Origin of the sequence: Dyadobacter chenhuakuii, from assembly GCF_023821985.2 — a bacterium.
In the GTDB taxonomy this organism is placed as follows: domain Bacteria; phylum Bacteroidota; class Bacteroidia; order Cytophagales; family Spirosomataceae; genus Dyadobacter; species Dyadobacter chenhuakuii.
Genome location: NZ_CP098805.1, coordinates 749726 through 807396, shown reverse-complemented (window position 1 = coordinate 807396; position 57671 = coordinate 749726). Strand labels below are relative to the sequence as shown.

Annotated in this window: 56 protein-coding genes and 1 riboswitch (2 of these 57 running past the window's edge); of the genes, 37 read left to right on the top strand and 19 right to left on the bottom strand. The window is 46.9% G+C overall.

From position 1 onward, the window contains the following. Both NFI80_RS03400 and NFI80_RS03395 read right to left on the bottom strand, forming a co-directional pair. Nucleotides 1-1072: the 5' portion of a ribulokinase gene (locus tag NFI80_RS03400; RefSeq protein ID WP_235164878.1), read on the bottom strand. 614 nt of this gene lie to the left of the window's left edge; the window shows 1072 of its 1686 coding nt (coding positions 1-1072); the start codon lies at nucleotides 1070-1072; its stop codon lies beyond the left edge, outside the window. A gap of 105 nt (nucleotides 1073-1177) precedes the next feature. After that, nucleotides 1178-1882: an NUDIX hydrolase gene (locus NFI80_RS03395; RefSeq protein ID WP_235164881.1), complete on the bottom strand. Its 705-nt coding sequence runs from the start codon at nucleotides 1880-1882 to the stop codon at nucleotides 1178-1180. A gap of 212 nt (nucleotides 1883-2094) precedes the next feature. On the opposite strand from NFI80_RS03395, the gene NFI80_RS03390 reads away from it, so the two are divergent. From NFI80_RS03390 to NFI80_RS03360, 7 genes are all read left to right on the top strand, one after another. After that, nucleotides 2095-2679 (top strand): RNA polymerase sigma factor, encoded by a 585-nt coding sequence (locus NFI80_RS03390; RefSeq protein WP_235164883.1) that lies wholly within the window; start codon nucleotides 2095-2097, stop codon nucleotides 2677-2679. Between the two features lie 72 nt (nucleotides 2680-2751). Further along, on the top strand, nucleotides 2752-3768 hold the full coding sequence (locus NFI80_RS03385) for a FecR family protein (protein ID WP_235164884.1): 1017 nt from the start codon (nucleotides 2752-2754) through the stop codon (nucleotides 3766-3768). 148 nt (nucleotides 3769-3916) lie between these two features. Next, nucleotides 3917-7528: a TonB-dependent receptor gene (locus NFI80_RS03380; RefSeq protein ID WP_235164885.1), complete on the top strand. Its 3612-nt coding sequence runs from the start codon at nucleotides 3917-3919 to the stop codon at nucleotides 7526-7528. Nucleotides 7529-7559: 31 nt separating this feature from the next. Next, nucleotides 7560-9290 carry a RagB/SusD family nutrient uptake outer membrane protein gene (locus NFI80_RS03375; protein WP_235164886.1) on the top strand — a complete coding sequence of 577 codons (1731 nt, stop codon included), beginning with the start codon at nucleotides 7560-7562 and terminating at the stop codon, nucleotides 9288-9290. A 36-nt stretch (nucleotides 9291-9326) separates the two neighbouring features. Continuing rightward, complete coding sequence (locus NFI80_RS03370) at nucleotides 9327-10547, top strand: metallophosphoesterase family protein (RefSeq protein ID WP_235164888.1); 1221 nt, start codon at nucleotides 9327-9329, stop codon at nucleotides 10545-10547. Nucleotides 10548-10618: 71 nt separating this feature from the next. Next, nucleotides 10619-11458, top strand: coding sequence for an endonuclease/exonuclease/phosphatase family protein (locus NFI80_RS03365; protein ID WP_235164890.1), 840 nt, complete (start codon nucleotides 10619-10621; stop codon nucleotides 11456-11458). Between the two features lie 209 nt (nucleotides 11459-11667). Beyond that, nucleotides 11668-12237 carry a hypothetical protein gene (locus NFI80_RS03360; RefSeq protein WP_235164892.1) on the top strand — a complete coding sequence of 190 codons (570 nt, stop codon included), beginning with the start codon at nucleotides 11668-11670 and terminating at the stop codon, nucleotides 12235-12237. Nucleotides 12238-12411: 174 nt separating this feature from the next. On the opposite strand, the gene mtgA is transcribed toward NFI80_RS03360, so the two are convergent. Then, nucleotides 12412-13098, bottom strand: a complete 687-nt coding sequence (gene mtgA, locus NFI80_RS03355; protein ID WP_235164893.1) for a monofunctional biosynthetic peptidoglycan transglycosylase — start codon at nucleotides 13096-13098, stop codon at nucleotides 12412-12414. Nucleotides 13099-13231: 133 nt separating this feature from the next. Here mtgA and NFI80_RS03350 point away from each other — a divergent pair, with 133 nt between their 5' ends. Further along, entirely contained in the window at nucleotides 13232-14518 is a 1287-nt protein-coding gene (locus tag NFI80_RS03350) for a DUF2851 family protein (RefSeq protein ID WP_235164895.1), read from the top strand. Here NFI80_RS03350 and NFI80_RS03345 read toward each other — a convergent pair. After that, a complete protein-coding gene (locus tag NFI80_RS03345; protein ID WP_026630003.1) occupies nucleotides 14508-14708 on the bottom strand; it encodes a hypothetical protein in 201 nt (66 codons plus the stop codon). The genes NFI80_RS03350 and NFI80_RS03345 overlap by 11 nt on opposite strands. A 24-nt stretch (nucleotides 14709-14732) precedes the next feature. Continuing rightward, nucleotides 14733-16151, bottom strand: a complete 1419-nt coding sequence (locus tag NFI80_RS03340; RefSeq protein WP_235160213.1) for a CCA tRNA nucleotidyltransferase — start codon at nucleotides 16149-16151, stop codon at nucleotides 14733-14735. A 39-nt stretch (nucleotides 16152-16190) separates the two neighbouring features. Here NFI80_RS03340 and NFI80_RS03335 point away from each other — a divergent pair, with 39 nt between their 5' ends. Then, the gene (locus tag NFI80_RS03335; RefSeq protein WP_252172095.1) at nucleotides 16191-16514 is read left to right on the top strand and encodes a hypothetical protein; all 324 of its coding nucleotides are present in this window, start codon (nucleotides 16191-16193) and stop codon (nucleotides 16512-16514) included. Next, nucleotides 16489-16833, top strand: a complete 345-nt coding sequence (locus tag NFI80_RS03330) for a toxin-antitoxin system TumE family protein (RefSeq protein WP_235164899.1) — start codon at nucleotides 16489-16491, stop codon at nucleotides 16831-16833. Before NFI80_RS03335 ends, NFI80_RS03330 begins: the two co-directional genes overlap by 26 nt. Here NFI80_RS03330 and NFI80_RS03325 read toward each other — a convergent pair. The 3 genes from NFI80_RS03325 to NFI80_RS03315 are packed head-to-tail and all read right to left on the bottom strand — an operon-like array spanning nucleotide 16830 to nucleotide 18215. Then, nucleotides 16830-17018: a hypothetical protein gene (locus NFI80_RS03325; protein ID WP_235164901.1), complete on the bottom strand. Its 189-nt coding sequence runs from the start codon at nucleotides 17016-17018 to the stop codon at nucleotides 16830-16832. The genes NFI80_RS03330 and NFI80_RS03325 overlap by 4 nt on opposite strands. Nucleotides 17019-17061: 43 nt before the next feature. Then, complete coding sequence (locus tag NFI80_RS03320) at nucleotides 17062-17433, bottom strand: globin domain-containing protein (RefSeq protein WP_233797811.1); 372 nt, start codon at nucleotides 17431-17433, stop codon at nucleotides 17062-17064. An 8-nt stretch (nucleotides 17434-17441) separates the two neighbouring features. Next, a complete protein-coding gene (locus NFI80_RS03315) occupies nucleotides 17442-18215 on the bottom strand; it encodes an AMP nucleosidase (protein ID WP_026629998.1) in 774 nt (257 codons plus the stop codon). A gap of 50 nt (nucleotides 18216-18265) precedes the next feature. Here NFI80_RS03315 and NFI80_RS03310 point away from each other — a divergent pair, with 50 nt between their 5' ends. Then, nucleotides 18266-18715: a type I restriction enzyme HsdR N-terminal domain-containing protein gene (locus NFI80_RS03310; protein ID WP_026629997.1), complete on the top strand. Its 450-nt coding sequence runs from the start codon at nucleotides 18266-18268 to the stop codon at nucleotides 18713-18715. 89 nt (nucleotides 18716-18804) lie between these two features. On the opposite strand, the gene NFI80_RS03305 is transcribed toward NFI80_RS03310, so the two are convergent. Continuing rightward, entirely contained in the window at nucleotides 18805-19416 is a 612-nt protein-coding gene (locus NFI80_RS03305) for a YceI family protein (RefSeq protein WP_233797810.1), read from the bottom strand. A 76-nt stretch (nucleotides 19417-19492) separates the two neighbouring features. Beyond that, nucleotides 19493-19951, bottom strand: a complete 459-nt coding sequence (locus NFI80_RS03300) for a MarR family winged helix-turn-helix transcriptional regulator (RefSeq protein ID WP_233797809.1) — start codon at nucleotides 19949-19951, stop codon at nucleotides 19493-19495. A gap of 154 nt (nucleotides 19952-20105) precedes the next feature. On the opposite strand from NFI80_RS03300, the gene NFI80_RS03295 reads away from it, so the two are divergent. From NFI80_RS03295 to NFI80_RS03285, 3 genes are all read left to right on the top strand, one after another. After that, nucleotides 20106-20684: a Maf family nucleotide pyrophosphatase gene (locus tag NFI80_RS03295; RefSeq protein WP_235164903.1), complete on the top strand. Its 579-nt coding sequence runs from the start codon at nucleotides 20106-20108 to the stop codon at nucleotides 20682-20684. Between the two features lie 27 nt (nucleotides 20685-20711). Next, nucleotides 20712-22217 (top strand): alpha-amylase family glycosyl hydrolase, encoded by a 1506-nt coding sequence (locus NFI80_RS03290; RefSeq protein WP_235164905.1) that lies wholly within the window; start codon nucleotides 20712-20714, stop codon nucleotides 22215-22217. Nucleotides 22218-22371: 154 nt separating this feature from the next. Then, nucleotides 22372-23307 carry an SMP-30/gluconolactonase/LRE family protein gene (locus NFI80_RS03285; RefSeq protein ID WP_235164907.1) on the top strand — a complete coding sequence of 312 codons (936 nt, stop codon included), beginning with the start codon at nucleotides 22372-22374 and terminating at the stop codon, nucleotides 23305-23307. Here the strand turns inward: NFI80_RS03285 and NFI80_RS03280 are convergent, their stop codons facing one another. Both NFI80_RS03280 and NFI80_RS03275 read right to left on the bottom strand, forming a co-directional pair. Further along, nucleotides 23308-23844, bottom strand: coding sequence for a hypothetical protein (locus tag NFI80_RS03280; RefSeq protein WP_235160206.1), 537 nt, complete (start codon nucleotides 23842-23844; stop codon nucleotides 23308-23310). 11 nt (nucleotides 23845-23855) lie between these two features. Beyond that, complete coding sequence (locus NFI80_RS03275) at nucleotides 23856-24374, bottom strand: hypothetical protein (RefSeq protein ID WP_235164909.1); 519 nt, start codon at nucleotides 24372-24374, stop codon at nucleotides 23856-23858. Between the two features lie 163 nt (nucleotides 24375-24537). Here NFI80_RS03275 and NFI80_RS03270 point away from each other — a divergent pair, with 163 nt between their 5' ends. Further along, a complete protein-coding gene (locus tag NFI80_RS03270; protein ID WP_026629989.1) occupies nucleotides 24538-25041 on the top strand; it encodes a GtrA family protein in 504 nt (167 codons plus the stop codon). Between the two features lie 6 nt (nucleotides 25042-25047). Here the strand turns inward: NFI80_RS03270 and NFI80_RS03265 are convergent, their stop codons facing one another. From NFI80_RS03265 to NFI80_RS03250, 4 genes are all read right to left on the bottom strand, one after another. Then, entirely contained in the window at nucleotides 25048-26232 is a 1185-nt protein-coding gene (locus NFI80_RS03265; protein ID WP_235164911.1) for an acetyl-CoA C-acyltransferase, read from the bottom strand. Nucleotides 26233-26339: 107 nt separating this feature from the next. Continuing rightward, a complete protein-coding gene (locus NFI80_RS03260; RefSeq protein WP_235164913.1) occupies nucleotides 26340-26591 on the bottom strand; it encodes a DUF6814 family protein in 252 nt (83 codons plus the stop codon). A 39-nt stretch (nucleotides 26592-26630) separates the two neighbouring features. After that, a complete protein-coding gene (locus NFI80_RS03255) occupies nucleotides 26631-28166 on the bottom strand; it encodes an MFS transporter (RefSeq protein WP_235160203.1) in 1536 nt (511 codons plus the stop codon). Between the two features lie 148 nt (nucleotides 28167-28314). Beyond that, nucleotides 28315-28617: a hypothetical protein gene (locus tag NFI80_RS03250; protein ID WP_235160202.1), complete on the bottom strand. Its 303-nt coding sequence runs from the start codon at nucleotides 28615-28617 to the stop codon at nucleotides 28315-28317. A 186-nt stretch (nucleotides 28618-28803) separates the two neighbouring features. On the opposite strand from NFI80_RS03250, the gene NFI80_RS03245 reads away from it, so the two are divergent. The 9 genes from NFI80_RS03245 (at nucleotide 28804) to NFI80_RS03205 (ending at nucleotide 38723) form a co-directional block, all read left to right on the top strand. Beyond that, complete coding sequence (locus NFI80_RS03245) at nucleotides 28804-29556, top strand: carbohydrate-binding family 9-like protein (RefSeq protein WP_235160201.1); 753 nt, start codon at nucleotides 28804-28806, stop codon at nucleotides 29554-29556. Nucleotides 29557-29605: 49 nt separating this feature from the next. Then, nucleotides 29606-30706: a lactonase family protein gene (locus NFI80_RS03240; protein ID WP_235160200.1), complete on the top strand. Its 1101-nt coding sequence runs from the start codon at nucleotides 29606-29608 to the stop codon at nucleotides 30704-30706. 189 nt (nucleotides 30707-30895) lie between these two features. After that, on the top strand, nucleotides 30896-32116 hold the full coding sequence (locus tag NFI80_RS03235) for an aminotransferase class V-fold PLP-dependent enzyme (protein WP_235160199.1): 1221 nt from the start codon (nucleotides 30896-30898) through the stop codon (nucleotides 32114-32116). A gap of 44 nt (nucleotides 32117-32160) precedes the next feature. Continuing rightward, complete coding sequence (locus NFI80_RS03230; protein WP_235160198.1) at nucleotides 32161-33411, top strand: amidohydrolase/deacetylase family metallohydrolase; 1251 nt, start codon at nucleotides 32161-32163, stop codon at nucleotides 33409-33411. Between the two features lie 37 nt (nucleotides 33412-33448). Continuing rightward, complete coding sequence (locus NFI80_RS03225) at nucleotides 33449-35191, top strand: PQQ-dependent sugar dehydrogenase (RefSeq protein ID WP_235160197.1); 1743 nt, start codon at nucleotides 33449-33451, stop codon at nucleotides 35189-35191. Between the two features lie 125 nt (nucleotides 35192-35316). Next, nucleotides 35317-35745 (top strand): c-type cytochrome, encoded by a 429-nt coding sequence (locus NFI80_RS03220; protein WP_235160196.1) that lies wholly within the window; start codon nucleotides 35317-35319, stop codon nucleotides 35743-35745. A gap of 19 nt (nucleotides 35746-35764) precedes the next feature. Continuing rightward, nucleotides 35765-37261, top strand: a complete 1497-nt coding sequence (locus tag NFI80_RS03215; protein WP_235160195.1) for a PQQ-dependent sugar dehydrogenase — start codon at nucleotides 35765-35767, stop codon at nucleotides 37259-37261. 27 nt (nucleotides 37262-37288) lie between these two features. After that, complete coding sequence (locus tag NFI80_RS03210; protein WP_235160353.1) at nucleotides 37289-37759, top strand: RidA family protein; 471 nt, start codon at nucleotides 37289-37291, stop codon at nucleotides 37757-37759. Between the two features lie 352 nt (nucleotides 37760-38111). After that, complete coding sequence (locus NFI80_RS03205) at nucleotides 38112-38723, top strand: RNA polymerase sigma factor (RefSeq protein WP_233797793.1); 612 nt, start codon at nucleotides 38112-38114, stop codon at nucleotides 38721-38723. A gap of 21 nt (nucleotides 38724-38744) precedes the next feature. Here NFI80_RS03205 and NFI80_RS03200 read toward each other — a convergent pair whose 3' ends face one another. Then, nucleotides 38745-38936: a type II toxin-antitoxin system HicA family toxin gene (locus NFI80_RS03200; RefSeq protein ID WP_235160194.1), complete on the bottom strand. Its 192-nt coding sequence runs from the start codon at nucleotides 38934-38936 to the stop codon at nucleotides 38745-38747. Next, nucleotides 38936-39169 (bottom strand): type II toxin-antitoxin system HicB family antitoxin, encoded by a 234-nt coding sequence (locus tag NFI80_RS03195; protein WP_235160193.1) that lies wholly within the window; start codon nucleotides 39167-39169, stop codon nucleotides 38936-38938. The genes NFI80_RS03200 and NFI80_RS03195 overlap by 1 nt, the downstream gene beginning before the upstream one ends. Before the next feature lie 185 nt (nucleotides 39170-39354). On the opposite strand from NFI80_RS03195, the gene NFI80_RS03190 reads away from it, so the two are divergent. The 6 genes from NFI80_RS03190 to NFI80_RS03165 all read left to right on the top strand — a co-directional run bounded on the left by NFI80_RS03190 (nucleotide 39355) and on the right by NFI80_RS03165 (nucleotide 49271). Further along, on the top strand, nucleotides 39355-40458 hold the full coding sequence (locus NFI80_RS03190; protein ID WP_235160192.1) for a FecR family protein: 1104 nt from the start codon (nucleotides 39355-39357) through the stop codon (nucleotides 40456-40458). Nucleotides 40459-40654: 196 nt separating this feature from the next. Next, complete coding sequence (locus NFI80_RS03185) at nucleotides 40655-44089, top strand: SusC/RagA family TonB-linked outer membrane protein (protein ID WP_235164915.1); 3435 nt, start codon at nucleotides 40655-40657, stop codon at nucleotides 44087-44089. Nucleotides 44090-44113: 24 nt separating this feature from the next. Continuing rightward, entirely contained in the window at nucleotides 44114-45673 is a 1560-nt protein-coding gene (locus tag NFI80_RS03180) for a SusD/RagB family nutrient-binding outer membrane lipoprotein (RefSeq protein WP_235164917.1), read from the top strand. Between the two features lie 157 nt (nucleotides 45674-45830). Continuing rightward, nucleotides 45831-47102 (top strand): amidohydrolase/deacetylase family metallohydrolase, encoded by a 1272-nt coding sequence (locus NFI80_RS03175; RefSeq protein WP_235164919.1) that lies wholly within the window; start codon nucleotides 45831-45833, stop codon nucleotides 47100-47102. Between the two features lie 64 nt (nucleotides 47103-47166). Beyond that, entirely contained in the window at nucleotides 47167-48099 is a 933-nt protein-coding gene (locus NFI80_RS03170; protein WP_233797787.1) for an RraA family protein, read from the top strand. A 65-nt stretch (nucleotides 48100-48164) separates the two neighbouring features. Then, complete coding sequence (locus NFI80_RS03165) at nucleotides 48165-49271, top strand: bile acid:sodium symporter family protein (RefSeq protein WP_026629970.1); 1107 nt, start codon at nucleotides 48165-48167, stop codon at nucleotides 49269-49271. Between the two features lie 447 nt (nucleotides 49272-49718). On the opposite strand, the gene NFI80_RS03160 is transcribed toward NFI80_RS03165, so the two are convergent. Next, the gene (locus NFI80_RS03160; protein ID WP_026629968.1) at nucleotides 49719-50222 is read right to left on the bottom strand and encodes a GNAT family N-acetyltransferase; all 504 of its coding nucleotides are present in this window, start codon (nucleotides 50220-50222) and stop codon (nucleotides 49719-49721) included. 142 nt (nucleotides 50223-50364) lie between these two features. Next, nucleotides 50365-50460, top strand: a riboswitch (TPP riboswitch). Between the two features lie 70 nt (nucleotides 50461-50530). On the opposite strand from NFI80_RS03160, the gene thiS reads away from it, so the two are divergent. The 7 genes from thiS to NFI80_RS03125 all read left to right on the top strand — a co-directional run. Further along, the gene (gene thiS, locus NFI80_RS03155; RefSeq protein ID WP_235164921.1) at nucleotides 50531-50734 is read left to right on the top strand and encodes a sulfur carrier protein ThiS; all 204 of its coding nucleotides are present in this window, start codon (nucleotides 50531-50533) and stop codon (nucleotides 50732-50734) included. A 43-nt stretch (nucleotides 50735-50777) separates the two neighbouring features. Beyond that, nucleotides 50778-52658: a phosphomethylpyrimidine synthase ThiC gene (thiC, locus tag NFI80_RS03150; protein ID WP_235164924.1), complete on the top strand. Its 1881-nt coding sequence runs from the start codon at nucleotides 50778-50780 to the stop codon at nucleotides 52656-52658. Nucleotide 52659: 1 nt separating this feature from the next. Continuing rightward, on the top strand, nucleotides 52660-54126 hold the full coding sequence (locus NFI80_RS03145; RefSeq protein WP_235164926.1) for a thiamine phosphate synthase: 1467 nt from the start codon (nucleotides 52660-52662) through the stop codon (nucleotides 54124-54126). Continuing rightward, a complete protein-coding gene (locus tag NFI80_RS03140) occupies nucleotides 54120-54887 on the top strand; it encodes a thiazole synthase (protein ID WP_235164928.1) in 768 nt (255 codons plus the stop codon). Before NFI80_RS03145 ends, NFI80_RS03140 begins: the two co-directional genes overlap by 7 nt. After that, nucleotides 54877-55989: a 2-iminoacetate synthase ThiH gene (gene thiH, locus NFI80_RS03135; protein WP_235164930.1), complete on the top strand. Its 1113-nt coding sequence runs from the start codon at nucleotides 54877-54879 to the stop codon at nucleotides 55987-55989. Before NFI80_RS03140 ends, thiH begins: the two co-directional genes overlap by 11 nt. Nucleotides 55990-56002: 13 nt before the next feature. Further along, a complete protein-coding gene (gene moeB, locus NFI80_RS03130; RefSeq protein ID WP_235164932.1) occupies nucleotides 56003-57073 on the top strand; it encodes a HesA/MoeB/ThiF family protein in 1071 nt (356 codons plus the stop codon). 274 nt (nucleotides 57074-57347) lie between these two features. Continuing rightward, on the top strand, nucleotides 57348-57671 hold the start of the coding sequence (locus tag NFI80_RS03125; protein WP_235164934.1) for an ATP-binding protein. Its footprint extends 414 nt past the window's final position; only the first 324 of its 738 coding nucleotides appear in the window; its start codon is at nucleotides 57348-57350; the stop codon falls past the right edge of the window.

The window sequence follows — 57671 nt, the reverse complement described above, 5'->3', positions numbered from 1 at the left end:
CGAGCAATGTTCTCACAGGCTCAACGATCAACTTCGAAAACCAAGCATAGATGTCCCCAAATGCAGATTGACCTGCCTCCATACCTAGCATACCGGGAATAATGGAGCCGTCGACCTGGCCGCAAATGCCCTTGATCAATAAATGTCCGACTTCCTCGTTCGGAGCGATCAGCATGTCACAAGTCGACGTCCCGATCACCTTACAAAGTGAATAAGGCTCGATTAATGCTCCTACTGCGCCCATATGCGCATCAAATGCCCCTACACCAATGACTGTGTCGGCAGGAATGCCCAGTTTTTCGGCCCATTTTGGCGAAATGGTGCCCATCGCTTCGTCCGAAGTTTGTGTCTGGGAGAAAAGCCGGTCGCGGATGCCATCCAGAAGCGGATCAAGCCTGGTCAGGAACTCATTGGGTGGCAAACCGTCGAAATCGCTGTGCCATAATGCCTTGTGTCCGGCTGCGCACCTGGATCGTTTCAATGTCAGCGGGTCTGTGTTACCGGTCAGTTCGGCAGAGATCCAGTCGCAATGTTCCACCCACGAAAACGCTTTGTCACGCACTTCGCTGTCTACCCGCAGCGTCCGCAGGATTTTGGCCCAAAACCATTCCGACGAATAAATCCCGCCGACGTACTTGGTATAATCTGTTTCTAAACTGTGTGCCAATGTGTTGATTTCCTCCGCCTCGGCATTGGCCGTGTGATCTTTCCAGAGGATAAACATGCCATTTGGATTCTCGGCAAACTCAGGGAGCAGCGACAAAGGCGTGCCGTTCCGGTCCACAGCAACAGGCGTAGAACCCGTCGTATCCACAGAAATGCCCCGGACATTGTTCCGCACATCTGCGGGTGATTTGTCCAGTGCTTCCAGCAAAGCAGCTTCCATGGCTTCAAGGTAATCCAGCGGATGCTGCCTGAACCGCGACGACGATGCATCGCAGTATTTTCCCTGCTTCCAACGGCTGTATTCCCGAACCGCCGTTCCGGCCTGATCGCCCGTATGCGCGTTCACAACCAGCGCCCGCACGGAGTCCGTGCCAAAATCAATCCCTATGACGTAACTTTCTCTCATGATCGTATTATTTCACTTATCACGTAACAAATATAAATAAATTTGTTTATGGTGTTATTTTGACACAATTAATATTACTGATTGACGCCAAACTAATCTCCTACCCTACGACTGCTTCATGCTGTCGGGCATAAAATTCCAGAACGAGTGAAACTTCTCCTTATATCTCACTTCGTCCAGCTTATACAAAGTAGCCTTTTTAGTCGTGCTGTTGCTGTTTTTGTTTCCGGTGTCGATCAGTAATCCCGTTGACAAAAGTTTGCGGCTGAAATTGCGCCTGTCGAGCGGGATGTTGTAGATGGCTTCGTAGAGTTTTTGGAGTTGAGGAATGGTAAAAAGCTCGGGTAAGAGCTCAAAACCAATGGGATGCAGTGCAGCTTTGTATTTTAAATGTTCAATGGCCTTGCAAACCATATCCTCATGATCGAATATCAGCGCCGGACGATTTTCCAGCGTAATCCAGGAAGCATTATGGCTCTTAACCGCCTCGGCGTCATGGTCATCAATCTGGATGAGTGCAAAAAACACAACCGAAACAGTCCTTTCGGCGGGATCGCGGTGGATCTTTCCGAATGTTTCGAGCTGCTCGACGTAGATGTTTTTCAGCCCCGTAAGATTGTATAAGATGCGCGCTGCGCCATCCGAGAGGTCTTCATCCGCATTGAGAAAACCACCCATCAGCGACCATTTCCCCTTTTCAGGCTCAAAATTCCTTTTAATCAGCAACAGCTTGATATCCTTCCCGTCGAACCCGAAAATAATACAGTCTATTGCCAGCAGAATGCGCGAAGCCTGCGGATAATTATTCATTCAATTAATTGTGTAGGGATAAATAGTCGGCAATTTAAAGAACCGGCGGTTACAAAAAACATTTGCCGTCCGGACGATTTTATATTATTGTTAAGAAAGTAAATAAAAGAACGAGATTACTTAATCTGTTAAAAGATTCAATAAGGAAATATTGTCCGAATTTTGTGAGCTATTCCAATCCGGGCAGCCGGAATTCAAAGGAAATCTTCGTTATGAACGCCATCTATACTTCCTGTTCCGATGAAAATATCCTTGCGCTGATCAGCGAGCAGGACGACGAGCTGGCTTTTGCCGAGCTATATAACCGCTATTTTAATGTGCTTTTCAATTACGCTTACAGCAAAGTGAACGACCGGTTCGCTGCGCAGGAAATTGTGCAGGAATTATTCGTAAACATCTGGCAGAAGCGTCACGGACAGCAGATCCTTTGCTGCCGCACATTCCTTTTCGCTATCGCCAAGAAGCAGATCATTTCTTTTTACCGCAAAGAATTTACCCGAAAACAACATTACGATCATTGGGAATCACTGCATGCAGATCCCGTTGACTTTGCCGACCAGCATACATTAACAGCCGACCTGCAAACCCGCTACGAGCAAGGTTTGCATTTGCTGTCGCCCAAATGTCAGGAAGTGTTTGTGCTGAGCAGGCAGGGCGTTTCCAACAAGCAGATCGGGGACCGGCTTGCGATTGCCGAGAAGACGGTGGAGCAGCACATTTCCAAAGCGATCCGGATTTTAAGGGCGCATTTGAAAGACCACATAATCTCCGGCATCCTCCTTTTCGTTTTTAATTAAAAAAAATTTACACCCCACCTAAGGGTTTGCTTTCCGGCGTGCGACTTGAAGTTTGATACCATACTTTAAGCAATGAAGGCACCCTTTATCTCCCCGGTTTTATTGGAAAAATATCTCCTCGATCAATGCAATGATCAGGAAAAAGAAGAGGTTGAGGCGTGGTATGCTGCCATCAAAGGAGATGCCGACCATTTGGAAAAATTATCTGAAACAGAAAAATCTTCCATCAGGGAAAGCACTTTCGAAAGCATTAAAGGTGAACTGAATATTCTGGACGAATCGCCGGCACGGCCTTTCCCATGGCGCTGGATTTCGGGCATAGCGGCGTCCGTGGCCATTGCAGCGGGACTTTATTTTAATTACCCGATCCGGAAGGAACAGCCGGTTTCCATCATTGAAGAAATCCAGCAGAAGAAAAAATCGGACATTGTCCAGTTTGTCAATACGGAATCGAGGATCGTTACGCATATGCTGCCGGACAGCAGCTCGATCATCATGCACCCGGAAGCTTCGGTAACCTATCCCGCCCGCTTCGATGCAGACCGGCGCATAGTCACATTTTCGGGGGAAGGTTTTTTTGATATAACAAAAGATAAAACCCGGCCTTTCCTCATCCAGAGCGGGGAAATGGTCATTAAGGTGCTGGGGACAAGCTTTAATGTAAAAGCTGCTTCGGCTCAGAAGGTATTTCAGGTGGATGTGCTGACGGGTAGTGTGGAAGTCACCGCGCCGGGCACTAAGAAGAAGCCACAGCAGCTCGTCCTGAAACCAAAGCAGCAGGCCATCTTTGAAATTGAATCCAAAAGGCTGACTGCGAGGCAGATAACCATACAACCCCGCAAGGAAATATACGAGCCGGTAACAGTGGTTTTCGAAGAAGCGCCGTTGAATAAGGTTATTGAGCAGCTCGAAAAACGGTTTAATGTAAACATTCGCTTGTCCAATCCCGCCACTGCTACGTGCAGCGTAACCGCCAATTTTGAGTCGCAGCCATTTACAGTAATCCTGGAAATGCTCTGCACCACCTTGGAAGCCAACTATACTATTTCAGGAAACACGATTTTACTCAATGGAACACCTTGTGAATAACCGCCTATGAACCACCGATCTATTCCGCCATGAAAAAACCGGAGGTGTACCACCACCCCCGGTCCAGAATTCCATCCTTTTAACCTCGTACCACCGAAACTAAGGGATGTTTTACCCAACAGTGCTTAACCATCAGACAATCAAAATTATGCAAAAAACAGTACGTAACAAGCCCGTAAACTGGCAAATGATTATGCGCATTGGATTGCTTCAATGGCTTTTTGTAGCCTTACTGGCAGGCAGCAGCTATGCAAAGGAAAGTACAGCCCAGTCTATCCTGAGCAAGGATATGACAATCAGTCTTAAAAATGTTTCGCTGAAAGAAGCATTGGATGAGATTCAGGAGAAAGTGGATGCGAAATTTGTCTACAGCAGCCGGGTTTCTCTCAAAGAAAATGTAAGTATCGAGGCAAAAAATCAAAAATTGTCGAAAGTCCTGGACCAGCTGCTGGTTTCCCGCGGCATTAACTACCGCGTTATCAACGGACAGATCGTGCTGGCAAGAGGAAAGGCCGCGAAGGAAGAATCCAACATTCCGGATCTGGAAGAAAAGCTGCAAAATTACGTCCTGCCGGTTGAAATCAATGTAAAAGGCACGGTAACCTCTTCCGATGGCCAGGGCTCCCTGCCCGGCGTAAGCGTTGTTCTCAAAGGAAGCTCCACCGGGACAACGACGGATGGAAACGGAAACTTTGAGCTCGTGGTGCCGAATGTGGAATCTGTGCTTGTGTTCAGTTTTGTGGGTTATACTTCCCAGGAAGTCGTGGTAGGGAACCGTTCGACAGTGAATATCACGCTGGCAGCCGACAACAAGGCTTTGGAAGAACTGGTTGTGGTAGGTTACGGAACGCAGAAACGCGTAAACCTCACCGGCGCAGTAAGCCAGGTGCAATCGAGGGATCTGGAAAACAGGCCATTGAACAATATGTCGCAAATCCTGCAAGGCATGGTGCCCAACCTGAACATTACATTCGGAACGGGCCAGCCGGGACAAGGCGGGAACTTGAACGTCCGTGGTGAAACCTCGATCAACGGCGGAGGCCCGCTGGTTCTGGTCGACGGCATCCCCGGTGACATTAACCGCATTAATCCCAATGACGTGGAGTCGGTCTCGGTGTTGAAGGATGCGGCCGCGTCCGCCATTTATGGTGCACGCGGAGCATTCGGGGTGATTTTGGTTACTACAAAAAGTGCGAAGAATGGGAAGACGAGTGTGAGTTACAGCAACAACTTCGGCTGGTCAACGCCAACAGTGAGTACGAACTTCCTGACCAATGGTTACGACCATACCCGCATCAATGACGAGGCATTCAAGCGCGCCAATGGAAATACTTACACGCGTTATTCCGAAGAAGATTATGCCGAGCTGGAAGCTCGCCGCTACGACAAAACGGAGAATCCTGCACGTCCATGGACAGTGGTGAAGAATGTCAATGGAAAGGACATTTACAATTATTATGGTAATTACGATTGGTGGAAAACGCTTTTCAAGCAGGTTGAGCCGTCCATGCAGCATAATATCAGCCTTTCGGGCGGCACGGATAAGGTCAATTATTTCCTGTCAGGTTCTGCATTCCAGAAGGATGGGATTATGCGGATCAATACAGACAGATTCAATTCCTATACATTAAGAACCAAGGTGAATGCGCAGCTGACGCCGTGGCTGAAAGTGAGCAACAACACACAATATTTCGATTCGCGTTATAAATATCCAGGTTTGAAAGGCGGTGCAAATGCCAACTTTACCGCCATCACCGTGCACGCGCTTCCCGCGTATGCACCGCGCAACCCGGACGGGACCGCGACTTACAACACATTGAAAAACAACTATTCAATTGGTGACGGATTGTTTGCAAACCTCTTGAAAGGCGTGGCCGGCGGCGAAAAGAAAGTGCATGAGCTCACGACCATTAACTCGGTTACTATTGATTTTACCAAAACCTGGAACCTCGTCGCAAACCACTCCTACTCGTTCTACATCACGGATGATTGGTATCGGTCAGCCATTGCCCAGTACTCGATACAGCCTGGTATCCTGGCAACGGTCCCGAACTACAATACCGACCAACTAGAAAAGACATTCTGGTTTGATCCTATGCATGTTACCAACGTTTATTCCTCATATAATAAAACATTGGGCAAACATTACCTGGGCGCAACTGCGGGGATCAATTACGAATCCAAAAAGCATCAGGTGCTGACAGGCGCACGCAAAAACCTGCTTTCCGAAGACATTAACGACCTCAATCTCGGAACCGGAGAGCAGCTTGTGAACGGCGGCGCTTACGAATATTCGCTTTTTGGTGCGTTTTTCAGGCTGAATTACGACTATATGGGCAAGTATCTGCTGGAAGTAAATGGTCGCTATGATGGCACATCGCGGTTTGGCGCAGGCAGGCGTTACGGATTTTTCCCGTCGGTTTCGGCCGGTTGGAGACTGAGTGAGGAAAAATTCTTCGAATCAGCCCGCAATGTGGTTAGTAACCTTAAAATCAGGGCTTCATATGGAACATTAGGCAACCAGCTTCCGCCTAAGTTCAATGATAATCCAAGTTCAGCGAGCTTTTATCCCTACATTGAAATCATGCCGACGGCTCTTTCGTCGTGGATCAATAACGGACAAAAAATCCCGTACGTCGACAGCCCCAACCCCATCGCTGCCGGCCTGACCTGGGAATCGGCGACGACTTCCAACATTGGTCTGGATGCAGATCTTTTGAAAGGCAAGCTGACTATTGCCATGGACGCTTATATCCGCGAAACCAAGGATATGCTTGTGCCGGGACGTGTGCTTCCGTCGGTGTACGGCGCCACGGTGCCTACGCAGAATGCAGGTGATTTGAAGACAAAAGGATTCGAACTTTCCGTAGCGTGGAAAGACCAGTTCAAACTGGCCGGAAAGACATTTGCTTACAACGCCACATTCATGGTGTCGGATTACAAAGCGAAAATTACGCGCTATGACAACCCAAACAAGCTGCTTTCCAGCCGTTATGAAGGACAAACCCTGGGGGAAATGTGGGGGTATTCCATTGACGGATATTTTAAAACCAATGACGAGGCGCAAGCTTATCCGATTGACCAGACATTGGTTAACAAGCAGCGTTTGAGCGCGCCAGGCGAGTGGAGTAAATTACAGGCAGGCGATCTGAAATTCCTGGATTTGAACGGTGACGGCAAGATTTCGGAAGGCGCAAACACATTGGCGGACCACGGCGATTTGAAAGTGATCGGAAATACCAACCCGCGGTTCAGATATGGCCTTAATCTGGGTGCTTCCTGGGGTGCATTTGATTTTTCTGCGCTGGCTCAGGGGATTCTTCGCCGGAACTGGTATCCCGGAGCAAATGCGGATAAATTCTGGGGCCCCTACTCCCGTCCTTACTATTCATTTCTTCCTGAAAACTTCGAGGATGATATCTGGACGCCTGAAAATACGGATGCATACTTCCCTATCCTGCGCGGCTACACGGCGCTTAACGGCGGTGGTGACCTCAATGCCCGCAACGATCGGTATGTGCAGAATGTGGGTTATCTGAGGCTGAAAAATATTGTGCTGGGTTTTACCATTCCTGAGCGCATCAGCAAAAAAGTCCGCATTCCCCGGGCGCGCATTTACGTAAGCGGCGAAAACCTGTTCACTTACACGCCATTAAGATCTAAGTATATTGATCCTGAGCAATTTGACGGTGATTTTACCAATGGAAGAACTTACCCGCTTTCGAAAACATACTCTGCGGGCCTAAGCATTAATTTCTAAAATCATTTGCCAAAACATTAAAAGAAATCACATGAAAAAGCTGATATATATCATGACCCTGGCCATCGGGCTCGCTTCGTGCGACCTCGACAGGCTTCCGCTCGACGCCATTTCTCCCGAAACTTTTTTCAAAACTGAAAACGACCTGCTGCTTTATACCAATTCATTCTATAACATGCTGCCGAGCGCGGAAGATGTTTACAATGAAGACGTTGATAATGTGGTCAAAAACAGTTTGCGCGATGAATTACAGGGAACGCGTATCGTGCCTACAAGTGGCGGCGGCTGGGGCTGGACTGAGTTGAGAAACATTAATTACTTCGTGGCCAATTCCGGCAAAGTCCAGGACCCCAAAGCAGTGGCCAAATACAATGGCGTCGCGCGTTTTTTCCGGGCTTATTTTTATTTTCAAATGGTCAAAAGATTCGGTGACCTGCCCTGGTATAGCGGCCCGATTGAAGCAGGAGATGAAGCATTGCTGAACAAAGCCCGCGATCCTAGAACGTTAGTAATGGACTCTGTAATGGCAGACATTGACTTCGCAATCGCCAATCTTGAAGCTACTCGACAAGTCGGCACCGTTACAAAATGGACTGCATTGGCTCTGAAATCCCGAATTGGGTTATATGAGGGCACATTCCGGAAATATCACACCGAATTCAACCTTCCCGATTCGGAGAAATTCCTGGATGCCTGCATTACGGCCTCGGAAGATCTCATGAAAAACAGCGGATACAGCATTTATAAATCAACCCCTAAAACGGCTTACCAAATGTTTTTCGCATCCGATAATGCGATTGCAGACGAGGTGATCCTGGCGCGCGATTTCAGCGATGCATTGCAGGTCTATCACAACCTGAACTATTATACCATGACGGCATCATACGGAAAGCCCGGACTGGAAAAGAAGCTCGTTAACAGCTATTTAATGGCTGATGGCTCCCGGTTTACCGACATAAAGGGCTACGAAACCATGCAGTTTTATGACGAAGTCCAGAACCGCGACCCACGCCTTACACAGACGATCCGCACGCCGGGATATACGCGCATTGGCGAAACAACCCCGCTTGTTCCAGAGTTCGGAGCAACGGTTACGGGTTACCAGCTGATCAAATTTGTTTCGGAGCCAAAATGGGACACATTCGGGAAGGACATTACCGACATGCCTATCTTCCGCTATGCCGAAGTGCTGCTCAATTACGCCGAAGCAAAAGCAGAAAAGGGCACATTAACGCAGGCTGACCTGGACATTTCTACCAAACTCACCCGCGACCGCGTGGGCATGGTGAACATTAATATGGCGACTGCCAATGCAAAACCGGATCCCTACCAGGCCGCACAATACACAAAGCTGACCGGCAAAAATACAGGCGTGATCCTGGAAATCCGCCGGGAAAGACGCATTGAGCTGGTTATGGAAAACTTCTTCCGCTGGGATGACATTGTGCGGTGGAAAGAAGGCCAGTTGCTCACGAAACAGTTTAAAGGAATGTATTTTCCCGGTCCAGGAAATTACGATCTGGATAAGAATGGAAAGATTGACCTTGTCATTTATGAAGGCACGAAGCCGGCTGTTCCCGGCGCGCAGTTGTTGAAACTCGGCAGCGAGATCCTTCTGGAAAATGGCAATAAAGGAGGGAACATTGTTATCAACAGCCACATTACCAAAAAGTTTGACGAAAACAAGGACTACCTATATCCAATCCCCACACAGGAAAGGCTATTGAATCCAAACCTCACCCAGAATCCAAACTGGAAGTAACTTTAAGCTTTGCATCTATTCCTAAACCCATAAAATATGCTTTCAGACAGAAGGTCGTTTCTTGAAAAAATGTCGCAGATCGGCGCGCTGAGCCTCTTGCCATTATCTGCTGCGCAAGCCGGCGACTCCAATGCTTCGTTAGAAGAAAAAAACCATTTCGTGGCGGGCCCTTATTTACAAAATATGGGCACCAACGAGGTGACCATCATGTGGATCACGCATAAAAACAGTTTCAGCTGGGTCGAATACGGGGCCGGGACTTACACCAGCAAGCGGGAATTTGGCTATAACAACGGACTGATTGAAGCTAATAATCGCATCAATAAGGTGACATTAAGCGGATTAAATGCGGGCACGGAGCACAAATACAAAATTGTTTCCACGGAAATAACGGGCTATAAAGGCTCGAAAGTTGAGTTTGGCGACACCATTGCCAGTGCGATGTTTGGCTTCAAAACACCGGCTGAAAATGAGGAAGAGTTTAAAATGGTAATCTTCAACGACATTCACGACCGTCCGCAAATTATCCCGCAACTCCTTTACCGCCACGGTTATACGGGTAACAACCGCGATTATGACTTTGTGGTTTTCAACGGCGATTGTTTTGATTGGGTAACCGAAGAAATTCAGATGGTTAACCATTTGATCAAGCCCGCAACGGACATATTTGCTTCCGAAATCCCATTTATCCTCACGCAGGGAAATCATGAATGCCGGGGAAGCTTTTCGAGGCATATTCCGGCTTATTATGCCTATCCCGAAAACAAATATTACTATGCTTTCACGCGCGGACCGGTGCGGTTCGTGGTCCTGGATTCGGGGGAGGACAAGACGGATGACAGCGTGGAATATGGCGGACTTTCGGCCTTTGACCGTTATCGTGAGGTTCAGAAGAAGTGGTTGGAAAAAGAAGTGGAATCCACGGATTTCAAGAAAGCCGATTTCCGGATCGTCCTCATCCACATATCGCCTTACCATTCCGGGGATTGGCATGGAACATTACATTGTCGCGAGCTTTTCGGCCCGGTTTTGAACAAGGCAAAAATCGACTTGCAGATCTCCGGCCATACGCACCGCTACGCCACGCACGAGCCGGACGCAACGCACAATTATCCGATTGTGATCGGCGGGGGCCCGCTGGAAGGCAAAAGAACATTGATCAAACTGCATGCGACCAAAAAACACCTTGACCTGAAAATGATCCGGGACGATGGCGAAGTGGTCGGAAAGTTTCTGCTTGCAAAAAAGGGAAAATGATCACGCAGTCAAAATATCAATAACCGGCAAGCCTATTAACTTTGCTTCCGTTCACAAATCATAAGTTTTAAATGAAAAAAATCGCCTTCGCCCTTTCCCTGATGTTAGCATTATCGCAAAGCACTTTTGCGCAAAAAAATACGATCAATGTTGCCTCTTATAACCTCCGCTATAACACCGCGAATGATGGTGTAAACGCCTGGCCCAACCGCAAGGAAAATGTGAAAGGGTTGATCCGGTTCCATGAATTTGACATCTTCGGTGTACAAGAAGCACTGATAGGTCAATTAAAAGATGTGGCCGAATTGACAGAATTCATATTCTACGGAAAAGGCCGGGATGATGGCAAGGAAGGCGGAGAACATTCGGCCATCTTTTACAAAAAAGACCGTTTCAAAGCCCTGCAATCAGGCGATTTCTGGCTTAGCGAAACACCCGACAAGCCTGGCAAGGGCTGGGACGCAACCTGCTGTAACAGAATTGCTTCGTGGGTCAAGTTTCAGGATTTGCTAAGCAAAAAAGAATTCTATTTTTTCAATGTTCATTTTGATCACCAGGGTGTTGAGGCCCGCAGACAATCGGGTCATTTAATGGTGAAGAAGATCAGCGAGATCGCCGGAAAATCTACGGTTATCCTTACAGGTGATTTCAACTCAACGCCTGAGACCGAGCAGATTAAGACCATCCAAGGATTGCTTAACGATTCGCATGAGGTTACAAAACAGCCTCCTTACGGTCCGGAAGGAACATTTAACAGTTTCAAATTTGACGCGGCTATGGACAAACGCATCGATTATATTTTTGTAAGCAAGAACATTAATGTGCTTAAATACGGCGTTCTAACAGATGCCAAAGAGCAACGTTACCCATCTGATCACCAGCCTGTTTTGATCAAGGTTGAGATCAAGTAATAGACGCGGTCCGCGTGCCGGCTTCTGGCAAATCGATTCTGGGATTTTTTTCCTAATTTACTTGTCAAAAGCCGGCCACTTAAAGCCGGCTGCGTCTAAATTTCCGTTGCAAGATGACCAAATGTTTCCTCCGGGTTATTGCTTTTTTCTTCCTCCTATCCCCTGCTTTTGGTCAGATTATTAAAATAAAAATTGTCAACCCGGAACAAATGAAAGGTCGCAAGGCCATTTTATTGACCCGGGAAAAAGGCTTCGCAGCAACTGTACATTCGATCAAGCTCGGCCAGGACAGCATTAATTTGCTCATGGAAAAGGACTTGGTTCCCAACCTGTACCAAATGCAGGTTTCCCAGCTGAAAGGCCAGCTTTTCTTTTTTCTTGAAAATGGTGTAAAGATCCAGCTCGACACTACGGACATTTCAAGATCCGTCGTCAGCAATTCCAGAAGCAATGAAGAATGGCGGGATTACTGGAATAACATTCAAAAGCCCTCCGACGACCGCCTGCTCATCTACACCGCCGGTGAAGGACGCGCCAGAAACAGGTCCCAAGCCGACAGCATCGATTACTGGCGCGGTCTGCAAGCCCTCGAACGCCTGGACCTCCAAACCAAAACCAGCACCTTCATCCAAAGCAACCTAAGCTCATTCGTAAGCCTTTACCTCTTGAAAATCAACTGGTACGCGCTCAAAAGCCAAGGATTATTCGAAAAACTCAACCCAGCCCTGGCAAGGCACCGGACTTACAAGTTTTTGAAAGAGAAAAGTCGGGGGAATTGAAATTGACATGCATCAGCGCTTTTTTTGTTCGCCAAACATAGATATTTTTGTGTGCGATGCTTGGAAAAGCCTCTTGTCCTCGGACAACGTAACCAAGTAATAGACCAATGACCTGCCATTTATGACAGGTCATTTTTATTTCCCCTAGAATTAAGATTTATAGATGCACTTGCTTCACAAATCCGCAATATACTTCTGCCCACCCAGATACCGCATTTGCCGTACGATCTGACCGGTTCGTTTTTGGACGTAGCCGGATGGGTTTTTGATCGAGAAACGGACGGGGTTTGGGAGCACTGCGGCGATGCGGGCGGCTTCGGCGCGGGATAGCTTTTTGGCAGATTTCTTGTAGTATCTTAATGAGGCTGCTTCTACGCCAAATGTCATTCTCCCCATTTCTGCAACATTCAAATAGACTTCCAGAATGCGCTCTTTATCCCAGATAACTTCGATTAAGACAGTGAAATAAGCCTCCAAACCTTTCCTGACAAAGCTTCTGCCATGCCATAGGAAGACGTTTTTGGCAACCTGCTGCGAGATCGTACTGGCTCCGCGCGCGCGTTTCCGCTTCTCTGTCACTGCATTATAGATCTGGTCAAAATCGAATCCCCAGTGGTTCGGGAAATTCTGATCTTCGGATGCTACAACCGCCAGCGCAACTTCCTTTGAAATATTTTCATAAGGCTCCCAATCGTGATGGATTTCCGTGTCCTCGTCGGCCCGGAACGCTTCGATTTTTCTGGATAGCATAAATGGCGTTACCCAAACCGGTAAGAACTTCAAAACCAGCACCCAAAAGATTGAAAGAACGAAAAAAACAATGAGAATTCTAAGCGCAATAAATTGCAAACGGCGGAGCATAAAACTTTTTACTTCAAAAACCTGTGACCAAACCAAAACATCAGCGTACAAAGAACAGAAACTAATCAGGTTTAGACAAAGAAAATAAAGGCCATTACATTAAATATTTCTACACACGCTAATTCTAAATGCGATGAATGAAGATATCCTGAGTTTTATATGGCGATTCCAATATTTCGCCAACGAAGCCCTTTGCACCGATGAAGGCAGCAAGCTCTCCATCCTCCGAACAGGCCACAGGAACGCCAATGCAGGCCCTGATTTTTCCGAAGCGCGGGTCAATATCGAAGATTGTCAATGGATAGGAAGCATTGAAATACATGTTAAATCCTCCGACTGGTTTCTGCATAACCATGAAACCGATCCTGCATATGAAACAGTGATCCTGCATGTGGTGTGGGAAAATGACCGGCCCATTATAAGGCGGGACGGCACATTACTGCCGACTCTGACATTAAAGAACATCGTCAATCAATCGGTTCTGGAACGATATGCGACATTGCAGGATGAAACCGAGACGATTCCATGTGCATCCATGTTCGCGCAGGTGCACGACATACAAAAATACGGAATGCTCGACCGCGTACTGCTCGAAAGGCTCGATCGGAAAGCCGCGCTGGTGATGGATTTACTAAGTAAAAACAACAACGATTGGGAAGAAACGGCTTATCAATGGTTGGGCAGGCATTTTGGTTTTAAATTAAATGAAGCACCATTCGCGCGGCTTACTGAAATTGTTCCCTGGAAAATAATCCGGAAACACCGCGAAAAAGTCAACCAGATTGAAGCATTGCTTTTCGGTTGTGCAGGACTCATCCCCGCCGACTCCAATGACCCTTACATTCGTCAGCTACGAGCGGAACATCAATTTTTGAGTGCGAAATATGGTTTGAAAGATCAGCAAATGAATGGTCATGAATGGAAGAACCTGCGGATGCGGCCTGCTGGTTTCCCAACGGTTCGCCTCGCTCAATTTGCCCGGTTGCTGCATAAAAACGGGAATCTGTTTCCTGAGATTATATCTGCGCAGTCGTTTTCGAACTTGCAGGCCATGTTCCAGATAGAGCAGTCGGATTATTGGCAGGACCATTATCTTTTTGGTAAAAAATCAAAAGGTAAGGTGCCGTTTCTGGGAAAAGACTCAGCAAACTTACTGATTGTCAATGGCGCTGTGCCACTTTTGGTCGCCTATGCAAAGCACCGGCAACAGCCCGAACTGCTGGAAAAGGCCATTTATTGGTTGTCGGAAATCGGCGCAGAAAAAAACCGCATTACGCGGGAGTGGGAAATATTAGGAATGAATGTCAAGACCGCCGCTGATTCTCAGGCGCTTATAGAGTGGTATAACAATTACTGTACATTCCGGAAATGTCTGGAATGCACAGTTGGAGCCACACTGGTGCGCTCGGTCAGCCCTTAACAAGGTTCACACCGGTAAGCAAAAACACGGTGCCAACCAGAAACGGAACCACGGATTCCCACTTGGAAACGGTAAGTCCCAGAACGGGCTTGTCGGATAAAAATGCGATGCAGGCAAAAAGCAGAACCGAAATGCCCAGGATAGTGAGAAGTGCGCCGAAGAAGCGTTTAAACTGCGTATTATTTTCCATTTAATTGTAATGAGGAGTCAGATTTTATGATTGTAAAGTTAAGCCCATTTTTTCGCCCTCTTGCACCATATACGCGTATGCGGGATCAAATTCATTTGGAATAATGCCTTCCAGAATGGCCTCCCGTATCACCTCTTTGATGATGCCGACTTCCTTTGCCGGTTTCAAGCCGAACGCTTGCATGATCATTTCGCCCGTAATAACGGGTTGGAAGTTGCGCAGCTTATCGCGTTCTTCGAGGTCCTTCAACTTCTGTTCCACCAGATCAAAGTTTTGCAGGAAGCGCTTTACTTTATCGGGGTTTTTGGAAGTAATGTCGGCCCGGCAGAGTTTCATCAATGCCTCAATGTCTTCTCCCGCTTCCACGAGCAGGCGTCGCATGGCGGAGTCTGTTATTTCTTCTTTGGACAAAACGATGGGCCGCAAATGCAATCGCACAAGCTTTTTAACAAAACGCATTTTTTCATTCAAAGGCAGTTTCATCCGCCGGAAAATGACGGGCACCATGCGCGCACCTACTTCCTCGTGGTTATGGAATGACCAGCCGACGCGTTTATCAAATTTCTTGGTGGCAGGTTTCGCAATATCGTGCAGGATCGCTGCCCAGCGCAGCCAAAGATCATCTGTGTTTTGGGACACATTGTCCAGCACTTGTAATGTATGGTAAAAATTATCCTTATGTCCCTTGCCATCAATGGTTTGCACGCCAAGCAATTCGATCATTTCCGGGAAAATGATTTGTAAAATGCCTGCGTGATACAGCAACTTGAAACCGTAAGAAGGTGTTGGTGACAGGATTATTTTATTCAGTTCATCCGAAATGCGCTCCATCGAAACGATCTCAATGCGATCCTTCATTTTAATGATCGCGTCGAATGTATTGGGCTCAATGTCGAAGTTAAGTTGGCTGGCAAAGCGGATCGCCCGCATCATACGCAGCGGGTCGTCGGAGAATGTAATCTCCGGTTCCAGCGGCGTTCGGATGATCTTTCTTTTTATATCCCGCATCCCTTCAAACGGATCCACGAGCTCACCGAATGTTCCCTTATTAAGGCTGATCCCCATGGCATTGATTGTAAAATCACGCCGGTTCTGATCGTCGCTCAATGTGCCGTCTTCCACTGCGGGTTTCCGGGAATCCGCGCGGTAAGATTCTTTGCGCGCCCCTACAAATTCGATTTCCAGATCGCCCTGGCGGATTTGCGCCGTGCCGAAGGTCTTGTATATGCTCACAAAAACGTCGGGGCCGAGCTGGCTGGCAACACTTTCGGCCAGTTCAATGCCGCTCCCGATCGAAACGATGTCAATATCTTTACTATTCCTTTTGAGTATCAGGTCCCTTACAAATCCACCGATAACATATGCCTCCACCCCCAGCTCCGCCGCAGCCTTCGCCACAATTTCAAGAATCGGATACTGGATTAACTGCTCTTTAAAATTCATGCGGCAAAGGTAAAGAACTTAACTAATGTCTGATAAAACTTGTTTAACCTTTCGGAATATTTAAATTTGTTAGAAACCGGCTACAAAAATATTATGCTTACGCTGACTAAAAAACAAATCGGCAATTGGGTTTTGTTGGATTATTTAGCTCAAAGGCAGCAATTTCAGGATAAAATTAATTTTCTTGAAAAGAAATATAACGCTGATCTTAAAGCATTTGAAGCCAAGCTTGAAACTGCAACGTCTGAGGATTTCCAAGCCTGGGACGATCTTATCGAATGGAAAGCCTATACTCAGTTCCTGTCAGAAATAGATTCAAAAATAGCTGATATCAGGAATGGAGATTTTCAAGTGGCTGGATGACAAGCGTTTCGTCGCTTCCTATACAATTAATGACTTCCGCGAATTTTCTGAGAGCTATTATATTAATCTGGAAATCAGATTTCATAACGATACATCGCTTTATGTAAGAGAATACGTAGAGGCAAACCGCAGGAAATATGCATTTCATTGGCAAAAAGAAAACGGAGATTTGCTTATACGCTGGGATAACGCGCCGCACTTCCCAAACTTGCCGACTTTTCCCCACCATAAACATAGAGCCGACGGGACCGTTCAGGAAAGCACTGATATTTCCCTAGACGATGTTTTTGAATATATTAAAAAAGAGCTGGCTACCTAATGAATCGGATAATTTTCTTTCTCAAATTCATCAATCATTGCTGCCAACAAATCAGCCTCGTCGCTTTCCCTGGTGCCACTTTTTGCATCAAAAATGATCTCCATTCTTTCTAGGGCTGCACGATAGTCATGCTCATTTAAAATCTTCACAGTCATCATGTAAGTTGTTTTTGTGTTCGTTTTCATAGTTAGACGCAAAAACAAAGTTTGGTAACAAAATTTTAACAACTCACCGATTTACCATGAAAAATGCTGTCCTGGGAAAACGGTCGAATAACTCGTCTTTGAGCTCCTTGCTGATGGGGAGCGTTCCTACTGCTTCGGACATGCATTGCAGCCATGCTACGGCGTCGTCTTCGGTGATGACGTGGGGCATGTGGCGGGCGCGCATCATGGGGTGGCCGTGAATGTCGGAGTAGAGTTGCGGGCCGCCTAGAAATTGGGTGAGGAAGAGGCGCTGTTTCTCCTTTATTTCTTCTTTATCACTTTTGAACAGCCTGGAAATCAACTCATGATTGAAAACCAGGTCGTAAAATTTATCCGTTAATTGCCTTAGCGCCGCATCGCCGCCGATGCGCTCATATAATGTAGCTTCACTCATTTTGCTGATCAATTTTCAAATCGCAGATGTTTCACAGACGCACCGGACCTCGCCAGTTCCGTCAATGATTCAATGCCGATTTCAAGGTGCATTTTGACATAATTAGTAGTCACTTTTTTATCACTTTCCTCTGTTTTTACCCCTTCCGGAACCAACGGGTTGTCGGATACCAAAAGCAATGCGCCATGCGGAATGGAATTGGCAAAACCGACAATAAAAATCGTAGCCGTCTCCATGTCAATGGCCATAGCGCGGATATCGCGCAGATATTCTTTGAAGCTGTCGTCATGTTCCCAGATTCTCCGGTTCGTGGTGTAAACCGTTCCGGTCCAGTAATCCATTTTATTCTTGGCAATACTGGCCGAAACCGTGCTTTGCAGGCGGAATGATGGTAATGCAGGAATTTCCGAAGGCATATAGTCATCACTGGTTCCTTCGCCGCGAATGGCTGCGATAGGCAAAATAAGATCGCCTACCTGGGTCTTTTTCAAGCCGCCGCATTTACCTAAAAACAAAACCGCTTTTGGACTAATGGCAGATAAAAGGTCCATCACTGTCGCAGCCATTGGACTTCCCATGCCGAAGTTAATGATGGTAATATCCTTAGCAGTAGCCGTTTGCATCGCACGCCCCTGTCCTTTTACCTCAACATTGAATTTCTCCGCAAACATGGTCACGTAATTCCCGAAATTGGTCAGCAGAATGTAACTTCCAAAGTCCTCAACGGCCGTACCAGTGTAGCGCGGCAGCCAGTTTTCGACGATTTGTTCCTTAGTAGTCATGAATTCAATGAGTTTATTGGCTGCGTTTGTTGTGATGTGTATCTTCGTTCATGGAATCTTTGAACCTCCCGACGTTTGCTTACAAAGTTAAGCACGTTAACGGGAAACCGCATATTTTCGACATTATACGCAGGAAATTCGTGTCGCTCACGCCGGAGGAATGGGTAAGGCAGCATTTTATTCATTTGCTGATCACAGAATATGGTTATCCTAAATCCCTTTTCGCCGTAGAAACGGGCCTGCAATACAATACATTAGCGAAACGGACGGACATTATGGTCCTGTCCGGCGAATCGCTTCCGTTTTTACTGGTGGAATGCAAAGCGCCTTTCATTACTGTGAATGATGCCACCTTTGCGCAGATCAGCCGATACAACTTCACATTACAACCTCAATATCTGGCTGTTACCAATGGCATGGCCCACTATTGCTTCAAAGCGGTGAACGGACAGATTCATTTTATGGATGATTTTCCAAAATACAGGGAATTCAACAACTGATTTTTTTGGTATAAAAAACAAAAACCTGCCCAACCAAAAGGTCGGACAGGTTAACAATCTTAGCCATGAAAATCTTAAAACTCAGTTGATTATTTTGAAGCAACCAGTTTCACGTCAATCGTGAAATCATCGTTGATCATTTTGTCACCAAGGTTTTCGAAGAAAGACTTGGAGTTGTATTTGATATCGTATTTCGAACGGTCAACAACAATTTTGCCAGTTGCTTCTGCACCAGTTGCCGTTGTTTTAACAGTTACTGGAAAAGTTACAGGTTTTGTAATGCCTTTGATCGTCAGGTCGCCCGTAACTTCGTAAACGCCAGTTGATTTTGGTGTCGCTTTCGTTACTACGAATGTTGCAGTTGGGTGTTTTTCAACGCCGAAAAAATCGTCAGATTTCAAGTGGCCGATCAACTTGCCATTGTATTCTTTGTCGGTAAGATCGGTGTTTGTAATTGTTGTCAGGTCGGCAACAAATTTTCCGCCTGTCAATTTAGCGCCGTCCATAACGATAGTGCCTTCTTTCAAAGCGATTTTGCCGGTATGCTCACCAGTGACTTTTTTGCCTACCCAGGTAAGCTCACTTTTTGAAGTGTTTACTTTCAGATTAGTTGCTTTTTTAACTTTGTCGTCAGCTGAAACAGAGCCTGATACAAACAAAGCAACAGCAACAGAAGCGAGGAAGAATTTAACGGATTTCATTGTAGTTTTCATTTTTGGATTAATTGATTGTAATTAAATTATTGGGTTATTCATTTTTGGGTATTCATGCTCATTATCACTTATTTGATTCCCGAAGTTTGTCAAGCAAAGCGCTGATCTGGTCTGCCTCTTCGCTGGAAATCACATTGAAACGGTTTTCCCATTCTTCCACGAACGGATCAAGTTCTTCCAGCAATTTCAAGCCGTCTTCGGTAATCAACACATCCACAGCGCGCCTGTCGTTGGGGCAGGATGATCGTTTTGCAAGGTTTTTGGCCAACAGCTTATCCACTAACCTCGATGTATTAGAATTTTTATCCAACATCCTTTCCGTAATGTCACTTACCTTGATCGGATTTTGTTGCTGTCCGCGCAGGATCCGAAGTACATTATATTGCTGGCTGGTGATGTCGTGCCCTTTAAAAAATTCAAGTTGTTTGGATTCCAGCCAGTTGGTTGTATAAACCAGGTTCAATGCAAGACGCTGATAGGCGCTTCGAAATTTTTTTTGTTTTATATCAGTTTCAATAGACATAGCTGACGACAAAATGTAATTATGATGTATATACATTTAATGTAGTAACATCAATATTCTCATGAATGGTTCATGCATGTGAAAGAATTTTTAAAATATCTGCTAACAGAACTTAAATACATTGATTATCAGCGTCATTTCCCTTTTTCCTTAAATGATTCAGTTACAAAAACCCCTTATACTCGCTTCTAATTCACCGCGCCGCAAGCAGTTGCTGGCAGATGCAGGATTTGATTTTACTGTGGAAGTGCTGCCAACGGACGAGACATTCCCGGCCACATTACCAGCCGAAGCGGTTGCCGATTATATTTCACGGGAAAAGGCAGAAATGTTCCTCGGCCTCCGGCCGGACGACATGGTCTTGACCGCGGATACGATTGTAGTCGCAGATCATGAAATCCTGGGAAAGCCGGCCGATTTTCAGGAGGCATTTCAAATGCTGCAAAAGCTGTCCGGCAAGACGCATACGGTGATTACATCGGTGAGTTTGCTGGATGATAACAGCATTCAGACTGTGTCAGATGTTGCGGAAGTGACATTCAGCAGACTGGAAGATTGGGAGTTAACGCACTACATTGACCAATATAAGCCTTTCGACAAAGCCGGTTCCTATGGCATCCAGGAATGGATCGGGATGGTTGGGGTTGAAAAAATTCAGGGATCATTTTACACGATTATGGGCTTACCGGTGCATATTGTTTATAAATTGCTGAAACCTTATTTCATCCGCTGAGCCGGTCCGGTTTCGGGCAACATTCATATGATTGCAGACAAGTCAAGATTTATTCCGAGGGTTTGCTACGAGATATTTGTCCGTTCTTTCTGCGATTCCAACGGCGACGGGATTGGTGACTTAAATGGCATTACTTCAAAACTGGATTACCTGGCCGACCTCGGCATAGAGGCAATCTGGCTCACGCCGATCCATCCGTCGCCCAGTTATCATAAATACGATGTGACGGATTATTATGCCATTGAACCGGAATTCGGGACAATGGATGATTTCAAAAAGCTGCTCGCCAGTGCGCGTGAGCGGGGCATTGAAATTTACCTCGACCTGATCATTAACCACACCAGCACGCTCCACCCGTGGTTTTCCGAAGCGCGTAAAAACACGGCGAACGCTTATCGCGAATTCTACTGGTGGATGACGCCCACACAAATCGAAGCCCTGGGAATTTCAGAAAGGGAAACCTCGGACGATTCGCAGGTGGTTTATCCATGGCACGAGAACTCCGAAGATTTGGAAAAGTATTACGGCCTGTTCTACAAAGGCATGCCCGACCTCAATTACCATTCGCAGGCATTACGGGAAGAATTGGAAAAGATTATTCGTTTTTGGCTTGTGGACGTAGGTGTAGACGGTTTTCGCCTGGATGCCGCCCGGCACGTTTACCCGGAATGGGAGAAACATTTAAGTGTTGAATTCTGGCAATATTTTTCAAAACTCGTGCAGGATATCAAGCCGGGTGCATTTACGGTTGGTGAAGTATGGGCGGAGACAGAAGAAGTAGCACCCTATTTCCGTTATCTGGACGCCACTTTTCATTTTGATCTCAGTTTCGCTTTGCAGCGTATGCTTATCGGCGAAAAGGATGAAGACATTGTTGAGAAGCTGCAATCCAGTTATGCGGTTTTTGAAAAATATAACCCGCTTTTTGTGGACGCTATCATGCTTACCAACCATGATCAGGACCGGATTGCGAGTGTCACCGGCAACCATAAAGAGAAAATTAAGATGGCGGCAAGCATTCTGCTGACATTGCCCGGCCAGCCGTACATTTATTACGGAGAAGAAATCGGCATGCTAGGCACGAAGCCCGATCCATATATCCGCGAGCCTTTTATCTGGTCCGATGACCTGGAAAGTAGCGGAAACACCAATTGGATTGATGCCCAATTTTCAAAAAAAGAAACCGTCGTGCCGCTGTCTGTACAAATGGAAGATCCGGATTCGGTTTACAATCATTATAAAACATTGATACATCTGCGGAAGTCCGAGCCGGCGCTGAGCCAGATCTTTGCGCCGAACCTCCACCGCGTGTGCCTGCAAGACGATCAGATGCTCTCCTATTTCCGGCCGCATGTGGATAAATCGCTGGTTATCATTCATAATTTAAGCAGTTATGACAAGCCTATCCTGATGCCCGACGATAAAGCTGACTTCAAGCACATCCTTTTTTCAACCGATCCCCAACATTCTGGCATATTACAAAACATGCAGCTCGCGCCACATTGCAGCCTTATTCTGGCTTCTCATTCGTGAAATCCGTACAGTAGGATGCGGTGTATCCACTTCTTTCTTCCATATTAAGGTTGTAATCTAAATAAACTTCGGAAACATGAAGCTTTGCGCGCCATTCCTATGTTCTCTCCTATTGCTTTCGGTATCTGGTTTTGCCCAAAGATCGTATCCCACCATGGGAAAGATCATTTACGAAGATCCTGCATTTGAGAAGCTGCTTGCCAAAGACGCGAAAGTCGAAGTGCTTGCTTCGGGTTTTGAATGGTCCGAGGGGCCGGTTTGGGTGAAGGACAGCAGCTTTTTGCTGTTTTCGGATGTGCCTAAAAACAAGGTCTATAAATGGGATGAAAAAAGCGGTCTGTCGGTCTTCCTGGAACCTTCGGGTTATACAGGCCGGGGCGTTTACAGCGATGAGCCTGGCAGCAACGGCCTGATCATCGACAGCAAGGGACGGCTTGTTTCCTGCGAGCACGGCGATCGCCGCATTTCAGCAGTTTCATTAAAAGTGGGAGGAAAAGTTACGCTTGCGGATCAGTTCGAAGGCAAAAGATTTAATAGTCCAAATGACGTGACAGAGCATACGAATGGCAGTTACTACTTCACCGATCCACCTTACGGGCTTGCTAAAAAGCATAAAGATCCCACCAGAGAAACCAAACAATTCGGCGTTTATCGCATTGCAAAAGACGGGAAAGTAAGCCTGCAAATCCCCGACCTTACCAGGCCCAACGGGCTCGCTTTTTCCCCTGACGGGAAAGTGCTCTACATTGCCCAATCCGATCCTGAAAAAGCCATAATCATGGCCTATAATGTGGATGAGAGCGGCAATGTTACAGGAAAAGGAAAACTCGTTTACGACGCTACACCTATGGTAAAAGCGGGAAAACTGGGCCTTCCGGACGGTTTAAAAATAGACAAAGACGAAAACCTCTGGTCCTCCGGCCCTGGCGGAATGCTCATTATCACCCCGGCTGGAAAGCTGATAGGCAGGATTGAAATGGGCGAGCTGACCTCCAACTGTGCCTGGGGAAATGATGGCTCTACATTATATATGACCGTGGATGGTTATGTGTGCAGGGTCAAAACAAACACCAAAGGAGCGGGCTGGTAATTAGCGGTCCGCAACACGCCGAACCGATCGCAGATCATTCTCTACATCCCGTTTTACGGAAGCCCAATTGGTTTTGCCATTGCGGTAAATGTTTGTATACGCCCTGTAAAGAACCAGTTGGTCCGCGCTAATCCTGTCCAGCTGATCCGCCAAAACGCCTTTTTGCGAAGATTTGGCCGTCCGGTATTCGTTGATCAGCACATTATAGCGGCTTTCCAGGTTGTCCAGTTCATACAACACCACTTCGCCTAGCTTGTCCATTTCCTGATATTGGGCGATCAGCTGCTGGTTGTAATCCGAGCTTCCGGCTGAAACCGCATTATCGCTGCGCGGCGTTTCGTTGAGAACGCGGTCATAATCTCTTTTGTAAGTGCCGTTATTGGAGCGATAATCGCTGTCGTACGAACGGTCGGAAGCATCAGTACTGCCGGAAGATGTGCCGTGGCGCTGGTCGTAGCGACGTTGTAATTGCTGGGAGCACGATGAGCCGATCACCGTCAAAGCGGCCATACAGCAGATAAGATAAATGTTTTTCACGATTTTGATGGTTAAAAGTTGTGTCTTAATCCAATGCTAAGATTGGGATTGAAGTAAAAAAACTTGGGAATCAATTCAAGATAACCACCGCCTTCTACGAAAAATGAAGCAGGTTTCTGTGAGAAAAAGAATTCCAGCCCCGCTGTGGCCGACGGCCCTGTTGAAATGTTGGTTGTATAAACTGATTTCACATTCCGGTCTGGGTAATATCTTCGCGAATTCACCTGCACACCCGGACCCGCATACGCAATCATCCGTTCGTTAAAAAACGGCGCATACCAAAGATACGTTCCATTGAACATAACGCCTACACCGCCCAGATCGTCATTGCTAACTTTGTAATTATCTTTGCTTTTGAACAAACCAATGTACGTTCCGATACTGATATCCAGCGCATTACGTTCGCCGTATTTACGAATGCTGACGGCGATGGGCTCACCGACTTCAAATCCGACGGCCCATTTTTGAGTCTGGGCAAAGGCAGGGGATGCGATAAAAAACAGAGAAACGAGCGTAAGAATTTTTTTCATAATCACTATTCAAAATTGTAAAGAGGACAAAAATAGTGCCATAATAATGACATTGCCTTCCATTTCCAGTTGCTCAAATTACGATTCTGCTTTTGTTTCAGGATCATTTTCTTTCTAATATTGGGTCACAATTGTTCCCGGCAGTCCATTAACCAACTCTCAAGTGGCCCAAGTAAAGCAGGATAAAATTCTCAATGCCAAAGATTTAATAGCGTATTTTCTTGTTGCGGGCACCGGGGCAGTTATACAACTTGTTTCAAGCAGTTTAATCCAGGATTGGTTCGATGTGACATGGAGCGAGTCCATCACATTGTCTTATTTAGTAGGATTTGTTGTCGGTTTTATCCTTACCAAATTATTTGCATTTGACGCCCGCCGCAGTAATCAGACGCGCCGGGAAATGGTGAAGTTCTTAATCGTTGCTTTAATATCACTGGGCGTCACGAAGATTTTCACATTAGGATCATTCAAGCTGGCAACCGAAGTTTTAGGCATGGACATCTACATTGTGAAGCTTCCATTTGGAAAAAAACAGGTTAACATCACCGAAATGGGCTCATATGTGTCGGGAATGGGTTTTAGTTTTGTGAGTAATTATATTTTGCACAAAACCTTCACCTTCAAAAGCACAGGATTTTACAACCGCCTCAAAGTCCTTATCCGCTAATTTCCCCTACAATCTTTCAACTATAATTGCCGAAGCACCGCCGCCGCCGTTACAGATGGCCGCCAGGCCATAACGCCCGTTATTTTGTTCCAAAACAGAATGTAATGTCGTGATGATCCGCGATCCCGAAGAACCCAGCGGATGGCCGAGCGAAACAGCCCCTCCAAAGACATTTACCTTGTCTATATCAAGTTCCAGCATTTTAATGTAAGCCAGCGCCACCACAGCAAACGCCTCATTCACTTCAAAATAATCAATCTGGGAAAGTGACAGTCCGGCTTTTTTCAAAACTTTTTGTGTGGCCAGAACGGGCGTTGTCGTAAACCAGGCCGGTTCCTGTTCCGCGTCGGCATAGGCGACGATCCTGGCTCGGGGTGTAATGTTGTTATTTCTGACAAATTCTCCTCCTGCAATAACCAGTGCCGAAGCGCCATCATTAATGGTGGAAGCATTTGCCGCGGTCACTGTTCCGTCTTTGGAAAAAGCAGGTTTAAGAAAAGGGATTTTTTCAAATTTTACTTTCTTAAATTCCTCATCCTCAGAAACAATCGCAGGCTCTCCACCCTTCGGCGAAGGCACTTCCACTGCTGCTATTTCATTTTTAAAAAAGCCGCTTGCCGTTGACTCCGCACTTTTTGTATAGGACCGGATGGCAAAAGCATCCTGCTCCTCTCTTGAAATCTCATATTTTTCAGCCGTCCGGTCGCCGCAAACGCCCATTCCGATCTGGTCGTAAACGTCCACCAAACCATCTTTCAGCAATCCGTCAATGATCTCGCCATTTCCATAACCATAACCATTTCGGGCTTTGGGCAGATAATAGGGCACTTGCGACATATTCTCCATCCCACCTGCCACTACCAGATCCGCATCGCCCAGCCGAATGCATTGCGCCCCAAAAACCACGGCCTTCATGCCCGAAGCGCATACTTTATTGACCGTCGTGCAGATCACACCGGAAGGCAAACCGGCATATAACGCAGCCTGACGCGCAGGCGCCTGACCCAAATTGGCAGAAATCACATTGCCCATAATCACTTCCTGAACCTGCTCCGAAGAGACACCCGCTTTTTCAACAGCGCCCTGAATAGCCGTCGCACCCAGCTTTGCAGCATGAACAGCAGACAAACTTCCACCGAAACTGCCTATCGGCGTTCGGGCTGCGGACAAAATAAAAACTTCCTCTTTCATGGTCATTGGCTTGTATGATGAGATCGTCAAAAATAAAAACTATCCTGACAAATTCATGTTAACAAGCACCAAATCCACAAAAGAAGAAGTTTGTGCAATCCTCCCTCCTATAAATCAGCCGAGCTTCCGGGCAATTTTTCGTACTCGCCTTTCCAGCCGTAGTAGCCGAAAATCACCAGTCCCGCGCAAATGGGGATGAAGATCAGGATGATGATTGACCATTGCAATGTTGTGTTTGTTCGTGCAATTCCCTCCGCTGCTAATCCTATTTTTTCAATGGCCTGCATAAAGAGGAACATAATGATAATGGGCCCCAGCAGCATCCATACTACGCCTAGATATTTCTTTAAAGCATTCATATTAAGCTATTTTTAAAATATTTTTTACAAATCAAAAACTCAATCCGCCACGTTCTCATCTCCCTTATTATTAATGTAAACCGCCCCGATTACAAAGGAAAGCGCAGCAATGCCGATCGGATACCAAAGTCCGGATAATGGCGTAGAGCCGCTGAACGAAGCAACCAATGTAGCGATAAACGGAACCAGACCGCCAAAAACGCCATTTCCAATATGGTAAGGAAGCGACATGGAAGTATAGCGGATCTTGGTAGGAAACAATTCCACCAAAAAAGCTGCAATAGGCCCGTAAACCATTGTTACCAGCAAAACCTGGAAGAAAACCAGCGCAATAATGATAATATAAGATGACCCCGAAAGCGTCACGTCCTTGATCACCGTTTGCGGTTCGGGCAATGGCGCCAGCACATCGTCGGGAATGATCACGACTTTTGCTTCCTTAAACGTCATTCCGTTGTTGAGTGTCTTGAATACGGTGGTTGTGATCAGCGAATCCTTGGTATCGTTCAGTAAAGTCCTTTCAACAACCGGATCCGAAGCACTTTTCAACTCTGTCTTCTGGAATTCCTTAACATTGGTTGCGTCAATAAAATATTGGTAAATAGGGCGATAGCAGATCACCCCCAGCAGCATTCCGGTAAGCATGATCCATTTCCTCCCCACTTTATCGCTCCACGAACCAAACACAACAAAGAACGGAGTCGCAAATAAAATGGCCCAAAGCAGCACATAACGCGATTCATTGAAATCCAGCTTGCAAGTATTTTCCAAAAACGATTGGGCATAAAACTGGCCGGTATACCAGATCACCCCCTGCCCCATTGTGGCCCCGAATAATGCCAGCAGCACCATTTTGAAATTCGCTTTCTTCTGAAAACTCTCTTTCAGAGGATTGGTAGAAACCTTACCCTCCGCTTTCAGTTTGGTGAAAACAGGGGATTCATGCATTTTCATCCGGATATAGATCGAAACGCCCACCAGCAAGATCGACACCAGGAATGGGATACGCCAGCCCCAGTCCGCAAACGCTTCGGCACCTAACATGTTCTTGGTGAGCACAATAACACCCAGGGAAAGAAACAAGCCCAATGTTGCCGTGGTCTGGATCCAGCTCGTAAAAAATCCTCTTCTGCCAACCGGTGCATGCTCCGCCACATAAGTCGCTGCGCCGCCATACTCACCACCCAGCGCAAGGCCCTGCACCAGTCTAAGGATCAAAACTAAAATCGGAGCTGCATACCCGATGCTTGAATATGAGGGAATCAATCCAATCAGAAATGTGGAACCGCCCATTAGCACCAGGGTCAGCAGAAATGTATATTTCCGGCCAATGAGATCACCTAACCGACCAAAAACCAATGCCCCGAATGGGCGCACGATGAAGCCGGCGGCGAAGATGGCCAATGTGTTGATTAATGCGGATGCGCCTGCGTCGCTGGGAAAAAGTTGTTGCCCGATGATAACGGCCAGGCTGCCAAAAATGTAGAAATCATACCATTCAATTAAAGTACCAAGAGAAGAAGCAGCAATTACCTGGGTAATGCTTTGGGTAACATTTTTGTCTGTGGACTGCATGGGTTTAGGTAAAGGTGAGGATAAGATGTTCTTCCTGAATTAGCTGGAAAAGCCTTGGGACGGGTATCATTACTCATTATATCAATAAAAAAGCCCCTGGATAAATCCAGAGGCTATATTTATTTAAATCAATTTATTGGACGGATCGTTATAAAACGTCGTCGTCCTCATCGTCATCTTCACGGTCGATAATCTCGTCCCCGTCAATGATCACAGGCTCCTCATCATCGAGCAGGCTGTCATCATCATCGTCTAGGACATCTTGTGGCAGGACATCATCTGCATCGTCGTCGCCATCCAGATCGTCGTCATCATTACCGCCTACCAATTCCGGATCATCGGCTACTGCGCGGGTTTTTTGTGTATTTGTTGGAAAGTCCGGAACTACCGGTGCTTCCAGAATGGGTTTGCTGGTATCAGCTATTGCGGGTTCTCCTCGTTCGCGTATCATAATGCTAAAAGTTAAATGGTTTTCAGTTGATTGATATGTGCCAATTGTTAAATAATCATTCCAAAGCGTGCCGCAGTCTGGAAAATCGGGGACTTATGGAAAATAATCATTTGGTAATATCTAAAAACCTGAGGAAATTGCCGGAACCTGCTTCCCGCAGCCCCTATTCCATTCCTAAACCATACAATGATGTTGAAAAAAATCGTCCCCTTTTTTCTATGGGCGGGCATTTTGACGGGCGCAATTGCTCCTCGCGCCCAGGCGCATGCCGCAATCCCGGATTCCTCCATGGTGATCAAAAAAACGACCGACTTTAAAGTAGACGGGCAAGGCAGTGCTGCAAACTGGGCCACTGCAAAGGCTTTTGACATCACGGTCCAGAAAGGTCCGAACCAGCCCGCGCCGGGAAAACAATTTCCCACCAAAGTAAAAATCCTCTACTCCGAAAAAGGAATGTATTTCCTCTTCGACTGCACCGATAAAAAACTGACTGCGACCATTATGGAGGATTATGGTTTACTGTTTAAAGAGGATGTTGTGGAAGTTTTTCTCTGGCCGGACACCACAGTGCCCATTTATCTGGAATACGAGCTTTCACCATTGGATTACGAACTTCCCATCATCATTGCCAACATAAAAGGCCGGACAGAAGGATGGAAAGCCTGGCATTACACAGACCGCAACCGCGTACAACATGCCACCAGCGCCCAAGGAGGCCAAAAGAAGAGCATGGCCTCAGTAGAGGGCTGGAAAGCCGAATTCTTTATCCCTTATGCATTGATGAGCCCTATGGTAACAGCCGCACCAAAGTCCGGGACCAAGTGGCGCGGGAACTTCTACCGCATTGATTATGATGAAGAAACCGCCTATTACTCGTGGCAGAAAACAGGCGGGAGCTTTCACGAGTTTAACAAATTCGGCACCTTGATTTTTGAATAGCAAGTCGCTGCCACTCCTAACATTGATCCAAACATTAAATTCCTGAACCATGCGCAATACAATTTTAACATTCATTTGCCTATTATCCGCAGTCATGACATTTGCACAAAAATCCGGAAAAGAAATTCTTTACATTGGCACTTACACCCAAAAAGGTGAGGGTATTTATGTCTACGAATTTGACAGAAGCAACCTGTCTTTCAAAGAAATACAGGTAATGGTGAATAAAAACAGCCCCTCATTCCTGGAATTCCATCCTAACAAAAAATTCCTGTATACAGCTAACGAAGGCAACAGCACGGTTTCTTCTTATGCCATTGACGCCGCCGGAAAACTGACGACAATGAATTCCAAACCCTCGCTCGGCAAAGGCGCCTGCCACGTCAGCGTAGATCCGAAAGGCCGGTTTTTGTATGTTTCCAATTACGGAAGCGGGCAACTAGGCGTTTACCTCATCAATAGTGACGGCACAATCGGCGCAGTGGCCGACAGCATTCAGGACAAAGGTTTAGCGTCCCAAAAACCACATATGCACTCGGTAATCCCCTCGGCGGATGGCAAATACATCTATGCTTCGGATCTTGGCATCGATAAGATCATGGTATACAGCGTTGATGCCAAAACAGGCAAGCTCACGCCCGGAGCCGTTCCCTATGCAGAAGTGAAGGCCGGTGATGGCCCCCGTCATTTTGCTATTCATCCTAATGGCAATTTCGGTTACTCAGCTTGCGAGCTGGGTTCGGCTGTTAACTCCTTCAAAATTGTTAAGAATTCCGGCGCGCTTGTGCCTATGGAGCGGGTAACGATGCTTCCTGCGGATTTTACGGGAAAAAGCTTTGCCGCTGACATTCATTTCTCGCCGGACGGCAAATTCCTGTACGCTTCCAATCGGGGACATGAAAGCCTTGCTATTTATGCAGTAGATGCCAAAACCGGCAAATTAACCGTCGCCGGGCATGCCGAAACGCACGGAAAGCACCCGCGCAACTTCCTGGTGGATGCCAAAGGTGAGCTTGTATTGGTGACCAATCGCGACAATGATAATGTGGTGTTTTTCAAAAGAAATGCAGAAACAGGCCAACTGACTTATACCAGCAAGGAGATCAGCATTCCTACGCCCGTATGTGTAAAGCAGCTGTTTATCGATTAGGAATTGAGCCGGAATAAAAAGGGCGTCAATATTTACATTGACCAAAGTTTATTTTCTAATTTTCAATAATTAAAAAAAATAATCTTACAAAAAAGAGTATCAGCATGCATTTCCTGCATCATTGATATGTTGATGCTTTCATCGTAGATTTTTAACGCCCTTAACACTTTTCAAGTCCTTTCCAATATCATGATAAACCGTAGAGATTTAATCAAACATTTGTCCGCTGTGCCCCTAATAGGCGGATTTTTGGGGAACGGCAGTGCAGAAGCTGCAACTTTCGCGGCTAAGCTGCCTGCGAGGAACCTTGTAAAGGAGCTGGGGATCCGAACTTTTATTAATGCTGCGGGTACCTACACGGCTATGACCGGCTCGCTCATGCAGGACGAAGTGGTAGAAACGATCCAGGGCGCTGCCCAGAATTTCATGATGCTGGACGAAGTTCAGACCAAGGTTGGTGAAAAAATTGCTGCATTAACGCATGCCGAATCTGCGGTGGTTACTGCCGGATGCTTTTCTGCATTAACATTAGGACTTGCGGGTGTGCTTACCGGAATGGATCAGAAGCGGGTGGAAGCATTGCCGCATCTGGAAGGAACGGGCATGAAATCCGAAGTTATCATCCAGAAAGGCCATAACATTGGCTACTCCCACGCGCTGACCAACACAGGTTGCAAAATTATCCAGGTTGAGACGGTTGAAGAGTTGGAAAAGGCCATTAATGAAAAAACTGCATTGCTTTGGTTCCTGCATATCCAGTCGGACAAAGGGCAGATCAAGCATGAGCAATGGGTGGAAATTGCAAAGAAAAATGGCATTGCTACGATGATAGACATGGCTGCGGATGTGCCGCCTGTTGAAAATCTTTGGCGATTCAATGATATGGGCTTTGACCTGGTGTGCGTCTCTGGCGGTAAAGCCATGCGCGGACCGCAAAGTGCAGGCATACTGATGGGTAAAAAACACCTTATCGACGCTGCCAGACTGAGCATGCCGCCACGCGGCTCTACGATCGGGCGCGGTATGAAGGTGAATAAAGAAGAGATCCTGGGCATGTATGTGGCTTTGGAAAAGTTCGTGAAAATGGACCACAAGAAGGAGTGGAAAATGTGGGAAGACCGCGCGGCACTGATCAGCAATGCGGCAAAAAGCGTGGCTGGTGTCAATGTTGAGACATTTGCTCCGGAACTGGGCAACCATACGCCTACCCTCCGCATTTCCTGGGACGCTGCCAAAGTGAGCCTGCCTGTGAAATTGTTGCAGGAAAACATGCGGAACGGCAACCCTTCCATTGAGATCATGCCCGGCGAAAACAACACATTAACCATCACAACCTGGTGCCTGAAACCCGGGGAGGAAAAAATAGTTGCCGCCCGCCTGAAAGAAGAATTATCAAAGGCAGTTGTTTAAGATTTTGCATTACCAAGAATACCTATTCCTAAGCCCTATAAAAAATGAAACACAGATCCCTGCTTATCCTTTTCCTGATATGCAGTGTAACTCTCGCCGTTAATGCGCAGACTTACAGCATATTGATCAAAGGCGGAACGGTCATCGACCCTAAGAATAACCTCAACCAGATCATGGATGTAGGGATATTTGAAGGAAAGATCAAGAAGGTTGCCAGGGACATCGATCCTAAGGAAGCCCGACAGGTTGTGGATGCCAAAGGCATGTATGTCACGCCCGGACTCATTGATATTCATGGACATGTGTTTTTCGGAACGCAACCAGACCATTATTTAAGTAATGGTTTGGTTGCATTACCACCCGACGGCTTCACTTTCCGCGTAGGCGTTACGACCATTGTGGACGCCGGCGGTGCGGGTTGGGATTCGTTTTCTGAGTTCAAAAAGAATGTTATTTTTAATTCCAAGACGCGCGTTCTTTCCTTCCTTAACATTGTAGGCGAAGGCATGCGCGGGGGAAATTGGGAACAGGATACCAGCGACATGAACCCCGAGCTGGCTGCGGGCGTCGCGCTGAAAAATAAGAATGATGTGGTCGGCTTTAAAGTCGCACATTTCATGGGCAATGACTGGAAGCCGGTCGATAATGCTGTGAAGGCGGGCAAGCTGTCCAACATGCCCGTCATGATCGATTTTGGCGGAAGCACGCCGCCCTTGCCATTGGAAGAATTGTTTTTGAAACACCTTCGCCCCGGAGACATTTTTACACACGCATATACTTTGCTGGAAGGCAATGTAAGAGAAACCATTGTAGATGAAAAAGCGCGGAAAGTGCGCCCGTTCGTTCTGGAAGCGCGCAAGCGCGGGATTATTTTTGACGTCGGCTACGGCGGCGCGAGCTTCAATTATTCACAGGCTATTCCTGCCATCAAACAAGGCTTTTTCCCCAACACCATCAGCACCGACCTGCATACGGGCAGCATGAACGGCTCCATGAAGGACATGCTGAGCATTATGTCCAAATTTTATGTGATGGGCATGGATCTGCCTTCGGTGATTAAGGCCAGCACCTGGGAACCTGCGCAGGTGATCAAGCGCGAAAACCTGGGACACATTTCAGAGAATGCCATTGCAGATGTCGCCATATTTTCGATGCGCAAGGGCAATTTTGGTTTTTATGATAAAACCGGTTATAAAATGGAAGGAAAAGAAAAGCTGGAATGCGAGATGACGATCATGGGCGGCAAGATCGTCTACGACCTCAACGGCATTGCCAAGCCGATCTATCTGAAATAGCTGCTGACCCTGTTATTCCTAAACTCCTCTATAAATAATGCGCTACCATTCTCTCAAACTCTCAGCTTCGCTTCTGCTGCTTTTTGCATTGGGTTTTACCCATAAGAGTGACCGGCAAAGTGACGTGGTTAATGACAAGAACGGCGGCCTGTTCCTACCGGACGGCTTTGAAGCAACCGTTGTGGTGGACAGCCTGCCCGGCCGCGCCCGCCACATTGCCGTGAATGACAATGGTGATATTTATGTAAAAGCGCGTTTTTCCGGAAAAGGGAAATCCGTGATTGCGCTGCGCGATACCAATGGCGACGGCCGTGCAGACATTATTAAACATTTTGGTGGACGTGACGGTGAAGGTGTTTACGGAACTGCCATGCGCATTTACAAAGGATATCTTTATTTCAGTTCAGAACTGATTGTTTCACGTTACAAACTGAATCCGGGCGAGCTTGTTCCGTCTGGCGAGGAAGAAATAATCCTTACCGACGACCACGCGCACGGCATGCACGAGCACATTGCAAAGCCGGTCACATTTGATGACAAAGGATTTATGTATGTGCCATTTGGCGCTAATTCCAATGCCTGTCAGGATGATAACCGAATCCCCTCATCCAGCGGCCTCGATCCTTGCCCTATCCTCGAAGATCACGGCGGGATCTGGCGTTTTGACGCGAATAAGAAAGGTCAGTTGCAGAAAGACGGCCTGAAATTCGCGACCGGCTTGCGGAGCGTAGTGGCGCTCGACTGGAATTTTGCTGATAATAATTTATATGCATTGCAGCATGGCCGGGACGATTTATTGCGCCTGTTCCCGCAGCTTTTTTCTCCCTGGCAAAGCGCTATGCTTCCTTCCGAGGAGTTTTTACGGATCAAAGAGGGCACGCATGCAGGCTGGCCTTATTGTTATTGGGATCAAATGCAGGGCAAAAAGATCCTTAACCCTGAGTATGGCGGTGATGGGAAAGAAGTGGGCCGCTGCGGCGAGTATGAAAAACCGCTGATCGGTTTTCCTGGCCACTGGGCTCCGAATGACATTCTGTTTTACCAGGGAAACCATTTTCCGGAACGCTACAAAAACGGCTCCTTTATCGCATTCCACGGTTCTACCAACCGCGCTCCTTACCCGCAGTCAAGCTATTTTATTGGATTTGTTCCTTTCAAAAATGGCCAGCCAGCAGGTGATTATGAGGTCTTCGCAGACGGCTTTGCTGGCGTAGATCCGATTGTGAATGTCAGCGACGCGGTTTATCGACCAATGGGCCTGGCGATTGGTCCTGATGGTGCGCTTTACATTGCGGAGACAGAAAAAGGGAAGATCTGGAAAGTGACTTACAAAGGCGATAAAAAGAAATTTACAAAAACGGCTTTGGTCAAAATGGAAAAGAGAAAATCCATGTCCAACATCCGCACGCCGGACGAAGTTGCCGACAACCTGGACAAGGATAAGCCCGTCGCCGGTGGGAAGGTTTACAGCGTTTACTGCTCAGCTTGTCATCAGCGAAACGGCATGGGCGATATGCAGCGTTTTCCACCTTTGGGCGGTGCCGAATGGGTAACCGGAGACAAGGAACGCCTTATAAAAGTATTGCTCAAAGGGCTGGAAGGGCCGTTGGAAGTGAAAGGGCAATCCTATAACAATGTAATGCCCCAACACAGCTTTTTAAAAGATGAAGAAATCGCAGAAGTTCTGACGCATATCCGCAGTAATTTTGGAAACACCGCCAGCGCCGTTTCTGCTGATGAAGTTTCGAAAGTCAGAGCAGCCGTTGAAAAAACAAATTAGCAACAACGTTTTTCTCCTTCCAACCTCGTTTAAGTGGATATTACTCTCCGGCAATTGAGTGTTCCTTTAAGGGGTTGGAGGGAGAAAAATCAGACATTTATTTATATCACGTTTCTTTACATTTGATGTTTAAAAATAAGATTTTAGCCGCAAATTTTATCGTTTTAGCCGGAATTATTCTGACTGGATTTTCTTCCGGGCCTTTCAATCCGCACGTCAGCCAGGATCCCTGGAAAGCACCCGCCTGGGCCGACACACTGAAAAGTCCCTATCACGAGGAACCGCTGACATTGGCGCAGGGCGAAGAACTTTTCACACTTTACTGCGCCACCTGCCACGGCGACGCTGGTTATGGTGACGGCGCAGCGGGCGGCGCGTTGGGGCAGAAACCCGCTAATTTTCACGACACATTGGTAAAAGCCCAGAGCGACGGCGCCATTTTCTGGAAAATCTCCACCGGCAGGGGTAACATGCCGCCATTTAAAGATGTGTTCACCGACGAGCAGCGCTGGCAGCTCGTGGCCTACATCCGTCATTTAGGCAAAACTGAATAAACTGAACCCATAGGATAAAATGCTGACTATTAGCCGTTATTTCAAACCCAAAGTCGCTGCATTGCTGCTTGCCACCATTGCAGGACATGCATTTGCGCAGCCCAAAGAAACCGTCACAAGCACGCCGAAATCACTGCGCGACGACATTACCATTGAGCACTACATGAAAATTGAGCCGGAAGCGGTGCGGATCATTCAGCATCCGGTCACGGGGGAAATTTATTATACGACGTTCTTTGGCGATGTATTAAAGATCGTCACCAACAACGGTCAGCCCGAAAGTAAGAAAATCCTCAGCGCCGAAGACCACGGCATTACGCGCTTGCAAGGTGCGGCATTCAAAGGGAATACATTGTTTTTGGCAGGAAACATTAATGTCAACAACAACAAAGGGAACAAAGGCCGCATGGTTCGTTATGAGCTGAAAGCTGGCGTAGATACGAACTCAACTGAAAAGCCTGCGATGACGGTTGTTTTCAATACGGTGGAATATGGTGCCAACAAAACGACATTTGACCACGGTTGGAACGCGTTGGAAATCAGTCCGGATGGCAAATATATTTTCGTAAACACCGGCGCCAGAACGGATCACGGCGAAGTGCAGGACAACGGCGGTGAATATCCAAATGCGCGCGATAATGCATTAACAGCCAACATCTTCCGCTTCCCGATCGATGCCAAAGACTTGCTGCTTTCCACCGATACACAAAAATTAAAAGCCGACGGCTATCTCTACGCAGAAGGCATCCGCAATGCATATGACATGGCTTTTGATCCGAAAGGAAATCTGTTCGCAGTCTCCAATTCAGGTGATTACGACCATTCCGAAGATATGTTCTGGGTGCGCAAGGGCCATCATTACGGTTTTCCGTGGGTTATGGGCGGCATCGATAATCCGCAGCAATTTCCAGATTATCAACCCAATCCGGACACCGATCCTTTCCTGAGCAAATTTGCTTTTGCCTGGCTGATGAAGTATTTTCACAATGACCCAAATTTCCCGAAACGCCCCGCGGGCGTGAAGTTCAGCCCAGGCGTGCAGAACATGGGCCCGGACGCCAACGAGTACCGCGACCGCAAAACCGGCCAGGTCTACGACGGCGATTCCACGGGCGTGGGCGTAAGCACATTCAACGCGCACTCCTCCCCGCTTGGGTTGTTTTTTGATACTAAAAATACGCTGGGCAAAGACCTTACCGGTGACGGTTTTGTCATCCGTTACACGGGCGGACCAAGAAACGGGGTCGCTAATCCAAGTCCGCTAAGGAAGCAAGGACGGGATTTGTTACACCTCGAAATGGCCTACGACAAAGCCTCAGACAATTACAAAGTTAAAACCACCCGCATCATCGACGGTTTTACTTCGCCTACGGATGCATTGCTTGTTGGCAATACGCTTTACATTATCGAGTACGGCGGCAAGCAGGGCGGAAATAAATCGGGCGGAAGCATTTGGAAAGTGACGCTGCCTGCGAACGAGAAAATGGCTAAAAAGAGCAAGAAAAAAAGATCATAATACATTCGTTAATAACTTAATTATACTATCATGTCCGAAAGAAGATCAATCCTTAAAAAATTATTCGCCTCAGTTGCCGGAGTAGCCGGAATTGGCGTTGCTTCCAAAGCAATCGCAGAAACGCCTGCTGCGCCAGCGCCCGAAAAGGAAGTCGGTGATGTTGTTATGTATCAGGATGTTCCCTTGTTTTCAGGCCATACCAAGTTCAATAATATGGTGTTCATTGCCGGCAAAGGCGCCCACTTCGAAGGCGATATCACCGCCCACACCAAGCACGTCCTGGACGAACTGGAAAAAGAATTGATCAAAGCCGGTTCTTCAATGGAGAAAGTGTTGAAATGCAGTGTTTTCCTGAACGATTTGAATGACTATAAGGCAATGAATGAGGCTTACAAAGGCCGTTTCGGCTCAAAACCGCCTTGCCGGACGACGGTGGCTGTTTATGGTGGAGTGCCGGGGGACTCGTTGGTGGAGATTGATTGTATTGCTTATATCTAGGAGGATAGCATGGTGCTGCCCTTCGGCCGCCGGGCGGGGCCGCCCGCTAAGGGTGACAACGGCAGTTGTTAGTGTCGCAGGGGTATGCCCTTCGGCTCCGCTCAGGGTGACAGGGCTGGTTTAGCATGGTGCCTGCCCTGTCACCCTGAGCGGAGTCGAAGGGCAGGCACCATGCTAAACCGGTCTGCGTAACGCCCGACCGGCCAACAATAACCCCCTCCCCCAAAATCAAATCTTTATTCTGGCATAATCCAATTTTGCCGAATCTAATTTTAAAATAAAAAATAAAGTCGGTGTTATATTTTAAAATTAAGCGATTAAGCAGTTTCTTTGTTGCCTGACCCAATAAGATTTGAACAAACGACAACGCATCGCTGAGGAGAATGTAATTCTTCTGAATCTCTGGCAACAATCCCAGGCCGGGGACAGTCTTGCATTTTGTCAGCTTGCCGATAAGCAATATCGCACGCTGTTCAACTACGCCACCAGCTTCACGTCGGACCGGGAATTTATCAAGGATTCCATTCAGGAATTGCTGATCCACATTTGGGAAAAGCGCGAGACAATTCACATTCAGTTTGTTTCCATTTACTTTCTGAAAGCGCTTCGCAATCAGTTGCTGCAAGAATTCCGGAAAAACAATCCGGCCAATTCACTGCTGGACATTGAAGAAGTTGGGCAGATGTCAGATTATCAGACTGTCGAAACGCAGATTGAGCAAAGTGAAATATACTCTGAAAACCAGATTAAAGTACGCTCGGCCATAGAAGAACTTCCACGCCGCCAGAAAGAAGCCGTTTTCCTCAAATATTTCGAAGGAATGGATAATGAGCAAATTGCAGACCTCATGCAAGTCAACCGCCAATCCGTCGCCAACCTCCTCTTCAAAGCCATATCCTCTCTAAAAACCCATATCCGCGCAGTAACAAGCCTGATGCTGCTGGTTTTTGTGAATAATGGTTAGCCTTGCTATTGATTAAGCTCATCAGATTTTTTCAATCCCCAATTGCTTACATATCGCCTCGCAAAGGTGCTTGTCAATCTTAGGATGCCGCGGAATTGTGGTTTGTTTGCTGTTGAGGACATTGGAGTAAAGATCATGTTTTGCCCCGTTTCTTTTTAAGTAACAACTGTGATTTTCAAGATGCCTGATTAGTTCGTTTCTTTTTATTGACATCAGGCAAATTCTAATTCTTTCGTAGAGATAATTGCGCCATAGATCTCATCCTCAATGAATTGATCATCTTGTGGCAAACTCTCGAAAGAATCCTGGGCATATAGACTGAGCGCGTCGCTGATGTTTTCCATCACTTCGTTGATGGTTTCTCCTTGCGTCATGACAGATGGAATTTCCTTGATGCGTCCGATCAGGAATTCCTCGCCCTTTGATATTAATACTGTGAATTTCATATGAATGTTTAGTGTGGTTTAAAACAGAATTAAAACTAAACATTAAAACGCCATCTCACAAACTTTACGTCTCAGAACATTCATACTCAAAACGGCTTCCCTCAAAAAATAATTTCTAAAAAAAGAGTATTGACCGCAGGAAAGTGCATCCTTAAATAAAATAGCTATACAATTATTTGCCCTATATGCACAATTACCGCAATTTTCTTCCGGAGGAACTCGCAGCCGATCCATCGTTCAGACGCTGGACGTTGTTTAACGATCCCGAAGAAGACATTTTCTGGGCTGAATGGCTTGAACTTAATCCGGATAAAAAAGAGCTTGTAGCAAAAGCAAAATACTTTCTGAATAACACCAAATCGGCATTTGACCAGATTTCCGAAGATGAAATTGCAAATGAGATTTACCGGCTTTCACATTCGATTGGCGAAAATAAGGCGAAGAAATCGGGTATAAGAAAGCTTTTCAGGCCCAATTGGTATAATATGGCGGCTTCCGTATTGCTGCTGATGTTTGCGGGATGGTGGTTTAACAAGCAAACGCCTTCACAACAGCAGTCAGACCAGTATAAGGTGATCCTGAGCCAGATTAAGGAGCCGTTGGTGAAGGCTGAGAATGTGACGGACAAGGCGCAGCTGATCGTTTTGGCGGATGGAAGCTCGGTGCTTTTGCAACCCAATAGCCGTATTACCTACCCTTCCAGGTTCGAAGGAAATAAGAGAGAAGTGTTCCTGAGCGGGGAAGCGTTTTTTGAAGTTGCCAAGAATCCGGACAAACCCTTCTATGTATACGCACATACACTGGCGACCAAAGTGTTAGGCACCAGTTTCAAAGTGAGCGCATTTGAAGGCGATAAGGAAGTGAAGGTTGTAGTAAAAACAGGAAAAGTTTCTGTATTTCCGATGACCAAAGAAGCCATCGCAACGCAGCAGGCGGACGATAAGCTTGGTGGAATGGTGTTAACACCAAATCAACAGATCGTATTCGCCCCCAAAGAGTTACGCCTCACACGTAGCCTGATTCCGGACCCGAAACTGCTTGAATTACCGATCCAGAGCCAGTCATTTGAATTCAAAGGCACGCCTATTACCGATGTTTTTGAGACGCTGGAAAAATCTTATGGCGTGAAGATCATTCACGATGCCGATGTAATGAAGGATTGCTATCTGACCGCATCCCTTTCCGACGAACCGCTTTTTGAAAAAATAAACCTGATCTGTAAAACGATAGGCGCCCAATATGAACAGCTGGATGCCAGCATTATCATTACCAGCAAAGGTTGTTACTAACGTTCCTCACCAATCCCCTAAAATTCTGACAATGCCTATGACGAGATCTGCTACCAGTCCCCTAAAAAATGAGCCGATGATGCTGCAACACCACCGGCTCCGTTAATCCCCTGTTTGTTTCTTCTTACGGTTATCGCCTCGCAGCGGCCGTGGGAATCAATTAATGCCAAATTTTAATCCGACAAAAATCAAAATTATGTCAAAAACAGTACAAATTCATCATGCTTTACAGAAAATCATGCGCATTACGCTGTATCAAGCTATCCTCGCTATCGTCGTCAGCACATTCGTGCAAGCCAATGACGTACGCGGTCAGCGGGTTTTAGAACAAAAAGTAACGCTGCGTTTAGCCAATGCCGAAATTGACAAGGCACTGGAAAAAATTGAGAATGTGACCAAGGTTAAGTTTATGTATAACCCGCAGATTTTCAATGCACAGAAATATACATTCAAATTCCAGGACGAAGCATTATCCGATGTGCTGGGCAAAATCCTCGCTCCGCACAAAGTGACTTACGAAGTGGTGCAGGACCGTATCATTCTGAAACGCGAAACGGCAGCCTCTGAAACAGGATCTTCCTCCAAAGAAGCACCGAAACGCAATGTTACAGGTGTGGTTACGGATGAAACGGGCGCGGGTCTTCCGGGTGTAAGTGTTTTGGTAAAAGGCACCCAGCGCGGAACATCTTCGGACGCGGAAGGAAAATTTACGATGGACATTCCGGATGCAGAAGCAGCGTCAGCAGTGCTGATTTTCAGCTTTGTAGGTTACACGCCACAAGAAGTTGCAGTCGGAACGCAGACAACCATTACGGTTCAGCTTGCTCCTGAAGCGAAAGCATTGAACGAGGTTGTTGTAACGGCTTTGGGTATTTCCAAAGAGAAAAAAGCACTTGCCTATGCAGTGACCGAAGTAAAAGGTTCTGAATTCACACAGGCCCGCGAAAACAACGTTGCGAATGCATTGACAGGTAAAATCGCCGGTGTAAATGCAACGGGGATGTCGACAGGACCGGGCGGATCGAGCCGGATTATCATTCGTGGTAATGGTTCTTTGAGCGGAAACAACCAGCCTTTGTATGTGATCAATGGTATGCCGATGGACAACAGCGTTCCGGGCGGTGGCAATGCTTCTGACGGAAATGGTAACAATACCGACCGCGGGGACGGAATCGGCGGGATTAACCCGGACGATATTGAATCGATCAGCGTTTTGAAAGGCGGACCGGCAGCAGCTTTGTACGGTGCTCGTGCGGGTAATGGTGTTATTTTGATCACAACTAAAAAAGGTCGCGCGCAAAAAGGCATTGGTGTGGAATTCAACAGCAACTTTACAACAGAGAACCTTGCGATCATTCCGGACTGGCAATATGAGTTCGGGCAAGGTGTGGACGGTGTAAAACCACTGACGCAAACGCAGGCAAAAAGCTCAGGACGCTTGTCATATGGCGCAAGAATGGACGGCACGGATGTGATCCAGTTTGACGGCCAGATGCGCCCCTATTCACCTCAGAAAGACAATCTTAAGAACTTTTACAGAACGGGAACGAACTACATTAACTCCATTGCCTTCACAGGTGGAAATGACAAGATCAACTTTCGTTTTGGTCTGAACAATACAAAATCAAACAGCATTGTCCCTAACTCGGACTTCACGAGAAGGATTGCGAATTTGAACGTAAATGCATTTTTGGGTAAAAAACTGAGCATCGAAACGGTTGTTCAATACAACATTGAAGACGGCCACAACCGTCCGAAAGTGGGTTATGCAGATTACAACCCGCACTGGGCAACACATTTGATCGCCAACACGGTGGATATCAGAAGCCTTTCTCCTGGTTATGACGCCGTTACAGGCAAAGAATTGGAATGGAACCCGGTTCCGGCTGCACCAAACCCTTATTTTGTCATTAATAAATTCAAAAACGACGACCGTAAAAATCGCTTTCTGGGACAGGCCAACATTCGTTACGATATCCTTGATAACCTGTTCATCAAAGGAAGCGTGAGCCAGGATTACTACAATTTCAAATACGAATTCATCGTGCCCACGGCCAATGCTTTCGAACCGCTTGGAAAATACGAATCCAACAGTACGACTTCGTCTGAAACCAACGGCATGCTGACATTGAACTATAACAAGGAGTTTGAAAATTTCAGCTTCTCGGCATTACTCGGCGGTAACACGCAGCGCAGCATTTACGACGAAATGGCTTACAGAGGCGCGGAGTTCACAATTCCAGGCTTTTACAGCTTTACCAACCTTGCAACGACAACAACGACGCCAAGATATTTGAAAAGCGGCATTAACTCGGTGTTTGGATCGGTGGATTTGGGTTACAAAGGATTGGCTTACCTGACCATGTCGGGCAGACAGGACTGGTTTTCTGTTTTGAACAAATCTAACAACAGCATTTTTTATCCCGCAGTTGGTGGAACGGTGATTCTTTCTGAGGCTATTGATATGCCTTCGGCGATCAGTTTTGCCAAAGTGCGTGCTTCATGGGCGCAGGTGGGTGCTGTAAACGTTGATCCTTACCGGATTTACCAAAGCTATCAAATGGCACAAGGCGGTCACAATGGTCGTCCGGTGCAGCAATTGGCTTCGGCATTGGTTCCTAACCCTGATTTGCGTCCGCTTACTTCCACCACTTATGAAGCTGGTTTGGAAGCACGTTTCCTGAACAACCGTTTTGGTCTTGACCTTACTTTTTACAATCGTAAGACCACTAATGACATTGTGCAAAGCAACATTGCATCGTCATCAGGATATACGCAGGCACTTTTGAATGTGGGCGAACTGAGCAACAAAGGCGTTGAGCTTTTGCTGACTGCAACTCCGCTTCGCAAGAATAATTTTACGTGGGATATCAGCTACAACATGGCTTACAACCAAAGCAAGATCGTGAAACTGGCTGATAACCTGAAAACATTAAGCATTGGACTTGGTGTAGGCGGCGGTATGATCAATAACGTTGTCGGCGGGACTTACGGAGAAGTTTGGGGTTACAACAAGAAAACGGACGGCAACGGAAATGTGGTTTTCAACACAGCCAGCGGATATGCCGTAAGAGGTGATCTGGAAAAACTAGGCAATGGTATTCCTCCGTTGACGATGGGTATCACGAACAATTTCAAATACAAAAACTTCTCGCTGAACATCCTGATCGATGGTAAATTCGGAAGCGTGGTTTACTCCAACATGTATCAGTATGCGTATCGTTTTGGTTTGCCAAAAGAAACATTGCCAGGCCGCGAAACGGGTGTAACGGTAACGGGCGTAACGCCTGAGGGTGCTCCTTTTACCAAAACCTGGGAGAAAAAGGATGTGGATACTTATTATGACAATGACAAAAACTACACGGGAATCTTCACTTTCAACAACGATTTCGTGAAGCTGCGCCAGGTGATTTTGAGCTACAACCTGAATGTGAGCAAAATGTCATTCCTGAAACTGCAATCTGCTTCGGTGTCGCTGGTTGGCCGTAACCTGCTGCTGCTTTACAAAGACAAGCGCAACAATTATTTCGATCCGGAATCGAGCTATACTAATGGCAATGCGCAAGGTCTGGAAGCATTCGGGGTTCCAAGAACGAGGAGTTTGGGTGTGAACCTTACAGTGAAGTTTTAATCATTAAAAAGCATTTTAGTGAATATGAAAAATTTGATAAAAGTCCTATATCTGGCTCCGGCCCTGTTCATTGCCTCCTGCGACAATGGATTTGAAGAAATGAACATTAACCCCAATGCTTCGACGGAAGTTGTGCCCGGCTTCCTTTTCACAAGGGCGCAACTTGTGACGGTGAGCAACAACTTTACCGGCGCGGCTTACCTGACGATCGGCGGTTCGATGCAGCATTTCGCAACTTATAAGGAAGTGCCTGGCGCGGGTGACAAATATTTCAATTTCGGTTACAGCCAGGGCAGCTGGCAGCTGTATGGCGGCGATCCGGTTTCTCAGGGTGCGGTGATTGACATTGCGCAGGTTATTGAAGCTGTTTCAACAAATCCTGCCGACGTAAACAAGCTGTCCGTTTCGCGGATCTGGAAAGCTTATCTGTTCCATCGCTTGACGGATTTATACGGAGACATTCCTTATTTTGACGCAGGAAAAGCACTTTCCAGCCAGAATTTCACACCGAAATACGATACGCAGCAAGCCATTTACGCGGATATGCTGAAAGAGCTGGACGAGTCGATCAATGCATTTGATGCGGCGCAACCTACTTTTGGAAATGCGGACCTGGTTTACGGCGGGGAAATTGCAAAATGGAAAAAATTCGGTTACTCGCTGATGCTCCGCCTCGGAATGCGCCTGACAGAAGTGGATCCGGCCAGCGCTGAAACCTGGGTAAAAAAGGCCATTGCAGGCGGTGTGATCACATCTGATACGGATATGGCGACGATCGCTTACGTGGACGGCTCCATTACAGCCAGCAGAAATTTCATCGCTGCGGGCCTCATGGCGACAGATTATGTTTCTCCAGGCGGTGACAATGTGGAAGGTGGAAAGTTGGCCAAAACATTGGTTGACCATTTGAAAACAACCAAAGATCCGCGTTTGAATGTAATCTCTGTGGTTTGGACAAAAGCTTCTGCAACAGCTCCTTACGTTGCCGACACAGCTACTGCTTTGCAAAAAGGAATGCCTAATGCTGCTTTCAACTCATTGCCCGCAGATTTTGATTCTTACTCCGAGCCAAATCCGAATACGATTTTGAAATACAATGCGCCTTTATTGGTCTTCACCCCTGCGGAAGTGCATTTGCTGCTTGCTGAGGCTGGTTTGAGAGGCTGGTATTCGGCTACAACGCCAGCTGCGGAATATGAAAGTGCGGTAACATCAGGCATGAAGCAATGGGCTGCATTTGGTGCAGGCGGTGTCATTTCCGATGCCAAAATCGCTGCTTACCTGAAAGCAAATCCCTTTAAAGCAACCGGAACATTGGCTGAAAAAATGGAGCAGATCGGCACGCAGAAGTGGGTCGCGCTATTTTTGGAAGATGAATATGAAATCTGGTCCAATTGGAGACGCACCGGATACCCTAAGCTGACGCCTACCAACTATCCTGGTAACCTCACCGGCGGAAAAATCCCAACCCGTTTTGTAATTCCTGATTCGGAAGAGCAGTATAACCAGGCCAATTTCTACGAAGCAAGAACCAGACAAGGCGGCACGAATACGCTGTCGAGCATGGTTTGGTGGGATAAATAATTTTTAAAAAACAATGCACGATCAGACTTCCAGGCCACAAACCCGGAAGTCTGATTTATTCATAACCAGCGCTCTAACATTAAACACACTTGTAGCATTAAAAACGAGCCGAGAATTCCTTTAACTATCTAATGCCCATATTCCTAATCCTGAAAACATGAACAAGAAATTACGCTTAACTTGTTTTGCGCTGCTATTTGCATGCGCCGCCAACGCCCAGCAATATTCTGTGGTGATCAAAGGCGGCCACGTTATCGACCCCAAAAACAATGTGAACGGCGTTATGGACGTGGCCCTCAAAGGCGACACCGTCATGCTCGTTGCCAAGAACATCGATGCCAAAGAAGGCAAGCAGGTCGTGAATGCAAAAGGGCTTTTCGTAACGCCCGGCCTCATCGACATGCATTCCCACAACTTTTACGGCACCAAGATGGACCAGACTTACAGCAATGGTCCGAATGCATTGCCACCGGACGGCTTCACATTCCGCACGGGCGTTACCACCGTTGTGGACGCGGGCTGCGCGGGCTGGAAGTCTTTTCCTGATTTTAAGAAACAAACCATTGACATTTCAAAAACCCGCGTGCTCGCATTCCTGAACATTGTAGGAGAAGGCATGCGTGGCGGCACTTACGAGCAGAATGTGGACGATATGGACGCAGCTGCGACGGCAAAAGTGGTGAAGGAAAATCCGGATTACATTGTCGGCATAAAACTCGCACATTACAACGGTTACAACTGGACGCCCACCGAACGCGCCGTGGAAGCCGGAAAGCTTGCTAATGTGCCTGTGATGGTTGATTTCGGCGGAAGCAAGCCCGTTTTACCGCTCCAAGAATTGTTTACAAAATACCTGCGCCCAGGCGATATTTTCACACATTGCTTCGGCCAGCTCAGCAGCCGGGAGCCGATTCTGGACATTGCTACGGGCAAAATTAAGCCATTCGTTTACGACGCGCGTAAGAAAGGGATTCTTTTTGACGTGGGTTACGGCGGCATAAGCTTCGCCTTTTCACAAGCCATTCCAGCCGTTAAAAGTGGTTTTTATCCCAACACCATCAGCACCGACATTCACACCGGCAGCATGAACAATGCCATGAAAGATATGCTGAATGTTATGTCCAAATTCCTGGCTATGGGCATGGATCTTCCGGCTGTGATCAAAGCCAGCACCTGGGCGCCTGCACAAGCCATTCACCGCGAGGAGCTAGGAAACCTTTCAGTTGGCTCGCGTGCAGATGTGACTGTTTTGAGGGTTCTGGATGGTAAATTCCAATTGAACGACACAGGAACATTCGGTTTCTGGGATTACACAGGAACCAAGATCCAGGGAAAACAAAAGCTCGAAGCTGAGGTGACAATCCGCGCCGGAAAGGTCGTTTATGACCTCAATGGCCTCACCGAACCGCTCGTGATTACCAAAAGATAGTTTGAATGATAAGCCATTCGATGCATCTTTGACATTTATCTTGCCGCAATTTTATTTTTCAAACATGAGAGTACAATTTTTAGGTGTAATAGCCCTTTTAGCCCTCAATTTTAATGGTCTGCAAACGACACAGGCGCAAATGATGCCTAAGGAAGAACTGATGTTCCTCACTTCCGAATGGAAAGGCGAACGCTTCCCTGACGGCCGCCCTAAAGTCTCCGACGAGCTCATTAACCGCGCCAAAAATATCTCCATTGAAGAAGCGTGGGTGGTGTTGCAAAATGAAGGTTACAACTGCCAGTTCGACGGAAACTGGAAAATATTGAAAGACGACATCGTCATCACGGGCCGGGCACTAACCGCCCAGTTCATGCCCTCCCGCCCCGACGTTGAAAAGCTCGTAAAAGACCGCGGCAACAAAAACGGCATGTTAGGAAACACCAATTCCTGGCCCATCGATAAGCTTTCCAAAGGCGACGTATACGTAGCAGACGGCTTCGGCAAGATCGCCAGCGGAACATTGATCGGCGACAATTTAGGAACATCCATTTTTACAAAATCAGGCAATGGCGTTGTTTTCGACGCATCCGTCCGCGACCTGGAAGGACTTTCCAAGATCGAGGGTTTCAATGCATTTGTAAGAGATTTTGACCCATCGTTCTTAAAAGACGTTTTCCTGACCGGCATTAACACGCCAATCCGCATTGGCCGCGCCATTGTATTGCCAGGAGACATTGTGCTTGCTAAAAAAGAAGGTGTGATCTTCATTCCGGCGCACATGGCCGAAAAAGTGATCCTAACCGCCGAATTCCTCACATTAAGGGACAAATTCGCCCTCCAAATGCTACGCGAAGGCAAATTCACCCCCGGCCAGATCGACAACCAATGGACCGATCAGCTCAAAGAAGCATTCCTGAAATGGCTGGACAGCAATCCAAAGGAAATCCCGATGAAACGCGCCGAACTGGACGAATACATGAAGAAAAGAACCTGGTAACCTTCCTAGTGAAATGCCAGGGCACTTTTGCGTTCTTTTTTCAATAGCATTATAACGACAATTATATGAATGTTTACAAGCTACTCGCTGGTGTCGCAGGTCTGTGTCTGCTCGTTGCGCTTTTTCTGGCGCTCTCCGGAAACCTGCCGCAAGCTGGTCCCTTCTTTATTGCTTTTTTCCTGGCGCTAGCCGTGAGTTTCAGGGGTTTTGAGAAACTGAAAGGTTTTACCTATACAACCGTCATTTTCGCCGCCGTAACCACCGCACTTTACTATCCGCAACATTTCCAAACCGTAAACGGCTTCAAGCTGGCCGCCTTAATTACGCCTTTGATCCAGATTATCATGTTCGGAATGGGGACGTCAATGAGCTTCGGGGATTTTGTAGGGGTTGTAAAAATGCCAAAAGGCGTGCTAATAGGCGTAGTAAGCCATTTTATCATCATGCCAACCATTGGATTCACATTGGCTAACCTAAGCGGCTTCCCACCCGAGATCGCAGCCGGAATTATCCTCATCGGCTGTTCACCAAACGGAATGGCATCTAATGTAATTTCCTATCTGGCCAAAGCAAACCTGGCATTATCGATCACGATCACGGCGATCTCCACCATGCTCGCTCCTATCGTGACGCCATTGCTAATGAGCGCATTGGCAGGTGCATTTGTACAAATCGACACCCTGCACATGATGTGGGACATCATTAAAATGGTCATCATCCCAATCGGCGCCGGATTGCTTTTTAACAAGTTTTTCAGCGGCAAAGCCAAGTGGCTCGACGACGCTATGCCCATCGTTTCCATGGCCGGCATCGCATTCATCATCGTGATTATCACCGCAGCCGGAAGAGACAGCCTCCTCACCATCGGACCGACATTGCTCTTGCTCGTACTAATCCACAATTTATCGGGATACACATTAGGTTACTGGTCCGGCCGCCTCTTCAAAATGAGCGAACGCGACTGCCGAACCATCGCCATTGAAGTAGGAATGCAAAACGGCGGTCTGGCATCTGGTATCGCGAAAGAAATGGGAAAAATGGCCACCGTAGGGCTGGCACCCGCGATTTTCGGGCCGTTAATGAACATTACCGGATCAATTTTAGCATCCTGGTGGCAAGGCAAACCGACGGGAGATGAAGAGACGTACGTGGAGACCGGAAGGGCGCATTGAACGGGAATCCCGGAGGGATGACATATTGGTAGCGAACGTGATATCCGCAAAAGCGTTAGCAAAGACGTATGCCGAACAAAGGAATCCCAGAGGGATAAAATATCGGCGGCCGCCGGGCGGTAGCAAACCACGAACGGATCTAAAAATAGAAATCCCGGAGGGATAACATATCGGTAGCCATCCAAGAAAGTATCCAAAAAGAAAATCCCGGAGGGATGTAACAACGTGCACGCTGTTACATCCCTCCGGGATTTTCTTTTTTCTATCTACATTTTTTGCTACCGATATTACATCCCTCCGGGATTTGCATCTATTTTATCTATCCTTTTTTCCTACCGCGCGGCGGCCGCCAATATTACATCCCTCCGGGATTTGCGTCTATTTTATCTATCCTTTTTTCCTACCGCGCGGGGGCGGCCAATGTTACATCGCTCCGCGATTTATTCCTTAATCCTCTTCCAACAACAACTGCATAAACACCAAATCCAGCCACTGGTCGAACTTATATCCAACCTCCTTCAAATACCCCTTCTCCACAAACCCATATTTCTTATGAAATTCAATGCTGCCGCGGTTGGCGGCGTCTATGCCGGCGATCATGCTGTGCAGGCCGGATTCTCGGGCGCGCTGGATCAAACTGCCTAACAGCTTCCCTCCTACACCTAGGCCTCTTGATTTTTCATCAAGGTAAATCGAATGCTCTACGCTGAATTTGTAGCCTATTTTCGGCCGGAAAATATTGTAAGAGCCGTAACCAATCACTTTTCCTTCCCTTTCCGCGACAATCACGGGCATGCCGTCATTGAACATTTTCTCAAACCATTCCCGTTGCTCGTCCAGCGTCCGGGGCTCGTAATCGTAAATCGCGGTGGTGTTAAGAATGGCGTGATTAATAATTTCTAACAGGGATGGCAAATCCTTTGGAGCAGCGCTTCTGATAATAAGATCCATCAAGTAACGTAGGTTCGATATAATTGGTAAATATGACCTTAAAGTTACCCGATAATTCTTAAAATAAAAGTGCTTCTATTGCTTCGTTTCGCCGTGTTTTCTTTGGTTAATTTTTGAAAATACATTTTTTGCGATAGCTTTGTTCAAACTTTAGGGGTGTCCCGAAATGCGGACTGAGATAATACCCTTTGAACCTGATGCAGTTAGTACTGCCGAAGGGAAAAGTAAGAGATACTGCTATTGTATCTCAATGTATCTTTCTTCCAAAAGGTCCATTCCTGAAGTTTTTCTCAAAAACATTATTCAGAATGGAAATTATCATCAACGGTCAATCGCGTGAATTTTCTGAACCGCTCTCGGTCCAGCAATTACTTTCTGCTCTTTTTCCGGATCCTGCCAAAGGAATTGCTGTCGCTGTAAACCAGTCGGTTATCCCTAAAACGGCGTGGGCAGACCACCCGTTGCAGCCGCACGACCGCGTCATGCTGATCACAGCCACGCAAGGCGGCTAGCCTCCATTCTTCCCCATTTGTTTTATCCTTAATCCAACATTTTATGAAAACCGAAAAAACGCCACAAAGCGGCAGTGTGACCACCGACCCGTTCCCGAATTCACGGAAAATTTACGTAAAAGGCAGCCTGCACAATGTGTCCGTTGCGATGCGGGAAATTGCACTAACCGACACGCGTTTGCATGGAAAGCTAGGCCAGGTGGAAAAAAATGCGCCTGTCACGGTCTACGACACGAGTGGCCCTTTTACAGATACTAATATTGAAATCGATGTAAAAAAAGGATTGCCTGCGTTGCGTGCAGAGTGGATTAAAGCACGGCAGGATGTGGAGCAGCTGGAAGGCATCAGCTCGCAATACGGACAGCAGCGACTTTCGGATCCGTCGCTGGATGCACTGCGCTTTGCGCACATTACCAAGCCATTCCGTGCCAAGCCGGGTGCGAATGTATCCCAATTGCATTACGCAAAAAAGGGCATTATCACAGCCGAGATGGAATACATTGCAATCCGTGAAAACCAGCGTATCCAGGAACATTTATTGGAATCAAATGGCAAGGCTGGTTCGCTTTCGCATCAGCATCGCGGCCATAGCTTTGGCGCGAATACGCCGGTTAACTTCATCACACCCGAATTTGTGCGCTCCGAAGTGGCAGCCGGCCGCGCAGTGATTCCAGTGAACATTAACCATCCGGAAAGCGAGCCGATGATCATTGGTCGTAATTTTTTGGTTAAAATCAATGCCAACATTGGCAACTCCGCGGTGTCATCCACCATTGAGGAAGAAGTCGAAAAGGCCGTTTGGGCTTGCCGTTGGGGCGCCGATACGATCATGGATCTTTCGACTGGCAAGAACATTCACGAAACCCGCGAGTGGATCATCCGCAACTCGCCCGTCCCAATCGGCACCGTTCCGATTTATCAGGCTTTGGAAAAAGTAAATGGTAAGGCCGAAGACTTGACTTGGGAATTGTTCCGCGACACGCTCATTGAGCAGGCCGAACAGGGAGTGGATTACTTCACGATTCATGCCGGCGTTTTGCTGCGTTACATTCCGCTTACGGCCAAAAGGATCACGGGTATCGTTTCCCGCGGCGGCTCAATCATGGCCAAATGGTGCCTGGCGCATCACAAGGAAAACTTCCTTTACACTCATTTTGAGGAAATCTGCGAGATTATGAAAGCTTATGATGTGGCCTTTTCGCTGGGTGATGGTTTGCGTCCGGGCTGCATTGCAGATGCCAATGATGCCGCACAATTTTCCGAGCTGGAAACCTTGGGCGAGCTGACAAAAATTGCCTGGAAACACGACGTGCAAACCATTATTGAAGGTCCGGGCCATGTGCCGATGCATTTGATCAAAGAAAATATGGAGAAGCAGCTGGAACATTGCCAGGAAGCGCCATTTTATACATTAGGGCCCTTAACAACAGACATTGCACCTGGTTATGACCACATTACGTCTGCTATTGGTGCAGCCATGATCGGCTGGTTCGGCACGGCAATGCTTTGTTATGTGACGCCAAAAGAGCATTTGGGACTGCCTAACAAAAAGGACGTGAAGGACGGTGTAATCACTTACAAAATCGCAGCCCACGCCGCTGACCTCGCAAAAGGGCATCCGGGCGCGCAATATCGTGATAATGCACTGAGCAAAGCCCGCTTCGAATTCCGCTGGGAAGATCAGTTCAATCTTTCCCTCGATCCCGAAACGGCCAAATCCTTCCACGACGAAACATTACCAGCCGAAGGCGCCAAAATCGCCCATTTCTGCTCGATGTGCGGACCCAATTTCTGCTCCATGAAAATCACGCAGGACGTGCGCGACTATGCGGACGAAAATGGCCTGAACGAAGAGGCGATTGCGGAAGGCATGGAGGAAAAATCGCGGGAATTCGCCAGTCTGGGCAGTCAGATTTACTTATAATATGGAACTGATCGCGATATCTCATCCAGATTTCATTCCGAATGAAGCCGAGCGTATCAACGCGTTGTTTCGTGCTGGATTAATGCGCGTGCACATCAGGAAACCACATTGCAATGTCGCTGACCTGAGTCAACTAATCGGAGAAATTGACCCTGCTTTTCATGCCAACATTGCCTTGCATTCACATCACGAACTTGCGGCAGAATTTGGCATCAAAAGACTGCATTTTCCCGAAAAGCTAAGGCAAGAGACGCCGGATTTTATGTTGGAAAAATTAAGCAATGCTGGCTTCAAGCTAAGCACTTCGATCCATGAGATTGCTGCGCTTACCCAGCTTTCCAAGGGTTTTGATTACACATTATTCGGGCCGGTTTTTGACAGCATTTCAAAAGAAGGCTATCAGCGCGTTATTAATGATGATTTTTATTTGAAAGAGGAACAAAAAACAATCAAAGTGATCGCTATTGGAGGAATTGATCATTCCAACTTAAATAAGATCAAGCAGATGAACTTCGATGGCGCCGCCATGTTAGGAGCAATCTGGCATTCAGATTCTTTTTTTAAATCTTCTTCAAAAATTGCCGGGGGCTTAAGCCCCCGGCAAAATAGATCAGATTCAGATTTGAATATTGATTTAAAATCTGATTTGAATTTGATTTCAGATTCTTCTTCAAAAATTGCCGGGGGCTTAAGCCCCCGGCAAAATAGATCAGATTCAGATTTGAATATTGATTTAAATTCTGATTTGAATTTAATTTCTGATTCTTCTTCAAAAATTGCCGGGGGCTTAAGCCCCCGGCAAAATAGATTAGATTCAGATTTGAATTTGATTTCAGATTTTAAAAAGATCACAAAGCTTCATTTCATTTCTAATCAAACATTAGAAATAAGCCATTTAGATAGCATTAATCTAGCATTAGAAGCTGGGTGCAAATGGATCCAATTGCGGGTTAAGGACCAAGACGAAAGTGAAGTTCTTCAAATAGCCAAGTCGGCAAAACCACTTTGTGAAAACTATGGTGCAAAGCTGATTATCAACGACTTTCCAGACATTGCAAAAGTAGTTAACGCATATGGCTTACATCTGGGCCTGAATGACATGCCCATTCCAGAAGCACGGGAAATTGTTGGCCAAAACATGATCATCGGCGGCACAGCCAACACATTTGAAGATATTCTTTTACGGATTGAAGAAGGAGCGAATTACATTGGGTTAGGCCCATTCCGATTTACCAAAACCAAACAAAATCTCAGCCCAACCCTGGGCCTGGAAGGTTATCGCGACCTGATGCAAAGGCTCGCGAAGGAGAAAAAGGAAATCCCAATCATTGCCATCGGCGGCATCCTGCCCGATGACATTCCAACATTGCTAAGCACCGGAATACACGGTGTCGCCATGTCTTCCGCATTGATTCAGTCAAAAGAACCAAGAGAAACGGTCCAAAAACTTGAAGAAATATTATGTTGAAAATCGCAGATAAAACATTTGAATCGCGGCTTTTTACCGGGACTGGGAAGTTCAGTTCTGCCGCGTTGATGGAAGAAGCTTTGCTGGCTTCGGGCTCGGAACTGGTGACCGTTGCGCTGCGGCGGATAAATGTGAATGATGCGCAAGATGATATGCTTTTGCATTTGAAACATCCGCACATTCATTTGCTGCCCAACACTTCCGGCGTCCGAACGGCAAAAGAGGCTGTTTTTGCGGCGCAGCTTGCCCGGGAAGCATTGGAAACCAACTGGCTCAAACTGGAAATCCATCCCGACCCAAAATATCTCCTCCCCGATCCGATTGAAACGCTAAAAGCTGCGGAGGAACTGGCAAAGCTCGGGTTCGTAATCCTGCCCTACATTCATGCAGATCCGGTTTTGTGCAAAAGAATGGAGGAAGCTGGCGTGGCCGCCGTAATGCCTTTGGGTTCTCCCATTGGCAGTAATAAGGGTTTGAAAACCATTGATTTCCTGGAAATTATTATTGAGCAGAGTAATGTTCCCGTCATCGTAGACGCTGGGATTGGCTCACCTTCGGATGCTGCGAAAGCGATGGAAATTGGCGCGGATGCGGTTTTGGTCAATACAGCGATTGCGGTTGCCGGCGATCCCGTGGCGATGGCGGAGGCATTTAAGATGGGGGTGATCGCAGGGCGTATGGCATTTGAGGCGCGATTGGGAAATCAGGAAAATTTCGCCGTGGCTAGCAGCCCATTAACCGCATTTTTGGATGAGCTTTAAGGACAAATTCGAGGCCTATGACTGGGAGGAGGTTAAGGTCAGCATTTATTCCAAAACGGCACAGGATGTCCTAAATGCACTTTTGGCCCAAAAACGAACATTGGAGGATTTCAAAGCACTCATCTCCCCCGCAGCATCCCATTTCCTTGAACCCATGGCCCAGCTCAGCCGCAAACTGACCCAAAAGCGCTTTGGTAAAACCCTGCAAATGTACATTCCGCTGTATTTATCAAATGAATGCACCAATATTTGCACCTATTGCGGGTTTAGTCTGGACAACAAAGTGCGGCGAAAAACGCTTTCCAGAGAAGAGATTTTGCGCGAAGTAAATGTGATCAAATCCCTGGGTTATGACCATGTTTTGCTTGTAACCGGTGAAGCAAACCAAACCGTGCACACGACCTATTTCAAGGAAGTGATTGAGTTGATACGGCCTTATTTTTCACAAATATCCATGGAAGTCCAGCCGCTGGAAACCGCTGAATATGAGGAATTGATCGCATTGGGGCTATATTCGGTGCTGATTTACCAGGAAACTTATCACAAGGAAGATTACAAAAAGCATCATCCAAAAGGCAAGAAATCAAATTTCGATTACCGGCTCGAAACGCCCGACCGGCTTGGACAGGCAGGCATTCTTAAAATGGGTTTGGGCGTCTTAATCGGCCTGGAAGATTGGCGGACGGACAGTTTTTTTACAGCCGCCCACCTCCAATATCTCGAACGAACCTATTGGCAAACGCGTTATAGTTTATCATTTCCCCGGCTGCGGCCATTTTCCGGCGGGCTCGAACCAAAGGTAGAAATGACAGACCGGGAACTTGTACAGCTGATTTGTGCGTATCGGATCATGAATGAGGAAGTTGAAATTTCACTTTCAACGCGCGAATCTGAGCAGTTTCGCGATCATTGCATTCAGCTGGGCGTTACGTCAATTAGTGCAGGCTCCAAAACCAACCCGGGCGGATATGCCGTTGAACCTGAGTCGCTTGAACAGTTTGAAATTTCAGACGAGCGCTCGCCCGCGCAGATTGCGGCAATGATCCGGGAACGGGGCTATGAGCCGGTTTGGAAGGATTGGGACGCGGTTTTTAAGCCATAGAAATTTAAATACAATGTTTGAAAAAGAAGAAAGGAAGCGTTATAGTCGGCAGATCATTATGCCGGAAATCGGCCTGGCTGGGCAGGAAAAGCTGAAACAGGCCAGAGTGCTTGTTGTTGGCGCGGGTGGTTTGGGTTGCCCGGTGCTGCAATATCTGGTGGCGGCTGGTGTCGGTAACATTGGCATTGTGGATGATGACGTGGTGGATTTGAGCAACTTGCATCGCCAGATTTTGTATTCTGCCGCAGATGTAGGCAAAAGCAAAGTCACTACCGCCGTCCAAAAGCTCAAAGCATTGAATCCCTATGTGCAGCTCACGCCTTATGCCGCTCGCTTACAGGAAGATAACGCAGCCCAGCTCATTGCCAATTACGACCTCATCATCGACGGCTCCGACAATTTTCCAACCCGCTATCTGGTCAACGATATCTGCGTGGCATTAGATAAACCCTTCGTTTTCGGTTCCATCCTGCGTTTCGAGGGACAAGTGTCTGTCTTCAATTACAAAGGCGGCCCCACATATCGCTGCCTTTTCCCCGACGCCGAAGAAGGTGACAACTGTGCCGAAGCCGGCGTTATCGGCATTTTGCCCGGAATTATCGGAAGTTACATGGCTAACGAAGCCATTAAAATTATTTGTAAAATTGGAGAACCGCTATCCGGTAAACTGCTTATCATCAATACATTAACCAACAACACCAACATTTTTACTTTCACAAGATCCACCAACATCACAGCATCCGCCTCCAAATCAACCCAAACACACTCAGCAAAGACAGGCACAGCAAAAGCAGACCCAAAATCTGACCTCAAAGAACTGACCTTTGCAGAATTCGAACGCATTGAAGCCTCCTATCCCGGCCAGATCCACCTTGTCGACGTCCGAGAATACAACGAATTCGAAGCCGATAACTTCGGCGGCATTAATATTCCCTTATCCGAAATCCCAGACATTCTCCCCACATTACCACCAAACAAAACCATTGTTTTCTACTGCCAAACCGGAAAAAGAAGCGCGCAGGCTGCAAAGCTGCTGGCGCAGAGCGGGTTTGACGGAGCGAGCTTTTGGGCTGGGAATTGGTAAGTTGTTATTTTGATCAAGACTTTACGTATCAGTTTTCGTCAATCGGTTGAATGAACTCAACAGATTTAGCTAAATTCGTTGAGTTCATTCAACGAATCGTCAATTATGTATTACCCTAGACACATTTTTTCCGCTATTCAGGAGAAGCTGAAATCTAATTAGGTTCTGATTCTGACCGGCGCACGCAGAGTTGGTAAGTTCATCTGCCTTTGAACTCTCTAACCAAACGGGCGAACCATTGGTTGGCAGACAAATAAACTTTCAGCTTTTCCCTTTGGCTCATTTGGAATTGGCACAAAAGGAGAATTTCCTCGAAACACGCCAGAACCTTGAAAATCGTCTGATATTCGGCAGCTATCCGGATGTCGTGCAACTTCCCACCTCCGAAGAGCAAACCGATTACCTTAAAGGTTTGGTAAACGCCTATTTATTGAAGGACATTTTGATGTTTGAACAAGTGCGTTACTCGCACAAAATGTTACAGTTGCTCCAACTGGTTGCCTATCAGGTTGGCCAGGAAGTATCATTTGAAGAACTTTCCAAAGCTTTGCAGATTGATCGTAATACGGTCGAGAGATATCTTGATTTATTTTCAAAG

Bases quoted from the DNA above. Each gene is read 5' to 3' on its own strand.
- NFI80_RS03395 (WP_235164881.1), bottom strand. From the start codon at position 1,882: ATGAATAATTATCCGCAGGCTTCGCGCATTCTGCTGGCAATAGACTGT.
- NFI80_RS03390 (WP_235164883.1), top strand. From the start codon at position 2,095: ATGAACGCCATCTATACTTCCTGTTCCGATGAAAATATCCTTGCGCTG.
- NFI80_RS03385 (WP_235164884.1), top strand. From the start codon at position 2,752: ATGAAGGCACCCTTTATCTCCCCGGTTTTATTGGAAAAATATCTCCTC.
- NFI80_RS03380 (WP_235164885.1), top strand. From the start codon at position 3,917: ATGCAAAAAACAGTACGTAACAAGCCCGTAAACTGGCAAATGATTATG.
- NFI80_RS03375 (WP_235164886.1), top strand. From the start codon at position 7,560: ATGAAAAAGCTGATATATATCATGACCCTGGCCATCGGGCTCGCTTCG.
- NFI80_RS03370 (WP_235164888.1), top strand. From the start codon at position 9,327: ATGCTTTCAGACAGAAGGTCGTTTCTTGAAAAAATGTCGCAGATCGGC.
- NFI80_RS03365 (WP_235164890.1), top strand. From the start codon at position 10,619: ATGAAAAAAATCGCCTTCGCCCTTTCCCTGATGTTAGCATTATCGCAA.
- NFI80_RS03360 (WP_235164892.1), top strand. From the start codon at position 11,668: ATGAAAGGTCGCAAGGCCATTTTATTGACCCGGGAAAAAGGCTTCGCA.
- mtgA (WP_235164893.1), bottom strand. From the start codon at position 13,098: ATGCTCCGCCGTTTGCAATTTATTGCGCTTAGAATTCTCATTGTTTTT.
- NFI80_RS03350 (WP_235164895.1), top strand. From the start codon at position 13,232: ATGAATGAAGATATCCTGAGTTTTATATGGCGATTCCAATATTTCGCC.
- NFI80_RS03345 (WP_026630003.1), bottom strand. From the start codon at position 14,708: ATGGAAAATAATACGCAGTTTAAACGCTTCTTCGGCGCACTTCTCACT.
- NFI80_RS03340 (WP_235160213.1), bottom strand. From the start codon at position 16,151: ATGAATTTTAAAGAGCAGTTAATCCAGTATCCGATTCTTGAAATTGTG.
- NFI80_RS03330 (WP_235164899.1), top strand. From the start codon at position 16,489: ATGGAGATTTTCAAGTGGCTGGATGACAAGCGTTTCGTCGCTTCCTAT.
- NFI80_RS03325 (WP_235164901.1), bottom strand. From the start codon at position 17,018: ATGAAAACGAACACAAAAACAACTTACATGATGACTGTGAAGATTTTA.
- NFI80_RS03320 (WP_233797811.1), bottom strand. From the start codon at position 17,433: ATGAGTGAAGCTACATTATATGAGCGCATCGGCGGCGATGCGGCGCTA.
- NFI80_RS03315 (WP_026629998.1), bottom strand. From the start codon at position 18,215: ATGACTACTAAGGAACAAATCGTCGAAAACTGGCTGCCGCGCTACACT.
- NFI80_RS03310 (WP_026629997.1), top strand. From the start codon at position 18,266: ATGGAATCTTTGAACCTCCCGACGTTTGCTTACAAAGTTAAGCACGTT.
- NFI80_RS03305 (WP_233797810.1), bottom strand. From the start codon at position 19,416: ATGAAATCCGTTAAATTCTTCCTCGCTTCTGTTGCTGTTGCTTTGTTT.
- NFI80_RS03300 (WP_233797809.1), bottom strand. From the start codon at position 19,951: ATGTCTATTGAAACTGATATAAAACAAAAAAAATTTCGAAGCGCCTAT.
- NFI80_RS03295 (WP_235164903.1), top strand. From the start codon at position 20,106: ATGATTCAGTTACAAAAACCCCTTATACTCGCTTCTAATTCACCGCGC.
- NFI80_RS03290 (WP_235164905.1), top strand. From the start codon at position 20,712: ATGATTGCAGACAAGTCAAGATTTATTCCGAGGGTTTGCTACGAGATA.
- NFI80_RS03285 (WP_235164907.1), top strand. From the start codon at position 22,372: ATGGGAAAGATCATTTACGAAGATCCTGCATTTGAGAAGCTGCTTGCC.
- NFI80_RS03275 (WP_235164909.1), bottom strand. From the start codon at position 24,374: ATGAAAAAAATTCTTACGCTCGTTTCTCTGTTTTTTATCGCATCCCCT.
- NFI80_RS03265 (WP_235164911.1), bottom strand. From the start codon at position 26,232: ATGAAAGAGGAAGTTTTTATTTTGTCCGCAGCCCGAACGCCGATAGGC.
- NFI80_RS03260 (WP_235164913.1), bottom strand. From the start codon at position 26,591: ATGAATGCTTTAAAGAAATATCTAGGCGTAGTATGGATGCTGCTGGGG.
- NFI80_RS03255 (WP_235160203.1), bottom strand. From the start codon at position 28,166: ATGCAGTCCACAGACAAAAATGTTACCCAAAGCATTACCCAGGTAATT.
- NFI80_RS03250 (WP_235160202.1), bottom strand. From the start codon at position 28,617: ATGATACGCGAACGAGGAGAACCCGCAATAGCTGATACCAGCAAACCC.
- NFI80_RS03245 (WP_235160201.1), top strand. From the start codon at position 28,804: ATGATGTTGAAAAAAATCGTCCCCTTTTTTCTATGGGCGGGCATTTTG.
- NFI80_RS03240 (WP_235160200.1), top strand. From the start codon at position 29,606: ATGCGCAATACAATTTTAACATTCATTTGCCTATTATCCGCAGTCATG.
- NFI80_RS03235 (WP_235160199.1), top strand. From the start codon at position 30,896: ATGATAAACCGTAGAGATTTAATCAAACATTTGTCCGCTGTGCCCCTA.
- NFI80_RS03230 (WP_235160198.1), top strand. From the start codon at position 32,161: ATGAAACACAGATCCCTGCTTATCCTTTTCCTGATATGCAGTGTAACT.
- NFI80_RS03225 (WP_235160197.1), top strand. From the start codon at position 33,449: ATGCGCTACCATTCTCTCAAACTCTCAGCTTCGCTTCTGCTGCTTTTT.
- NFI80_RS03220 (WP_235160196.1), top strand. From the start codon at position 35,317: ATGTTTAAAAATAAGATTTTAGCCGCAAATTTTATCGTTTTAGCCGGA.
- NFI80_RS03215 (WP_235160195.1), top strand. From the start codon at position 35,765: ATGCTGACTATTAGCCGTTATTTCAAACCCAAAGTCGCTGCATTGCTG.
- NFI80_RS03200 (WP_235160194.1), bottom strand. From the start codon at position 38,936: ATGTCAATAAAAAGAAACGAACTAATCAGGCATCTTGAAAATCACAGT.
- NFI80_RS03195 (WP_235160193.1), bottom strand. From the start codon at position 39,169: ATGAAATTCACAGTATTAATATCAAAGGGCGAGGAATTCCTGATCGGA.
- NFI80_RS03190 (WP_235160192.1), top strand. From the start codon at position 39,355: ATGCACAATTACCGCAATTTTCTTCCGGAGGAACTCGCAGCCGATCCA.
- NFI80_RS03185 (WP_235164915.1), top strand. From the start codon at position 40,655: ATGTCAAAAACAGTACAAATTCATCATGCTTTACAGAAAATCATGCGC.
- NFI80_RS03180 (WP_235164917.1), top strand. From the start codon at position 44,114: ATGAAAAATTTGATAAAAGTCCTATATCTGGCTCCGGCCCTGTTCATT.
- NFI80_RS03175 (WP_235164919.1), top strand. From the start codon at position 45,831: ATGAACAAGAAATTACGCTTAACTTGTTTTGCGCTGCTATTTGCATGC.
- NFI80_RS03170 (WP_233797787.1), top strand. From the start codon at position 47,167: ATGAGAGTACAATTTTTAGGTGTAATAGCCCTTTTAGCCCTCAATTTT.
- NFI80_RS03165 (WP_026629970.1), top strand. From the start codon at position 48,165: ATGAATGTTTACAAGCTACTCGCTGGTGTCGCAGGTCTGTGTCTGCTC.
- NFI80_RS03160 (WP_026629968.1), bottom strand. From the start codon at position 50,222: ATGGATCTTATTATCAGAAGCGCTGCTCCAAAGGATTTGCCATCCCTG.
- thiS (WP_235164921.1), top strand. From the start codon at position 50,531: ATGGAAATTATCATCAACGGTCAATCGCGTGAATTTTCTGAACCGCTC.
- thiC (WP_235164924.1), top strand. From the start codon at position 50,778: ATGAAAACCGAAAAAACGCCACAAAGCGGCAGTGTGACCACCGACCCG.
- NFI80_RS03145 (WP_235164926.1), top strand. From the start codon at position 52,660: ATGGAACTGATCGCGATATCTCATCCAGATTTCATTCCGAATGAAGCC.
- NFI80_RS03140 (WP_235164928.1), top strand. From the start codon at position 54,120: ATGTTGAAAATCGCAGATAAAACATTTGAATCGCGGCTTTTTACCGGG.
- thiH (WP_235164930.1), top strand. From the start codon at position 54,877: ATGAGCTTTAAGGACAAATTCGAGGCCTATGACTGGGAGGAGGTTAAG.
- moeB (WP_235164932.1), top strand. From the start codon at position 56,003: ATGTTTGAAAAAGAAGAAAGGAAGCGTTATAGTCGGCAGATCATTATG.